The organism is Pseudomonas sp. PICF141 (assembly GCF_002286815.1).
Taxonomy (GTDB): Bacteria; Pseudomonadota; Gammaproteobacteria; order Pseudomonadales; family Pseudomonadaceae; genus Aquipseudomonas.
Genome location: NZ_MUNM01000065.1, coordinates 1 through 56,012, shown reverse-complemented (window position 1 = coordinate 56,012; position 56,012 = coordinate 1). Strand labels below are relative to the sequence as shown.

The window sequence follows — 56,012 nt, the reverse complement described above, 5'->3', positions numbered from 1 at the left end:
GGCCCGCAGCAAGACGATTTTCGTGTCCTCGATCCGGACTTCAAGGCCACGGTCTTGGGGCACATCGGCGAAACGGGCAACGCGATGCAGGGCCATGATCGATCTCCTGGCAAGTGTTTCACTTAGGAGTTTGGCGCTTATTCCCAGGTTCAGCCAATTCTGCTGCCAGCGCATGAACGGTCCGGCTATAGTTTGCCAGCCGACCACGGCCTCACCCGCACAGGTGCTCCGGAATGACCCGATTGACCTTTTTGAACCCTTGGCTGGCGGCCGTTGCAGTCGCCCTTTGTGTGCAGTTTCCGGCGCAGGCTCAGGAACGTTTCACCCTCAGCATTCCCGGTGTTTCGGACAATCGTCTATTCACGTCGGTGGCGGCCAGTGATGCCAACGGATGTGGCGGTAAAAACCAGTCACCGGCCTTGAGCTGGAATGCCGGCCCTGCGGGCACCCTCAGCTATGCCATCGTCATGCACGACCCGGATGGCCAGAAAGGCTTGGGCGTCGATCACTGGATTCACTACGGCATCAAGGCCACGACACGTCAGATCCCGGCCGGTGTGGGGGCCAAATCCGCCCTTGAAGGCGTAAGTGGCAGCAACAGCAATGGCACTACCGGTTACATCGGCCCTTGCCCGCCCGTTGGCGACGGCTCCCATCACTACCTCATTCAGCTCTACGCCCTGGACCTGGCGCCAGACGCCTTGCCTGCCGGCCTGACCCGCGCGCAGCTGATGGAACAAATCAAAGGCCATGTGCTGAAAAACAGCAGCGTGGTGCGGCGTTATCACCGCTGAAAATTTTTTCCGGCGATTAACCCGAACCTGACGGGCTGTCCGTCTCAGAGGATGAATGAGTCAATTTCCTCCTGAGGTCAGCCCCATGTCCCTCCCTCTGCATTACCTCCGCCCGGCCGCCCAGGGTTTCGCCGCCGGATTGTTGCTGGCCGTTGCCGGTTGCGGCGCTTCATCCACGCCAGACGCTGAGACGAACAGCCCGGCAACGGTTGCGCCTTCGGCTCAAGGTCCGCTGAAAACCGAAGCGTTGGTGCGTAGCGAGGTCATGGCGGACACCGCGCTGGCCAAGCGCAGCGCACGACCGGCATCGTCGGTCGCGTTCGCGCCTGTGCCGGCCGGTGAGACTTATCCACAGGGCTATCGGGACGAGCAGCGGGAGCAATATCAGGCGTTGGCCGATAACCCGATTCACAGCGTGACCGAAGCACCGGTGTCGACCTTCAGTGCCGATGTCGACACCGGCGCTTACGCCAATGTCCGGCGCTTGCTCAATCAGGGGCGCTTGCCTCCCGAAGGGGCGGTGCGGCTGGAAGAAATGGTCAATTATTTCCCCTACAACTACGCCTTGCCCACCGATGGCTCGCCGTTCGGCGTGACCACCGAGCTGGCGCCGTCGCCGTGGAACCCGCATACCCGCTTATTGCGCATCGGCATCAAGGCATCCGATCGCGCAGTGGCGGAACTCGCCCCGGCGAACCTGGTGTTTCTGGTGGATGTGTCCGGCTCCATGGACCGTCGCGAAGGCTTGCCGCTGGTCAAAAGCACCCTGAAATTGCTGATCGATCAACTGCGCGAGCAGGACCGGGTTTCGCTGGTGGTGTATGCCGGAGAATCTCGCGTGGTGCTGGAGCCGACATCCGGACGGGATAAAGCGAAAATTCGTACTGCCATCGATCAATTGACCGCAGGCGGCTCGACCGCCGGCGCGTCGGGCATCGAACTGGCGTATCAAATGGCGCAACAGGCCTTCATCCCCAAAGGCATCAACCGCATCCTGCTGGCCACCGACGGTGACTTCAACGTCGGCATCAGCGACTTCGACAGCCTCAAGCAAATGGCTGTGGATAAACGTAAGACTGGCGTGTCTCTGACCACCCTGGGTTTTGGTGTGGATAACTACAATGAGCACCTGATGGAACAACTGGCCGACGCAGGCGACGGCAACTACGCCTACATCGACAACCTGCGCGAGGCGCGCAAAGTGCTGGTCGATCAGCTCGGCTCGACCCTGGCGGTGGTGGCGAAAAACGTGAAGCTGCAGGTGGAGTTCAACCCGGCGCAGGTCAGCGAATATCGGCTGCTGGGTTATGAGAATCGCGCCTTGAAGCGTGAGGATTTCAGCAACGACAAAGTCGACGCCGGAGAAATTGGTGCAGGACATACGGTGACCGCGCTGTATGAAATTGTCCCCAAGGGCGAGAAGGGCTGGCTGGAGCCATTGCGCTATGGCAATCCTGGGGCCGATGTTTCCGCAAAAACCGGAGAATTGGCGATGCTGCGAGTGCGTTATCAGTTGCCGGAAGGGGGGAACAGTCGCTTGATCGAGCGGCCAATCCTGAAAGGTGAGGCCGGCAAACTCTCCGTCGCCAGCGACGATCTGCGCTTTGCCGCCGCCGTCGCGGCCTTTTCCCAGCAGCTCAAGGACGGGCGCTACACCGGCGATTTCAGCCTGAAGGACACCGAAGCCCTGGCCCGTGGTGCCCGGGGTGACGATCAATTCGGCCTGCGCGCGGAGTTCGTGCAATTGGTGGAATTGGCGCAGAGCCTGCGAGCCTCGATGGCCTCGAATCAACCATCCAACGACAACCGGATCGAGTGAGAGAGGCCAGCACTGACATGTCCGATCCTGCAATCAGCTCCGCCGCCGGCAGCGATGAATCGCTGCTGGCGCGCTACCGCTCGGGCGACGGGCCGGCGTTCGAAGTTTTGTACGCCCGCCATCGCCAGGGTCTTTATCGATTCCTCCTCGGCCTCAGCGGCAAGCCCGAACTGGCCGAAGAGGTGTATCAGGAAACCTGGCTGAGCCTGATCCGCAGCACCAGTCAGCCACAAGGCCGAGCGAATTTTCGTACCTGGCTCTACCAGATTGCCCGCAACCGACTGATCGATCACTGGCGCAAGCACGGCATTCACAACCCGTTGCACGACAGCTATGACGAACAAGCTCACGCCATGATTGATGACGCAGCCGACCCCGAACAACTGCTAAGCCTGAGCCGCGACGGTCAACGCCTCGAAGCCGCCCTGCAAACCCTGCCCGCCGACCAGCGCGAAGTGTTCCTGCTGCGCGCCCACGGCGATCTTGACCTGCCGCAGATCGCCACCCTCACCGAAACCCCGCTGGAAACCGTAAAAAGCCGCTTGCGCTACGCCCAGCAAAAACTGCGTCGGCTGCTGGCCGAGGAGGTACTGACATGACTGACGCCCGACAAACACCGCCATCGCCGGACGATGAAGTGCTCAAGCATTTTCGCGATCACAGCAGCGGCGAACCACCGGCGCATCTCGACGCCTTCATCCTCGCAACAGCCCAACGCGAAGCCCCCGCGCCGAAGCCGAACCTGTGGCAGCGCTGGCTCCGCGCTTGCCAACAACCCCGTTGGCAGGTTGCGTTCGCCAGCCTCGTCGGCGTTGCGCTGATGCTGGCGTTGGTGCAGCGCCCGTCGGAACAACTGCCGAGTTATGACTTCGCACCTGCGCCCAAAGCCTCCGCACCGCTCTCCAAACAGGAAGCGGCTGAAGTGCATGAACCTGCTGCACCGGCCGGAGCAATGTCCGCCCCGGCACCGGCTGCGCCCATGGCGGAGTTTTCTGCACCGCTGCAGCGCGAATCGATCAACAGCGAAATGGCTGACGAAACCAAACTCAGCAAACGCGCCGCCGCGCCGGCCAAGTCACTGGATGATCAATTACGTGAAGTGATACGCCTGCAAGAAGCCGGTCAAAGCGAAGCGGCCGAGGCGCTGCTGACGACATTGCACAAGCGCTTCCCCAAGGAAAACCTCACGGCCCGACTCAAGGATTTGCAGAAGAAATGAAGTGAACAGCGATCGGCAAATTTGGCATCGACACCCGAAAGCGCGCACTATCGGCCCATAGTCGATGCGTTGGAGGATGCCGTGGCACAAAAAATCGACCGCATCGCCCAAATGCTCAACTGCCCGGTGAAGGGTGAGGAACTGCGGCGAGCAGTGACTGAGAGTCGCAAGGAGTTTCTTCTGGCGAAGCAGGCAGAAGATGATCTTGAGGAAGACGTTCTTGATGATGAAGTGTTTGAGGATGAAGAGGATGATGATTACGACGAGTTTGACTGGACGACAGAATGAAAAAACCGCTTCGGCGGTTTTTTGTCATTGATAAATGCTGTTTGACCTTGAGTCCATCTAGGCGTGTTTTACGCAACAGGTGTAGGGGAAGGTAGCAGCAGCTCCGCTGACTACCCAAGAAACCGCCCAAGAAACTACCCCAAGAACTACCCAGAAAATGTTGTGGGGTAAGGCGATGAGCATCGGCAGCGACTGGTTCATCCGCCACCTTTCACCGACCACACCCGGACAAAGAAGCAAAGCCCTACCAGGTTCGTGATGCTCGGGCTTTCCTAGAACAAGCAGGAGTCACCCCATGAGCGTAATGAATTACAAAGGCTATGCCGCCCGAATTGAATACAGCGAGGAAGATGGTCTGTTTGTCGGCCATATCGCTGGTATTAGAGATGTCGTTGGGTTTCACGGCGAGTCGGTACAGGAGCTTCGAAATGCATTCGAAGAGGCCGTCACTGATTATCTGGATACTTGCGCCAAGCTCAGACGTGCGCCGCAGAAGCCCTATTCTGGCCATCTCAGTCTGCGTTTAGCGCCGGCACTCCACGCAACTGTCGCCGTAAAAGCGCAGCTAGCCCACAAGAGTATCAATCAGTGGGTAGCGGACGTTCTTGATCGTGAAGTGCATGCCTGACTGTAAGCGTCCGCCTAACACATCTTGTGCGTGACGGACGCTCACCTGTGCGGGGAAAGAGCGGCACCGTCAACAATGCACAAAAGGCAGCTGCCAGCCACACCACGCCCCAGGAGAAATGAGTCATGAGGGCGGACGCAGCGATGGGCGTCGCGAACAGCACGACAAAGACGCAGGTGTTGCCCATGGCCAAGGCTGTGCCAGCCCGATTGGCCCCTGCCAGTGTGGCAAGTTCTGTGTAGGCAACGCCGTGCCAGGCGGACACGCTGATCCCGGCAATGACCATCACACCAATGATCAGGGCGCTGACCAGCGGGGTTTCGCTCATGCCGTAGAAGCTGGTTGCCGAAACTGTAACGCCCAGCACTAGAAAGGTCACCGCACTCAACCAGGCACAGGCTTTAAGGTAACTGCGCCGGTTTTTGTTTTTATCGGTCCAGCGCCCGCTCCAGATTCTGCTGACGATCGCACCCATTTGTATGACCGCCAACGTAGCGGAAACCAGCGTGATATTGATGTTGCCAAAGTCATGAAAAAACACGGCTGCATAAGTGAGAATGGCAAATTGCGGTGCGCAGAGCAGGCCGATGGCCAATACGATTCGCCAGACCCTCGAGTCTTTCAAAGGGCTATTGCTAGCCTCCAGGTTCTGCTTTTTCGCAGCATTGCTGGAGAAATCAGGCTCATACAGCCAGAACCACGCAAACAGGCCTGCGATGAGGCAGAACAGGGCTGAGGCGGTGAAGACTTCGACAAATCCGTACGAGTGAGCGAGATAGGGCAGCATCACCGCCCCCAAGGCATAACCCCCTGGCACAGCCGTTTGCCGAATACTCATGGCCAACCCTCGCTCGCCCTCTTTGAACCAGGCCATGATCGCTCGACCACTGGCGCCGTTGACACTGCTTCCAAGCAAGCCCACCACGAACAGGCCTACCGCCAGCAAGACCACCGTGGGTGCGGAGAAGGCAAGCATCGCCAGTACCAGCAAGGCGATCCCGGAGGTGAGAAGCCCCGTCAGCAAAACAGGACGATCCCCCCAACGATCGGTCAGTAGCCCCCAAGGGATCTCGCTAACGGCGATGCCCAAACCTAGAACTCCCAAAACAAGCCCCAACTCGGAGTTATCAAGTTGATACGTTGCTCTCATATAGACAGCTGTCGCGGGTAGTCCCCCCACTACACTGGAAAAGCTTGCATTGGCCGCAACGCCGACGCCAAGCACTTTCCAGCGGTGACCGTTATCTACAGGCATAAGAATCCCACCAGTTCAATAGTTGTGGGTTAAAAGACTCGCATGAGAGTATCGTCTCGAATATCAAATTATTTTGCGTGTTCGTCCCGAAAAACAGGATTGTCATGAGACCGGTAAATTTCGATTTAGATGTCATGCGCAGTTTCGTCACCGGGGTCGAATTGGGCAGCTTTGCCAAGGCGGCGCAAAAGCTCGCTCGTTCGACGTCAGCCATCAGCGCCCAATTGAAGAAGCTGGAAGCCCAGGCGGGCTCGCCGTTGTTCAAAAAAGCAGGTCGCAAGCTGGCCCTGACGGACACCGGAGAGGTGCTGCTCAATTATTCCCGACGGCTTTTAAGTCTGAACGATGAGACGATCACGGCTGTTTCCGAGCTCAAGCTCAAGGGGTGGGTACGTCTTGGGCTTCAGGAGGACCTGAGCAGCTTCTTGCCAACCGTGCTCGGTCGGTTCGCCAGGGCCCATCCGGATGTTCGAGTCGAGGCCCGGATTGCGCGCAATGCTGATCTGCTGAGCCGGATCGAAAATGGCTCGCTCGACCTCGCGGTGGTGTGGGGGGACGTCAATAGAGCCGGGTATCAGGAGAGGGTGGCGGAACTGCCCATGCAGTGGATAGGCTCTTCTCACCAGTACCTTGACTGGCGTATCGAATCAGGAACGCCGTTGCCCATTATCGCGTTCGACGCGCCCTGTCCGTTCCATTCGATGGCCACTGAAGCGCTGACTCGCGAAGGGATTCCCTGGTTGCTGTCGTTCACCAGCTCCTGCCTCAACGGCTTGTCGGCGGCGACCGAGGCGGGCTTGGGTTACACGATCAGAACGGCCTTGGGTTTGCAGCCTGGCACCGAGCTCTTGATCGCCGACGAACGAGGGTTGCCACCGTTACCTTCTATAGCCCTGACCCTGCATAGGCGAGAGGCTAATCCTGATCCGTTGACTGAGCGATTGTCGAGTATTGTCATACAGGCTATTCGAAGTGAAATTTTCTATTGAGTGACAGTTCGAAAAGAAGGCTTTCCAGGTAAGGTCTCCTTTGATTTTGCCGGGCACAAAAAAGCCCCAGACCCTACGGCCTGAGGCTTTCTCACTTCTACATATGGTGCACCAGGCGGGATTCGAACCCACGACCCCTGCCTTCGGAGGGCAGTACTCTATCCAGCTGAGCTACTGGTGCGATGCGGGCGCCATGATACTCATATGCGCTGCGGGCGTCCATGCCGCTGAATAGCCTGCGTTTTTCTAAAGCGTAACCTGCGTTTGCTACGCTGATCAGAAAAAATAGGCAAATGCGGCGTTTTCGTTCTTTTTTTCGAACAGCCTATTGTCCTTTACCCCCTTTGATCCTAGGATTCGTTTGAGATTTCAAACGCTCTTGTCTGGGTGCTGAACCGCACGAGTTCGATTTGTGCGCTATTTATGTGCTTCAGCCCGGTGAATGATTTCCCTGACGGCAGCCTATAAGGCGCCTTTCTACAATCATAATTCGCTCCGCCTCGCGCGGTGCTGTTAAGGAAAGCCGACATGCAGCTTAAAGACACCCAGTTGTTCCGCCAGCAAGCCTTTATCGATGGCGCTTGGGTTGATGCGGACAACGGTCAGACGATCAAGGTCAATAACCCGGCAACGGGCGAAATTCTGGGCACTGTGCCGAAAATGGGCGCTGCCGAAACCCGCCGTGCGATCGAAGCCGCTGATAAAGCGCTGCCGGCCTGGCGTAGCCTGACCGCCAAGGAGCGGGCGAACAAGTTGCGTCGCTGGTTCGAGCTGATCATCGAGAATCAGGACGACCTGGCGCGTCTGATGACCCTGGAGCAGGGCAAGCCATTGGCTGAAGCCAAGGGCGAGATCGTTTACGCCGCTTCCTTTATCGAGTGGTTTGCCGAAGAGGCAAAGCGCGTTTACGGTGATGTGATTCCGGGCCACCAGCCAGACAAGCGCCTGATCGTGATCAAGCAGCCGATCGGCGTGACCGCTGCGATTACTCCGTGGAACTTCCCGGCCGCAATGATCACCCGTAAAGCCGGCCCGGCCCTGGCCGCTGGTTGCACCATGGTGCTCAAGCCGGCTTCGCAAACCCCGTTCTCGGCGTTCGCCCTGGCTGAGCTGGCTCAGCGTGCCGGTATTCCGAACGGCGTGTTCAGTGTGGTGACCGGCAGCGCTGGCGATATCGGCAGCGAGCTGACCGGCAACCCGATCGTGCGCAAACTGTCCTTCACCGGCTCGACCGAAATCGGTCGTCAGTTGATGACCGAATGCGCCAAGGACATCAAGAAAGTGTCGCTGGAGCTGGGCGGTAACGCGCCGTTCATCGTGTTCGACGACGCGGACCTGGATAAGGCCGTCGAAGGCGCGATCATTTCCAAGTACCGCAACAACGGCCAGACCTGCGTCTGCGCCAACCGCCTGTACATTCAGGATTCGGTCTACGACGCGTTCGCCGAAAAACTGAAAGTGGCCGTGGCCAAACTCAAGATCGGTAACGGTCTGGAAGACGGCACCACCACTGGCCCGCTTATCGACGAGAAAGCCGTGGCCAAGGTGCAAGAGCACATCGCTGACGCCGTCGGCAAAGGCGCCACCGTGCTGGCGGGCGGCAAGAGCATGCAAGGCAACTTCTTCGAGCCGACCATTCTGACCAACGTGCCGAACAACGCGGCCGTGGCCAAGGAAGAAACCTTTGGTCCATTGGCGCCTCTGTTCCGCTTCAAAGATGAAGCTGACGTGATCGCGATGTCCAACGACACCGAGTTCGGTCTGGCCTCGTACTTCTATGCGCGCGACCTGGGCCGTGTGTTCCGTGTGGCTGAAGCCCTGGAATACGGCATGGTTGGCGTCAACACCGGGTTGATCTCCAACGAAGTCGCACCGTTCGGCGGCATCAAGGCGTCGGGCCTGGGCCGTGAAGGCTCCAAGTACGGCATCGAAGATTACCTGGAAATCAAATACCTCTGCCTGGGCATCTAAGGCAATGCTTCAAGCGCAAAGGGCACGAGAGCGCTGTCCCTTTGCGACGCTTCAAACGGAATTTTCTCTGTGGCCGGGAACGCTGTGGCAGTCGATCATCGCATGCTGCCGTAGTTGCTTCCCCGCCACTTAATCCTTGAACCACGCCGACCGATGAGCGGCGAATGAGGAATGTATGAGCAAGACTAATGCTGAGTTGATGGCCCGCCGCACCGCCGCTGTACCGCGCGGTGTTGGCCAGATTCACCCGATCTTCGCCGACCACGCGAAGAACGCCACCGTGACCGACGTTGAAGGTCGCGAGTTCATCGACTTCGCCGGCGGTATCGCCGTGCTGAACACCGGTCACGTGCACCCGAAAATCATCGCCGCCGTGACCGAACAGCTGAACAAGCTGACCCATACCTGCTTCCAGGTACTGGCCTACGAGCCGTACGTGGAAGTGTGCGAAAAAATCAACGCCAAGGTGCCGGGTGATTTCGCCAAGAAAACCCTGCTGGTGACCACCGGCTCCGAAGCTGTGGAAAACTCGATCAAGATCGCCCGCGCCGCCACTGGCCGTGCCGGTGTGATCGCGTTCACCGGCGCTTACCACGGTCGCACCATGATGACCCTGGGCCTGACCGGTAAAGTCGTGCCTTACTCGGCCGGCATGGGCCTGATGCCAGGCGGCATCTTCCGCGCGCTGTACCCGAATGAACTGCACGGCGTGAGCATCGACGATTCGATCGCCAGCATCGAACGCATCTTCAAGAACGACGCCGAGCCGCGTGACATCGCTGCGATCATCATCGAGCCGGTTCAGGGCGAAGGTGGTTTCTATGTTGCGCCTAAAGAGTTCATGAAGCGTCTGCGCGCTTTGTGCGACCAGCACGGCATTCTGTTGATCGCTGACGAAGTTCAAACGGGCGCTGGCCGTACCGGCACCTTCTTCGCCATGGAGCAGATGGGCGTTGCCGCCGACCTGACCACCTTCGCCAAATCCATCGCCGGCGGCTTCCCGCTGGCCGGTGTGTGCGGCAAGGCCGAATACATGGACGCTATCGCCCCAGGCGGCTTGGGCGGTACTTATGCCGGTAGCCCGATCGCTTGCGCCGCGGCCCTGGCCGTGATGGAAGTGTTCGAAGAAGAGCACCTGCTGGATCGCTGCAAAGCGGTCGGCGAGCGTCTGGTGACGGGCCTCAAAGCTATCCAGGCCAAGTACCCGGTGATCGGCGAAGTACGTGCCTTGGGCGCGATGATCGCAGTCGAGCTGTTCGAAAACGGCGACACGCACAAGCCGAACCCGACTGCCGTAGCAGCCGTTGTGGCCAAGGCGCGTGACAAGGGCTTGATCCTGCTGTCGTGTGGCACCTACGGCAACGTTTTGCGGGTACTGGTACCGTTGACCTCGCCGGACGAGCAACTGGACAAAGGTCTGGCAATCATCGAAGAGTGCTTCGCCGAGCTCTGATTGATTTGTGACCTGATCGACAAAAAACCCGCTTCGGCGGGTTTTTTTGTACCCGCGTGAAAAGATCGAAGGCAATTGAGCTGTATCGAATGGCCATCATTGTCTAAGGTGCAAGCATTGCCGTTGGAGTGTGCGATGACTGCTGTGGTGTTACCCGCTGTGCCGCGTGTGCTGATTGCCGAGGCCGATCCCTGGTCCCGCGACTTGCTCAAGCAGGTGTTATTGAATGTGCGTTGCGACGCGCGGCTGGACCTGTGTGCTGATGGCCAGGAGACCCTGCAGCTGTTGGCGGAAAATCCTTACGACCTGGTGATCGTCGACTGGGAATTGCCTGGCGTCGATGGCCTGAACGTCTTGCGCAATGTCCGGCAGCGCAAGCGTAATCCGCCGCTGCCCTTCATTCTGATGAGCAGCCGCAACGACAGCGCCAGCGTGCGCGAAGTCTTGCCTCTGGCGCCAACGGCGTACCTGACCAAACCCTTGAACATCGAAACCCTGACCCAGCGCTTGCAGGATTTGCTGCTGAACGCCGGCGAAGAGGTGTCCTGCGAGGCGCCGTCATTGGCGCCAGGCATGACCTTGTCGGTGTACCTGGAGCGACGTCGCGAGCTGGCGGAGGGTGCGCCATTGATGACCGATGTGCAGGTGGCGATCAACCGCAGCCTCAATCCCGATGGCCTCGACCTGACACGGCTGGAAGACAAAATCCGCACGGACCCGCAAATTACCGCTGTCCTGATCGCCGCCGCCAACAGCGCAGCCCAGCATCATGGCGTCGCTGTGCAAACCCTGGCCCAGGCGCTGCAACGCTTGGGCACCGGGCAAAGCATGAACCTGATTCTGGGGCTCGCTCTCAAACGCAGTGCCCGGCTCAGCGATCCGCAGCTGGCGGACTATGCCGAGCGTTATTGGGAGTTGTCGCTGCACACCGCCGAATACGCCCGGACACTGGCGCGTTTGCTGGATCTGGATCAGGCGCGCTGTTATTGCGCAGGCATGCTGCATTGCCTCGGCGACCTGGCGTTGCTGCGTTGTTTGCAGGAGTGGAAGCAGGCCGGCGGTGAGCTGGATGAATGGCAGGAAGTCGGCGATGCTTTGGCCGAATTCGGCGCGGCCTATGGTTCGGCGCTACGGACCCGCTGGCGCCTGCCCTTGGAGCTGCGGGAGCTGATTGCGGCGGTTTACCAGTTCGGTGGCGGGGTTTACTCCCGCGAAGCGCTGGTGATGAACATGGCCGCACAACTGGCGCGCCTGACTGAGCATGAGGGCGTCGAGGCACTGGCCAGGAGCCGCACAGCGCGGTTGCTCAAGATCGGATTGCCGGAACTGATGCGTTTGCGCAAAAAATAACTTTTATGCAATACCTGTGGGAGCGGGCTTGCCCGCGATGAGGGTCTGGCATTCAGCATTGATGTGGCTGATAGTCCGCCATCGCGGGCAAGCCCGCTCCCACAAGTTTTGCGTTGAATTTCAATTCGAGCTCAGCCAGAAATGATGCGGTTCTTGCCCTGGCGCTTGGCCTGGTACATCGCCGCATCGGCGCGGGCGAACAGACTGTCGATGCTTTCATCCTCGTATGTCAGGCTGCTCAGGCCCTGGCTGACGGTGATGCCAAAGGTCTGATCATCATGGCTGAAGCTTAACCGCTGAATTTCCCGTTGCAGGCGTTCCGCTACTTGCATCGCCATGTCCGGTGCACAGCCGGGAAACACGGCTGCGAATTCTTCGCCGCCGATCCGTCCGAACAGATCACCACGCCGCAGGGCCGCGCGACCGCTCTCGGCGATGCGTTGCAGCACTTTATCGCCCTCCTGATGACCGTGGGTGTCATTGATTACTTTGAAGTCATCGATGTCCAGCAGCAGGAACGCCAACGGCGCGCCGTTCAGTCGCGCCTGCTCGAATTCGCGATGGGCGCATTCGAAAAAGTGTCGGCGATTGCTGCTTTGGGTCAACACATCGGTGCTGGCCAGGTGTTGCAGCTCGGCTTGCATCTGCTTTTTTTCGGTGATGTCTTCGGCAATGCCAACGATGATCAGCGGTTGACCCGGCTCGGCCTGACGGTTGATGAAACACTTGTCGCTGAGCCAGCGGACCTGGCCATCGGCAGCGACGATGCGGTACTCGCGATCTTCAACGGCGCCTTTGACCAGCACTTGTGCCAGGCTGCGTTCGGCATAGTCCAGATCGTCGGGATAGATGCTGTCGCGCCACTGGTTGCAGTCGGACAGCAACAGACCGGCGGGGCGGCCGAAAATCCGTTCATAGGCCGGGCTGACGTAGAGTACCTGGCGGGTTTCCCAGTTGTATGCCCAAAGCACGGCATTGACGCTGACCAGCAGCGAGCTGAACAGCTGTTCGCGTTCGCTCAGGCGCGCCACTTCGCCTTGGGCATGCATCAGCGCCATCAGGGTTTGCGCGGCTTCTGGCCACTGTGGAAGGGATGTGTCTTGTAGGTTTTTATGGACCATCGGCACAAATCTCAAAGGGCATGCCGCTATGTCGACAGCGGCCAAAAAACAGAGCCCGCCTGGACGGCGAAGTGTCTTTGAGATAGGGGATTTGGAGCGAAGTTCCCGCTTTTTGCGGGTAGGGGGGCTGGGGGCCGCTGGGCGGTACTGGTAACGCGTTTTCTTAATTAAAACGGGTTGTGAGGTTTTGCGACTGCTACGCAGTCGAACGGGGGCAAGCCCCCTCGCCACAGGCACGCCTTACCCACAGGCGAGCCCCTTATACAGGGGCAAGCCGTCATCAGAGGGTCAGGCGTTGGCAGGGCGCAGGGAGTAGGTTTTCAACTGGTCGGCGAAGTCACGCAGGGATTGAATCCCGCTGGCCTCGGCCTCGTGTACCCAATCCTTGATGGCGGCCAGCATGTCGTGACCATTTGAGCTGGTCTTGACCCAGATCTGCTGCAAGGCCAGGCGTTTCTCGTAAATTACCTTCAGTGCCTGGCTGTGCTCGAGCATGGTCTGGATGCGCATATGGTGCTTGTCGTCCAGCAGACTGGTTTCCCGCGAGAGCAAACGCTTGGCCCGGTGGAACTGGTGACGGACCGAGTGATCGACCTTTTCCAGCTCTTGCTTGACCAGCGGCGCGATCACCAGCTTGCGATACTGGGCCATGATCTGGAAGCGGTTGTTGAGGATCGCCATGGCGGTGTCCATGTCCAGGTTGCCTTTGCCTTCAACACGGTGGGCGATCGGCGCAACCCGCTGGACCTTGGCCAGACGCAGAAAGCTGAAGACCTGGATCCAGGCCCAGCCGAGATCGAATTCCCATTTTTTAACCGACAGTTTGGCGGAGTTGGGGTAAGTGTGATGGTTGTTATGCAGTTCTTCGCCGCCGATCAGGATGCCCCACGGCACCAGGTTGGTCGCGGCATCGCGGCATTCGAAGTTGCGGTAGCCGATGGCATGGCCCAGGCCATTGACCACGCCGGCGGCCCACACCGGGATCCACATCATCTGGATGGCCCAGATGGTGATGCCGATGGTGCCGAACAGCAGCAGGTCGATGACGCCCATGATCGCCACGCCCAGCAGCGGAAAACGGCTGTAGAGGTTGCGTTCAATCCAGTCTTCGGGGCAGTTCTTGCCGTAGATGCGCAGGGTCTCGGGGTTTTCCGCTTCGGCGCGGTACAGCTCGGCGCCTTTGCGCAGAACGGTGGACAGCCCCTTGATGACCGGGCTGTGCGGGTCATCGACGGTTTCGCATTTGGCATGGTGTTTACGGTGGATAGCTGTCCACTCGCGAGTGTTCTGCGCCGTGGTCAACCACAGCCAGAAGCGGAAGAAATGTTTCAGGCCGGCATTGAGCTCAAGCGAGCGATGGGCTGAATAGCGATGCAGATAAACCGTGACACCGACGATCGTCACGTGGGTCATCAGTAGGGTGACTGCCACCAGTGACCAGGGCGATAAGCCAAGAAAACCTTCGTACCACATAGCCTATAGGACCCTCGATAAAGAAAAAAACAGCCGTTGCATTATCACTTAGCCCACAGATAAAACCAGTCGCCCTTTCAGATAAGAGTGGCTGGATGTGTCTTTAATCTATAATTCCAGCCTTTTTACAGGGACATGGACGCTCTAATGTCAGCCACTTATCGCGATGCTTTGCGTGCAGCGCTGCTCTATCTGGTGCTTTCCGCCGCCTGGCTCCAGTTGAGTGGTCATTTATTGAACAGGTTCTTCGATGATCCCGCCGATCTGCTGCGCTGGCAGCTGATCAACGGCTATGCCTGGGTCGTGTTCAGTGCCGGTCTGATCTTTATTGCGCGGGCACGATTGTTTCGCTGCCTGGGCATCGGCGCCAAATTACGCGAGCGTAATGCCGACCGGGAACGTTTGCGTCAGGCGGCAGCGGTGTTCGATTGCACCCGTGAAGGGGTGCTGGTCACAGATAGCAAAGGATTGATCGTCCATGTGAACCGGGCATTCATGGAAATCACTGGCTATCAGCGTGAAGAAGTGCTGGGGCAGCGACCGAACATGTTCAAGTCGGGCCATCACCCGGAAGATTTTTACCAGACGATGTTCGCGACGCTCAACGGCGTCGGCGAATGGAGCGGGGAAATCTGGAATCGACGTAAAAGCGGCGAGATCTACCCACAATGGCAGACAATCCGCCTTATTCGCGACGAACAGGGGCAGCTCAGCCAGTACGTCGCAGTGTTTTCCGACATCAGCGCAATCAAAAACTCCGAACATGAGCTGATGCACCTGGCCCATCACGATCCGCTGACCGATCTGCCCAATCGCCTGCTGCTCACCGACCGTGCCGGGCAGGCCGTGGCTTCGGCGCAGGTCCATAAGCGTGGTTGTGCATTGCTGATGATCGACCTCGATCATTTCAAGTTGATCAATGACAGTCTCGGTCACAATGTGGGTGATCAGTTGCTCAAGGCCATATCCGAGCGCCTGAACAGCTTATTCGACCCGGGCATCACGCTGGCACGGCTCAGTGGTGACGAATTTGCCGTATTGGCTGAAGACTGCCCGCAACCGGGGCACGCTGCGGCATTGGCCCAGCGGGTCATCGATGGCCTTAAAGAGCCGTTCCAGATCGACGGGCATTCATTGTTCATCAACGCCAGCATTGGCATCAGTCTGTTCCCCAGTGATGCCTTGAGCGCCGAGCAGCTATTGCGCAACGCCGATTCGGCGCTGTTCAAAACCAAAAGCGCTGGCCGCGACGGCTATGCCCTCTACACCGAAGAGTTGACGGCGCATGCCCAGCAGCGCGTCGAGATCGCGTTCCAATTGCGCCGAGCGCTGGAACTGCAGCAATTGCGGGTGTATTACCAGCCTGTGCATGACCTCAAAACCCGTCGCCTGATCGGGGTCGAGGCGCTGGTGCGCTGGGAGCATCCGCAACGTGGCCTGGTGTCGCCGGCTGAATTCATCCCCATCGCCGAGCGCACCGGGCTGATTGCCGAGATCGATGCCTGGATCATGCGCCAGGCCTGTCAGCAGATGTGCCAGTGGCAAGCGGCGGGCATCGTGCTGTCGTTTGTCGCGGTGAATGTTTCTTCTCGCCTGTTCGCCCGCCGTGAGTTGTATCAGCAGGTGGCTCAGGTGCTTCACGACACGGGTCTGGATCCAGCGTATCTGGAGCTGGAAGTCACCGAAAGCGCAGTAATGGAAGACCCGGAAGTGGCGCTGGAACAAATGCATCGCTTGCGCGAACTGGGCGTGCGACTGGCCATTGATGATTTCGGTACGGGCTATTCCTCGTTGCTGCGGCTCAAGCGATTACCGGTGCAAAAGCTCAAGATCGATCAGGGATTTGTCGCCGGGTTGCCAGGTGATGAGGATGACGTGGCAATTGTGCGGGTGATTATTGCGCTGGCGCAGAGCATGGGGCTGCAAGTGCATGCCGAAGGGATCGAGCAGGTCGAGCAGGCGAGTTTTCTGCTCGAACACAACTGCGATCTGGGGCAAGGGTACTGGTTCGGGCGGCCAGTGCCGGCGGCATCATTGGATTGGGCCCGGGCGCCAGAGATGGGATGAGCGCCGGATCTGCTTTTTGTGGCGAGGGGGCTTGCCCCCGTTGGGTCGCGTAGCGGCCCCAAATTTTTGCGTCTGCTGCGCAGCCGAACGGGGGCAAGCCCCCTCGCCACAGGGTTTTGTGCGTCGTCCCCCGCAATCCTGCATCACCAATAATTAACTTTGGTTATATAAAAATTCTTAAATAGTCTTTTTAAGAATATCTGCGCCTATCTACTATTGCTCTCACGCCGTAAGCAGTGCCGCTACTGCCAGGCACATCTCATCAAGGAGCAACACCATGAGCGCATCCCTACGTAGTGTTGACGGGCAGGACGAAGCCACCATTTTGCGAGAGATCCAGAGCGCTTTGCGCGATCTGCGCTTTGGTGCGGTGGAGATCACCGTGCACAACGCCCAGGTGGTTCAGATTGAGCGCAAGGAGAAATTTCGTTTGCAGAATCCGGGCAACAAGCCGAGCTGAAGCGAAGATCAAAAGATCGCAGCCTGCGGCAGCTCCTGCGCGCCTGTGGGCGCCGCCGAAAGCTGCGATCTTTGAACAGGCAACCCGATTCCAGAAATCCATAAGAAAAGCCAACACACCAAGAATTCCAGGAGCTTTCACCATGTCGTCGATTCGTCATTTTGCTTTGGCCGCTCTGGCCAGTGCCCTTTTTGCCGGTTCCGCGGTTGCCAAGGATTACGAGTTGCTCAACGTGTCGTACGACCCGACCCGTGAGCTGTACCAGGAGTACAACGCCGAGTTCATCAACTTCTGGAAAAAAGACCACGCGGGCGACAACGTGAAAATTCAGCAGTCCCACGGTGGTTCGGGCAAGCAGGCCCGGGCGGTGATCGACGGTCTGCGGGCCGACGTAGTGACCCTGGCCCTGGCCGGTGACATCGACGAAATCGCCAAGCTCGGCAAAAGCCTGCCGGCCGACTGGCAGAAGCGCCATCCGGAGGCGAGCACGCCTTACACCTCGACCATCGTGTTCCTGGTGCGCAAAGGCAACCCGAAAGGCATCAAGGACTGGGGCGACCTGACCAAAAACGGTGTGGAAGTCATCACCCCGAACCCGAAAACCTCCGGCGGCGCACGCTGGAACTTCCTTGCAGCCTGGGCCTACGGTTTGAAAGCCAACGGCGGTAACGAAGCCAAGGCCAAAGAGTACGTGCAGACGCTGTTCAAACACGTGCCTGTGCTGGACACCGGCGCTCGCGGCTCGACCATCACCTTCGTCAACAACGGTCAGGGCGACGTGTTGCTGGCGTGGGAAAACGAAGCCTTCCTGGCCTTGAAAGAAGATGGCGGCGCTGACAAATTCGACATCGTCGTGCCTTCGCTGTCGATCCTGGCCGAACCACCGGTGGCCGTGGTCGACAAGAACGCCGAGAAAAAAGGCAACACCGAGATCGCCGAAGCGTACCTCAAACACCTGTACAGCCCGGCCGGCCAGGAAATCGCAGCGAAAAACTTCTATCGTCCACGTGACAAGGAGGTGGCCGCCAAGTACGCCAAACAGTTCCCGACACTGGAGCTGGTGACCATCGACAAGGATTTCGGCGGCTGGAAAACCGCACAACCGAAATTCTTCAATGACGGTGGCGTGTTCGACCAGATTTATCAGGCGCAGTAACTTGAGATGGAGTAGTCAATGGACCTGATTCCAGGCAGTTAAGGTGCTTGCTCACGATGACGGCGGTACATTCAGCATAAATGTTGGCTGACCCGCCGCTATCGCGAGCGGGCTCGCTCCCACAAGGGCTGCGGTGTCCAAATCCTTAACTGGCTGGCATTGGCTAACGGGCCCCGATTTCACCGTCGGGGCTTAGCGCGTTTTCAACCAAGGACTTTTATGTCACGTCGTATCTCCCCCGTCATACCCGGCTTCGGGCTGACGCTGGGCTACACCTTGGTGTACCTCAGCCTGATTGTGCTCATTCCACTGGCGGCGATGTTCGTGCATGCCGCTCAACTGACCTGGGACCAGTTCTGGGCGATCATCTCGGCGCCACGGGTGCTGGCGGCGCTGAAGCTGAGCTTCGGCACCGCGCTCTGTGCCGCGATCATCAACGGCATCATTGGCACGCTGCTGGCCTGGGTGCTGGTGCGCTACACCTTCCCCGGACGCAAAGTCATCGACGCGATGATCGACTTGCCCTTTGCTTTGCCCACGGCGGTGGCCGGTATCGCGCTGACCGCGCTGTACACCCCCACCGGCCTGGTGGGTCAGTTCGCGGCGGACTTGGGTTTCAAGATCGCCTATACCCCCCTCGGCATCACCTTGGCGCTGACGTTTGTGACGCTTCCATTCGTGGTACGTACGGTACAGCCCGTACTGGCCGATATTCCCCGTGAAGTGGAGGAAGCGGCGGCTTGCCTGGGGGCGAAACCGTTGCAGGTTTTCCGGCATATTCTGATGCCCGCGCTGCTGCCAGCCTGGCTGACCGGTTTTGCCTTGGCCTTTGCCCGCGGGGTCGGCGAGTATGGTTCAGTGATTTTCATCGCCGGCAACATGCCGATGAAAACCGAAATTCTGCCACTGCTGATCATGGTCAAGCTCGACCAGTACGATTACACCGGCGCCACCTCCATTGGTGTACTGATGCTGGTGGTTTCCTTTGTCCTGTTGCTGCTGATCAATTTGCTGCAGCGGCGCATCGAAACCCCATAAGGAGGCGCAAAAATGTCCCAATCGTCTATCGCAGCAGCCTCCTCGAACGCCGCCCGCCGTGGCAGTGCCACCTCGCGGCGAGTCTTGATCGGCCTCGGCTGGCTGATCTTCGCGCTGTTTCTGTTATTGCCGTTGTTCATCGTGGTGTCCCAAGGCCTGAAGCTGGGCCTGGGTGCGTTCTTCACCGCGATCTTCGAGCCGGACGCCTTGTCGGCGTTGAAACTTACCGTGATTGCGGTGCTGATCTCGGTGCCGCTGAACCTGGTGTTCGGTGTCAGCGCGGCATGGTGCGTGAGTAAATATTCGTTCCGCGGCAAGAGCATGCTGGTGACGCTGATCGATTTGCCGTTCTCGGTGTCGCCGGTGATTGCCGGTCTGGTCTATGTATTGATGTTCGGCGCCCAGGGCCTGTTCGGCCCGTGGTTGCAAGACCACGACATCCAGATCGTGTTCGCCTTGCCGGGCATCGTGCTGGCGACGATTTTCGTCACCGTGCCGTTCGTGGCCCGTGAGCTGATCCCGCTGATGCAGGAACAAGGCACCCAGGAAGAAGAGGCTGCGCGCCTGCTTGGCGCCAATGGCTGGCAGATGTTCTGGCACGTCACCGTGCCCAATATCAAATGGGGCCTGATCTATGGCGTGGTGCTGTGCACAGCCCGGGCCATGGGTGAGTTCGGTGCGGTGTCGGTGGTTTCCGGGCACATTCGCGGGGTGACCAACACCCTGCCGCTGCACGTCGAGATCCTCTACAACGAATACAACCACGTGGCGGCGTTCGCCGTGGCGAGCCTGTTGCTGATCCTGGCGCTCTTGATCCTGCTGCTCAAGCAGTGGAGCGAAAACCGTATCAACCGCCTGCGCGCCAGCGCCGCGGAGGAATAAGTCATGTCGATCGAAGTGCGTAACGTCAGCAAAAACTTCCACGCGTTCAAGGCGCTGGACAACATCAGCCTGGACATTCAAAGCGGCGAGCTGGTGGCGCTGCTCGGCCCGTCCGGCTGCGGCAAGACCACGTTGCTGCGAATCATTGCCGGCCTGGAAACCCCGGATCAGGGCAACATCGTGTTCCACGGTGAAGACGTCTCCGGTCACGATGTGCGCGATCGCAACGTCGGTTTTGTGTTCCAGCATTACGCCTTGTTCCGCCACATGACGGTGTTCGATAACGTTGCGTTCGGCCTGCGCATGAAGCCGAAAAACCAGCGTCCGAATGAGAGCCAGATCGCGGCTAAAGTCCACGAGCTGCTGAACATGGTGCAACTGGATTGGTTGGCCGATCGCTACCCGGAACAACTCTCCGGTGGCCAGCGCCAGCGCATTGCATTGGCCCGCGCCTTGGCGGTCGAGCCGAAAGTCTTGCTGCTCGACGAACCCTTCGGCGCCCTCGACGCCAAGGTCCGTAAAGAGCTGCGTCGCTGGCTTGCACGGCTGCACGAAGACATCAACCTGACCTCGGTGTTCGTGACCCACGACCAGGAAGAAGCGATGGAAGTCGCCGACCGGATCGTGGTGATGAACAAGGGCGTGATCGAGCAGATCGGCTCACCGGGCGATGTTTACGAAAACCCGGCCAGCGATTTCGTTTATCACTTCCTTGGCGACTCGAACCGTCTGCATTTGGGCGAAGACCGGCACGTGCTGTTCCGCCCTCATGAAGTGTCGCTGTCGCGGCATGAACTGGAAGATCACCACGCGGCGCAAGTGCGGGATATACGTCCGCTGGGCGCAACCACGCGGGTGACGTTGAAGGTCGAAGGCCAGAGCGAGCTGATCGAAGCTGAAGTGGTGAAAGACCACGACAGCCTGGTCGGATTGGCCAAGGGCGAGACGCTGTTCTTCAAGCCGAAGGTCTGGCAGAAAGTCGCCAACATTTAAGGGCAAAAGCATCGCGGGCAAGCCCGCTCCCACAGGGGATTTGTGAACGACACAGCTCACTGTGGGAGCGGGCTTGCCCGCGATGGCGTCCTACGCCGCCGCATCTTTCTGACGCAAACGCACACCACCCACTCGCGCCTCGATCTGCTCTTTCAGTTCACGCCGCATCCCGAGCAAAAACGCCAACTCAACCACCACAAACAACGGCCCGACAATCAGCCCCGTCACGTCATCGACAAACGCCGGTTTGCGTCCCTCGTAATAATGACCGACAAACTGAATGGCCCACCCCAACACAAACATCCCGATGCCGCTGGCGAGCCAGACCAGCGTACTTTGCTGCGCAAGAACCTGACCCGCCCAAATGCACAGACCGAGCAGCACGGTCATCAATACCCCAAGACGGACCTCCAGGCGCAGGTAAAACCACGCCGATGCCATCGCCACCAGCATTGCCGGCGATACCCAGCCTGCGCCCCATTGTGGCCGAGACAGCAAGACCGCAACCGCCACTACAATCAGCGGGATACCGATAAAGTGGCTGGCAATATTGCGCGGGTCACGATGGTAGGCGGCGTATTGACTGAGATGATCAACGAGGCTTTTCATTGTTATTCCTCCTGTAGGGTTGATGGATGATGCCCCGGGTTTCATCTCTCGCTCTGTCAGCCAGGCGACAATTTCCAGGAGTTTTCATGGGTATGCAGGTTTGGCGTTCGCGCCTGGAGACGGGGCAGTGGTTCAGTCCTGTTCTCTTAAAGGATAGTCTGCTGGCTGCGGCCCGGGTTCGGCATCTGGCGTCGGGGCAATTGCTCTTCAAACGCGGAGATCCGCCGTGCGGGTTGTATGCAGTCCTTGAAGGGGCGGTGCGCATTGGCGCGGTGAGCGAGCAGGGCAAGGAGGCGCTGCTGAGCCTGGTGGAGCCGCCGCACTGGTTTGGCGAAATCTGCCTGTTCGATGGCCAGCCGCGAACCCACGATGCTTATGCCGTTGGCCAGTGCAGCCTGTTGCACATCCCGCAAGCGACGCTGCTGAAGCTACTCGACCAACAACCGGTTTACTGGCGGCAACTGGCGTTGCTGATGAGCCACAAACTGCGCCTGACCTTCATCAACCTCGAACAGCTCAGCCTGATGCCAGCCCCGGCGCGCCTGGCGCATCGCTTGCTGATGATCGCCGAGGGTTACGGCGAACTGGATCCGCCGCGCCGTGTTCTGCAATTGCCTCAGGAGCAACTGGCGTCGATGTTGTCGTTGTCGCGCCAGACCACCAACCAGCTCCTCAAGGATTTGCAGGGGCAAGGAATCCTGAATCTCAAGTATGGCGAGATCGAGATTCTTGACGCCGAGCGGTTGCGAGCGTTGGTGGTGATCTAAAAAAGATCGCCATGTTATTGATGGGCTTTATCCGCGAACGCGCCTAGCCTGTGACGACGACAATCGAGGTGTGCCATGCGTGTGTTGCTAGTGGAAGACGAACCCGAGACCGCCAGCCTCCTGGCCAAAGGCATGAGCGAAGCGAGTTACGCGGTGGATGTGGCGCTCAATGGCATGGACGGCCGGCGCTTTATCGAGTCCGGTGAATACGAACTGATCATCCTCGACGTGATGCTGCCGGGGCTCAACGGCTGGCAATTGCTGCAGCAGATCCGCAAGCTCGGCGACACGCCGGTGCTGCTCCTCACCACCAAGGACGGCATCGAAGACCGGCTGCGCGGGTTGGAATTGCATGAAGATGATTACCTGCTCAAGCCGTTTGCCGTCAGTGAGCTGGTGAAGCGGGTGCGCAAGGTATTGCGGCGTAAACGTTGATGGCATGCGCTGAATTGAATGACGCTTTCGCGGGCAAGCCTCGCTCCTACAGGGGATCTGTGACCGTCAGAACGACATAAATCCCGTAGGAGCGAGGCTTGCCCGCCAAGAGAAACTCGAAGCACCTTTCGAATCTGTCACTGCAACCCATCCCGAAACTGCCCCGGCGTCATCCCGGTCCAGCGTTTGAATGCGCGGCTGAAGCTGCTGGTATCGGCGAACCCCAGCAGATAACTGATTTCGCCTAACGAACACAGTGGATCGCGCAGGTGCAGCAGCGCCAGGTTCTCCCGGCTTTCATTGAGCAGCGTATCGAACCGACAACCTTCATCCGCCAGGTGCCGTTGCAGGCTGCGCAGACTCAAGTGCAGCGCCTGGGCGATGCGATCGGCCGATGGTTCGCCTTCGGGTAATTGCTCTTCAATGGCGTCGCGAACCTTGCGTTCCCAGGTCAGGGGTTTGAGTTGCGCCAGGGTGCGTTTGAGCACGGTTTCGTTGTGCTCGGCCAGCTCCGCGTTGGCGTCGTCCAGGTGACTGTCGAAATCCACCAGGGCGAACTCCAGTCGGTCTTCATCAGCGTTGAAATACACCGGCGAGCGGAACACTTTGTGCCATTGATGCGGGTCGGCCGGTTCCGGACGGCGCAGGTAAACCGCCAGCGGGGCGTAGTCACGGCCCAGGCGATTGCGGCAGGTACGCACGTAAATCGCCGCGAAGGCGTCGATGGCCTCGAAGGCTGGCGCGGGGTTGCCTGGGGGGATTTTCAGGCGGAAGTAGTAACGATCTTCGGCGCGGATCAGTTCCAGATCCAGTGCGTTGCTGACCACTTGGTGATAACGCACGATGCGTTCGAAGACTTCCCGCAGGCTGCCACTGGCCACCAGCGCATAACCCAGCGCATGAAAGGTGGTGGGGCTGACAAAACGCGATACGCGCAAGCCAATCGCCGGATCGCCGCTGACCTGCACCGCGATTTGCCACAGGCGCGTGGTGGCGGACAACGGGTAACGGGCGTTCGGGTCGTCCATCAAGTGCGGGTCAAGCCCCGCCTGCTGGCACAGGGTTGTGCTGTCGAGCCCCAGCGCTTCGAGCTGCTTGCGCAGGGCACGGGTCCAGCTGGCGAGGGAAGTCGGTTCAGTCATGTTGAATGGCGCGTCCGGTCAACAGGTTGGCGTTCACGGCTACCGCTCTGTACAGCATCGCAAGGCAGGATGCGAACATCAATAACCAGAGGATGAAAGCATGGACGGTAGTTGTGCAAGTCACCAGCGACTGAATGCAGCACAGCGATCAGCGCATATTCGCCAGGTAGTATTGGCCAAAGGCGTCGAACTGCGTCAGCGCTACCCGATTCTTAACCATCAGGACGCCTTGGGCGCGGGCATTCTGGCCTTCGCGTTGGCCGGCATGATCGGTTGCGCAGCGCTTTACATCACCGGGTACATGGCCTGGTGGGTGTGCCTGTTGCTCAATGCATTTTTCGCCTCGCTGACCCACGAGCTGGAGCATGACCTGATCCACAGCATGTATTTCCGCAAACAGCGGGTGCCGCACAATCTGATGATGGGCCTGGTATGGCTGGCGCGACCGAGCACCATCAATCCCTGGATTCGCCGTCATTTGCACCTCAACCATCACAAAGTGTCCGGCACCGAAGCCGACATGGAAGAGCGGGCGATCACCAACGGTGAGCCGTGGGGAATCGCGCGGCTGTTGATGGTCGGCGACAACGTGATGTCGGCGTTCATCCGCCTGCTGCGGGCCAAGACCCGAGCGCACAAGTTCAGCATCCTCAAACGTTTTCTGAAGGTTTACGCACCGCTGGCGCTGGTGCATTGGGGGGCGTGGTACGTGTTTCTCGGTTTTCACGCCGCCAACGGCATTGCCCATCTGCTGGGGGCGCCCGTCGAATGGTCAGCGACTATTTTGGCGGTGATGCAGGTGATCGACATCGCGGTCGTGGTGATTATCGGTCCGAACGTATTGCGCACGTTCTGCCTGCATTTTGTCAGCTCGAACATGCATTACTACGGTGACGTGGAACCCGGCAATGTGATCCAGCAGACACAAGTATTGAACCCTTGGTGGATGTGGCCGTTACAAGCATTTTGCTTCAACTTCGGCAGCAGCCACGGGATCCATCATTTTGTGGTGAAGGAGCCGTTTTACATTCGGCAGATGACCGTGCCCGTGGCGCATAAGGTGATGCGCGAGATGGGCGTGCGGTTCAATGATTTCGGCACATTCGGGCGGGCGAACCGCTTTGTGCGCAAGGAAACCCCCGAGACGCAGAAGGTGCCTGTCGCTCAGGTTTGATGATGTAACCGGAAACTCAAATGCTGGTCATCAATTTGACCCAAAGGAACGATACGGTGTGACCCAAGCAGCGATTCGCATATGCATTTTCGGCCTATAAAGTGAATTAAATATTCCTTTATCGGATAGCCGATTCAGCCAATTATTGAGTCGCAGCCTGTTGATCAGCGCTAACCGCATTCGAGTTTCCGGGGCCGTCTCCTTGGCAGGGTGCGGTCCCTTTTTTATTCCAAGGCCAACCCTGTGGAAGCTCTGTGGCGAGGGGGCTTGCCCCCGTTGGGGTGCGAAGCGCCCCTTAGATCAGTTTACGACTGCTACGGAGTCTAACGGGGGCAAGCCCCCTCGCCACAGAGGCTCGCTCCTACATTCCTCAATATTCTATATTGGTCTTAATAAATAGCTTCTTATTCCTTAACGAATATAACTCTCCTCCCTATACTCGGTCACGAACAGACACGCGGCAGGAGAGTTTCCCCATGCGCAACGAATCAATTCGCTACCTGATTGTGCCGGGCTGGCAAGGATCGCCAGAAGATCATTGGCAAACCCATTGGCAGAACAGCCTGCCCAACAGTGCACGGGTGGAGCAGGCCGACTGGCTGACGCCTCGTCGCGAAGACTGGGTCGCGGCACTGGCCGAGACGATTGCCGCCGACAGCACGCCAGTGATTCTGATTGCCCACAGCCTGGGCTGCATCACCGTCGCCCATTGGGCGGCCACGGCGCCACTGAATTCTCTGCGCCAGGTGCGTGGTGCTTTGCTGGTTGCGCCAGCGGACGTCGAGCGCCCGGCCTGCGCGCCGGCCTTGCGTAATTTTGCGCCGATTCCGACAACGTTGTTGCCGTTCCCCAGTCAGGTTGTCAGCTCCGATAACGACAGCGCCGTGAGTGCGCCCCGGGCGATGGAGCTGGCCTGCAATTGGGGGGCCGAGGTGGGGATTTTATCGGGGGCTGGGCACATCAACGTGAAGTCCGGTCACCAGCGCTGGGAGCAAGGTTTTGCGTACCTCTATCGTCTGCAAAACCGCATGGAACAGCACGCCCTGCGTCGCGCTTGAACCCTTTATTCTTCTAAAAAACGCCCCCGCCTCCCAGCGGTTTTGGGGCGGGAGTCTGCCATGAGCCTGCATGAAACCTTCGGTCAGCCACTGCTGACCTTTCCTGACGCGGAAAAAAGCCCGCTGAGCATTCGCGCCAAAGCGTTGGTATTTGTCGATCCGCGTTCCCGACAGTTGCGCCAGGAGCTGGAACAATTGGCGCCACGCTCGATCTCGGTGTTGATTCGCGGTGAAAGCGGCAGCGGTAAAGAACTGCTGGCGCGGCACATCCATCGCGCCAGTGACCGGGGTGGATTGTTCGTTTCAGTCAATTGCGGGGCGATCAGCCCGACTTACGCCGACGCTGAACTGTTCGGCTATGCCGCCGGCAGTTACAGCGGTTCGGCCAGCAGTCGCGCTGGCTGGTTCGGTTCGGCCAATGGCGGCACGCTCTATCTGGACGAGATCGGCGACTTGCCGTTACCCATTCAGATCAAATTACTGGCAGCCCTGGAAAACCACGAAGTCACCCGCGTTGGTGCTCAGCAGCCAAGCCCGGTGGACGTACGTCTGGTGGCTGCCACCAGTATCGATCTGGCTCAAGCGGTGGCTGCCGGAAAGTTCCATGAGCGCCTTTATCACTACCTCAGTGAAGGCCTGCTCGAACTGCCGGCCTTGCGCGAACGGGTGGGTGATATTTTGTCGCTGGCCGAATACTTCCTCGGCATCTACAGCCAACGCCTCGCTCTGCCGGTGCCATTGATCAGCGACACTGCGCAGCGTCTGCTCGAACAGCACAGCTGGCCGGGCAATACCCGGGAGCTGGAGAACGTCATTCACTTTGCGTTGTTGGTGAGTACCGGTGAGGAGATTTTGCCGCAGCATTTGAATTTGCCCGAGGCACCCGTTTCGCTGCTACAGATCGAGCAGCAACTCAAACAGATACTCGGCAACGGCTCCGCCGCCGAGAAAGACGCCTTGAAACAACTACTCAAAACCACCGGGCTTCTGTAGGAGCGAAGCTTGCTCGCGAAGCAGGCGACTCGGTCTGTCTGGAGGGCGCCTTCGTGGGCAAGTCGGATCGCCGCACCGCCCGCTCCTACAGGGATTTGCGGGAGTTAGATCTGTATGAACAAAATGGAATATCAAAGTGAATAAAAGATATTGTTCGGGAATAAAAAATCCCGGTATTGTCCGCGTCACGCCAGCGATAGCACTTCACTGGCACTCGTACTAATCAGCCGTCGTCGATGATGGCCGCGAATTTCGATAAGGACACTGCATGAAAAAGGTTCTGTTGTTTACCGCATTGGCGGCTGCCCTGACTGCGGGCCTGGCCCAGGCTGGCGAGAAACTGGTGGTGGCGGCGACCCCGATTCCACATGCCGAAATTCTTGAACTGATCAAGCCGACCCTCGCCAAAGAAGGCGTGGACCTGGAGATCAAAGTCTTCACCGATTACGTTCAACCAAACGTGCAGGTCGACCAGAAGCGTCTGGACGCCAACTACTTCCAGACCCTGCCGTACCTGAAAAACTTCAACGAAGGCAAAGGCACTAATCTGGTGACCGTGATCGGTGTACACGTCGAACCGTTTGGCGGCTACTCGAAGAAAGTCAAAAGCCTGGCTGAGCTGAAAGACGGCGCAACCATCGCCATTCCCAACGAAGGCAGCAATAGCGGCCGTGCCCTGATCCTGTTGCAGAAGGCCGGCCTGATCGAGTTGAAAGATCCGAAAAACGCCGTGGCCACCCCGAAAGACATCGCCAAGAACCCGCACAAGTTCAAGTTCAAGGAGCTGGAATCGGCCATGCTGCCGCGTGTTCTGGATCAGGTCGACCTGGCCATGATCAACACCAACTATGCGCTGGACGCAGGCCTGAACCCGGCTAAAGATGCACTGGTGATCGAAGGTGCCGATTCGCCTTACGTGAATTACCTGGTGGCGCGCCCGGACAACAAGGACAACGTCGCCATCCAGAAACTGGCCAAAGCCCTGACCAGCCCGGAAGTGAAGGCATTCATCGACAAGAAATACAGCGGCGCGGTACTGCCGGCGTTCTGATCGACCGCCGTCAAACCTCTTCAAAGTTTCAACGCCGGCGGCTACTACAGCGTTGGCGTTTTTTGTTAGGCCAAGATCAAAAGATCGCAGCCTCGTTTCACTCGACAGCTCCTACAGGGATCTGCATTTCAATGTAGGAGCTGTCGAGTGAAACGAGGCTGCGATCTTTTGCTTTAAAGTTTCAGGCCGCCCGCGCCTTCAGCGCTTTGCGCAACGCCACCAGCCATTTCACAATATCTTGCGGATCCAGCTGCTGTGGCACGTGTATGTCAGCCATTTTTCTCTTCCTTGTGATGGTTCGGCCCTGAGTCTGGCCAAAAGCTGTGCATCCTTGGAGGGCTGTCTTGAAAAAAAGATCCTTCCTACAGCGCAAAGGAAAATAGCCGTCTTACATTGCCGCAACAAACAGCCAGAGAAGACGCTGCTCAATCCGGCCAACACCACGCCGGCTCATCCAGCATCCGCTGCCCGAGCATCCCGGTCTGGCCGAAATCCTTTTCCAGCACAATGCAATTGCATTCCGGGTCTTGCTGCAACGCCAAGATCAACCGTCGCGCATGAGACACCACCCACACCTGACACTGCCCGGACGCTCGAATGATCAAGCGCGCCAGCGTCGGCAACAGGTCCGGATGCAGACTGGTAGATTGGATTTGCCGCTGCCGTTGGGGCCGGTGATCAAGTTCAAACGGCCAAGTGGAATCACCAATTTATTGATCGAGCGGTAATTGGCCACCGCGAGGGTTTTGAGCATGAGCTGCTCATTGATCGTTCCCACGCTCCGCGTGGGAATGCATCCCGTGACGCTCCGCGTCACAGTGGACGCAGAGCGTCCATGGCGGCGTTCCCACGCAGAGCATGGGAACGATCAGTGGAGTATAAGGATCGCTCGTGCAGACGTGGAACACTGTTCTAAGCTCACAGTCGTATCGTCACTTGCACGTTCGTACAACGCAAAGGAGTTTGCATGGCGTGTCCCGGATTGAAATCAATGGTCGGCCTGAGCCTCATCGCCTTGCTGACCGCCTGTGGCGATAAACAGCCCGTCGAGAAAGACCGTCCACGCGTCTTCGTGCAAGAGGTCAAGCCAACCGATTACGCCGCCGCAGTGACACTCACCGGCGATGTCCAGGCGCGCGTGCAAACCGAGTTGTCGTTCCGTGTTGGCGGCAAGATCATCCAGCGTATGGTCGATGTCGGTGACCGGGTTTCGGCCAGACAAGTGCTGGCCAGACTTGACCCGAAAGATCTGCAGATCAGTGTCGACTCGGCCCAGGCCCAGGTCGTTGCCGAACAGGCCCGGGTCAAACAAACCGCCGCCGCCTTCGTCCGCCAACAGAAACTCCTGCCAAAGGGTTATACCAGCCAGAGCGAATATGACGCTGCTCAAGCCGCCTTGCGCAGCAGTCAAAGCGCGCTGAGCGCGGCTCAAGCGCAATTGGCCAACGCCCGTGATCAACTGAGCTATACCGCGTTGATTGCCGATGCGCCGGGGGTGATTACCGCGCGCCAGGCTGAAGTCGGCCAAGTGGTACAAGCCACGGTGCCGATTTTCAGCCTGGCTCGGGACGGCGAGCGTGACGCGGTTTTCAACGTTTATGAGTCACTGCTGAGTGAGCCGCCGTCGGATAGATCGATTGTGGTCAGCCTGCTCGACAACCCGAAAATCAAGACCACGGGCACCGTGCGGGAAGTCACGCCAACCGTGTCCGCGCAAACCGGCACGGTGCAAGTCAAAGTCAGCCTCGACAGTCTTCCCGAGGGCATGCAACTGGGCTCGGTGGTGAGCGCCACTGCCAAACCCGTCGGTAAAACCGCGGTAGAACTGCCTTGGTCGGCCCTGACCAAAAATGTCAGCGATCCGGCCGTGTGGCTGGTGGACGCCGAGGGCAAGGCGCAATTGCACACCGTCACCGTTGGCCGTTACCTGACCGGCAAAGTCATTGTCAGCGCTGGCCTTGATGGGGGCGAAAAAGTCATCACCGCGGGCGGCCAGTTACTGCATCCGGGCGTGCGCGTGGAGATTGTCGAAGATACCGACCAGCCCCTGGCGACAGGAGTCCAGCCATGAAGCGCCTGTTGCTGTTGTCCGCCGCTGCGCTACTGGTCGCCTGCTCCAAGGAGGAAGCGCCGCCAGAACCGGTCAGGCCGGTGTTGTCTGTGGAAGTGAAGGCCCTCAACCAAGAAAACCTCGGCCGGTTTGCCGGCAGCATTCAGGCCCGTTACGAAAGCAACGTCGGTTTCCGGGTGCCGGGGCGTATCGCCAGCCGTAACGTCGATGTGGGCGCCGAAGTGCAGAAGGGCGCGTTGCTCGCCACCCTCGATCCTACCGATCAGCAGAACCAGTTGCGCTCCGCCCAGGGTGATCTGGCGCGGATTCAGGCGCAGCTCATCAATGCTCAGGCCAACGCCCGGCGTCAGCAGGAACTGTTCAATCGCGGGGTTGGCGCGCAGGCGCAACTGGACATCGCCCAGACCGACCTGAAAACCACCCAGGCGTCCCTCGATCAAGCCAGGGCTGCTGTCGATCAGGCACAGGACCAACTCAACTACGTCGAGCTGCGCGCCGATCACAAAGCCATCGTCACTGCGTGGAATGCCGAAGCCGGGCAAGTGGTCACGGCCGGCCAGCAAGTGGTGACCCTGGCGCAGCCGGACATCAAGGAAGCGGTGATCGACCTGCCCGATACCCTGGTCGATCAGTTGCCAGCCGACGTGGTGTTCCAGGTGGCTTCACAACTGGACCCGAGCATCACCAGCACCGCCATCGTTCGCGAAATCGAACCCCAGGCGCAAAGCGCGACCCGCACCCGTCGCGCCCGTCTGAGCCTGGCCGATACGCCACCGGGCTTTCGCCTCGGCACGGCAATCAGCGTGACCCTCAGCTCCGCAATCAAGCCGCGCCTCGAACTGCCGGTGAGCGCGCTGCAGAAGGTCGATGGAAAACTGCGGATCTGGGTCGTTGATCCGCAGACGCAAACCGTCTCGCCCAGGGAAGTCAGCCTGATCAGCCAGACCGATGCGACGGTGATCCTGGCCAATGGCGTGAAAACCGGCGAGCGAGTGGTCAGCGCAGGTGTGAACAGCCTCAAACCGGGGCAGAAAGTGAAAATCGACGAGGACAGCCCGCAATGAAAGGGAGTTTCAACTTATCCGAGTGGGCCCTCAAGCATCAGTCGTTTGTCTGGTATTTGATGTTCGTTGCGCTGCTGATGGGCGTGTTCTCGTACCTGAACCTGGGGCGCGAAGAAGACCCCTCGTTCACCATCAAAACCATGGTGATCCAGACTCGCTGGCCCGGCGCGACCCAGGAACAGACACTCAAGCAGGTCACCGACCGGATCGAGAAAAAGCTCGAAGAACTCGACTCCCTCGACTACGTGAAAAGCTACACACGCCCAGGCGAATCAACGGTCTTCGTTAACCTGCTCGACACCACCAGTGCCAAGGACATTCCGCAGATCTGGTACCAGGTGCGCAAGAAGATCAACGACATTCGCGGTGACTTCCCCAAGGGCCTGCAAGGGCCGGGTTTCAACGATGAGTTCGGCGACGTGTTCGGTTCGGTGTATGCCTTTACCGCCGATGGCCTGTCGATGCGCCAGTTGCGCGATTACGTGGAACAGGTGCGTGCCGAAATCCGTGAAGTCCCGGGGCTGGGCAAGGTCGAGATGGTCGGCGAGCAGGATGAAGTCCTTTATCTGAATTTTTCCACCCGCAAACTCGCCGCCCTCGGCATCGATCAGCGCCAGGTGGTGCAGAGCCTGCAATCACAAAACGCCGTGACCCCGGCGGGGGTGATCGAGGCCGGTCCTGAGCGGATTTCGGTGCGGACTTCAGGCCAGTTTGCTTCTGAAAAAGACCTGGCCAACGTCAACCTCAAGCTCAACGATCGCTTCTATCGACTGGCCGACATCGCCAACATCAGCCGTGGCTACGTCGACCCGGCCACCCCGGAGTTTCGCTTCAATGGCCAGCCGGCCATTGGCCTGGCGATCGCCATGAAGAAGGGCGGCAACATTCAGGACTTCGGCAAGGCGCTGCACCAGCGCATGGATGAGCTGACGGCGGACCTGCCGGTGGGCGTCGGTGTGCACAATGTGTCCGACCAGGCCGACGTAGTGGAAGAAGCCGTCGGCGGTTTCACCAGTGCGCTGTTCGAAGCCGTGGTGATCGTGCTGATCGTCAGTTTCGTCAGCCTTGGCGTGCGCGCCGGGCTGGTGGTGGCGTGTTCGATTCCATTGGTGCTGGCGATGGTGTTCCTCTTCATGGAATACAGCGGCATCACCATGCAGCGGATTTCCCTGGGGGCACTGATCATCGCCCTCGGCTTGCTGGTGGACGATGCGATGATCACCGTGGAGATGATGGTCACGCGCCTGGAAATGGGTGAAACCAAAGAGCAGGCGGCGACCTTCGCCTACACCTCGACCGCATTCCCGATGCTCACCGGCACCTTGGTCACCGTCGCCGGTTTCGTGCCGATCGGCTTGAACGCAAGCTCGGCCGGTGAGTACACCTTCACGCTGTTCGCGGTGATCGCCGTGGCGATGCTGGTGTCGTGGATCGTCGCCGTGCTGTTCGCCCCGGTGCTGGGTGTGCATATTCTGAGCGCCAAGGTGAAACCTCACGACGAGGAGCCAGGGCGCATCGGTCGGGCATTCAATGGCGGCCTGCTCTGGGCCATGCGCAATCGCTGGTGGGCCATCGGCATCACCGTGGCGCTGTTTGTGCTCTCGGTGTTTTCCATGCAGTACGTGCAGAACCAGTTCTTCCCGTCCTCCGACCGCCCGGAAATTCTCGTCGACCTGAACCTGCCGCAAAACGCTTCGATCGCCGAAACCCGCAAGGTGGTGGACAAGCTTGAAGCGACGTTCAAGGACGACCCGGACATCGTGCGCTGGAGCACTTACATCGGCGAAGGGGCAATCCGCTTCTACCTGCCCCTCGACCAGCAGTTGCAAAACCCGTACTACGCACAACTGGTGATCGTCAGCAAAGGCCTGGAATCGCGCACGGCCCTGACCGAGCGTTTGCAAAAGCGCCTGCGCGAAGAATTCGTCGGTATCGGCAGTTACGTCCAGGCGCTGGAAATGGGCCCGCCGGTGGGGCGCCCGATTCAGTACCGGGTCAGCGGTAAAGACATCGATCAGGTGCGCAAACATGCGATTGCCCTGGCCACCGAGCTGGACAAGAACTCGCACATCGGCGAAATCATTTACGACTGGAACGAGCCGGGCAAAGTCTTGCGCATCGACATCGCCCAAGACCGGGCGCGGCAACTGGGGCTGTCGTCGGAGGATGTGGCGAACCTGATGAACAGCATCGTCGTCGGCTTGCCGGTTACGCAGGTCGATGATGATATCTACCTGATCAACGTGGTGGGCCGTGCCGAGGATGCCGAACGCGGCAGTCCGAAAACCCTGGAGAACTTGCAGATCGTCACCCCGAGCGGCACGTCGATTCCGCTGCTGGCCTTTGCCACGGTGCGGTATGAACTCGAGCAGCCGCTGGTGTGGCGTCGTGATCGCAAACCGACCATTACTATCAAGGCTGCAGTGCGCGACGAGATTCAGCCGACCGACCTGGTGCAACAGCTAAAGCCGGAGATCGACAAGTTCGCCGCCAGTTTGCCGGTGGGCTACAAAGTCGCCACCGGCGGTACCGTGGAGGAAAGCGGCAAGGCCCAGGGACCGATTGCCAAGGTGGTGCCGTTGATGCTGTTTTTGATGGCGACCTTCCTGATGATCCAGCTGCACAGTGTGCAGAAGCTGTTCCTGGTGGCCAGCGTCGCACCGCTCGGGTTGATTGGCGTGGTGCTGGCGCTGATCCCGACCGGTACGCCGATGGGCTTCGTGGCGATTCTGGGGATTCTGGCGCTGATCGGCATCATCATCCGCAACTCGGTGATTCTGGTGACCCAGATCGACTCTTTCGAGAAGAGCGGCTACACGCCGTGGGACGCAGTAGTGCAAGCCACGGAACACCGTCGCCGGCCGATTCTGTTAACGGCGGCGGCGGCGAGTTTGGGGATGATCCCGATTGCCCGGGAAGTGTTCTGGGGCCCGATGGCCTACGCGATGATTGGCGGGATCATCATCGCCACGTTGCTGACGCTGCTGTTTTTGCCGGCGCTGTACGTGGCCTGGTACAAGGTTCGCGAGCCGAAGAAAGAGGCGTAGAGGCGAGCGCTAATGATCGTTCCCACGCTCCGCGTGGGAATGCAGCCAGTGACGCTCTGCGTCACAGCCGCAGGGACGCAGAGCGTCCCAAGAGGCATTCCAACGCAGAGCGTGGGAACGATCAGTTGACTCGACGCCAGACACTCGCCAACCAGGGCTGCTGTTCCCGCGGCAGCCCCGCCGGCCGGTAGTAATGCTCAAGCTCCACAAACCCCGCCTCGGTCAGCATTCGTTGCCACACCTGAAGGTCGTAATACGCCCCATAACGCGGCCCGTTCCAGCCTTCCTGATTCTCGCCACGGGGATTGGAGCTGAACAACACGCCACCTGGTTTCAACGCCCCACGCAGTTCCTTCAGCACCCGAGGCAACTCCTGACTCGGAATGTGAAACAGCACCGCATTGGCAAAAATCCCGTCAAACCGCTCGGCCGGCAGGTCAAGCTTCAGGAAGTCCTGCTGCCAGACTTCACAACCACTGTCCTCCCGGGCCATCTGCGCAAACTTTTCCGAACCGTCGAGGCCGACAGCGGTGTGGCCCAGGCGCGTGAAGGTTTTCAGATCTCGGCCAGGGCCACAGCCGAAGTCGAGAATGCTGAACGGCGCCTCACCCCGAATATGCCGCAACAGGGCATCGATGTTCTGGCTGACATCGTGGTCACGAGTACCTTCACGGAAGTCCTCGGCCACTGCGTTGTAATGGTCCAGGGTGGTGGAGGTGATCTGCTCCAGGTCGTCGGGAGTCTGTTTCATGGTTGGCTGCGCAGGTAATTGGGATTAGCCGAATATACGCCGGAGGCTGCTGCGCAGCCATCGCGAGCAGGCTCGCTCCCACAAAAGGCTCTCGCCACAATGAGTGTTCGCAACATGCCTAGCGTTTGTTCAACCCCCGCGCCAACCGATCCCCACCCAACTGAATCATCGCCACCAACACCACTAGCAATACAATCACCGTCAGCATGATCTGGCTGTCAAACCGCTGATACCCATACCGATAAGCGATGTCCCCCAACCCGCCGGCCCCAATCGCCCCGGCCATGGCCGAGGAGTTGATCATCGTCACCAACGTAATGGTAAAACCCCCGACAATTCCCGGTAGCGCTTCGGGCAGCAGCACATGCCAGACGACATGCCAGCGTCGGCAGCCCATCGCCTGCGCCGCTTCGATCAATCCATGGTCGACTTCCCGCAAGCTGACTTCGGCAATACGCGCAAAGAATGGCGTGGCAGCGATTGTCAGTGGCACTACAGCAGCCCATACGCCGTAGGTGGTACCGACGATCAACCGGGTGAACGGAATCAGCGCCACCATCAGAATCAAAAAGGGAATCGAGCGAAATAGATTCACGAACGCGCCCAATGCACGGTTCAGCGCCGGTGCTTCGTAGATCCCGCCTTTGGTGCTGGTGACCAGAATCACCGCCAGCGGAATGCCCGCCAACAACGCGATCAGCGACGACACACCCACCATCAAAAACGTGTCGATAAAACCTTGAAGCAAGCGATCAAACCCCATAACCCAGCACCTCCACTTGTTGCGCCCAGCGGCCAGCGCGCTGACGCAAATCCTCGGTGCCGAGGGATGAACCGGTCACCGCCAGCAGCAATTGCCCGAGCGCATGCCCCTGAATTCGTTCCACACCCCCTTGCAGCAAGCGCACGCGACCACCGAGGGCGCTGAACAGCGCCGCCAGGTCTGGCTCTTCGCTGGCGCTACCGGTGAATTGCAAACGCAGCACCACGCTGGCATCCGAAGACGGCGGCTGCGCCCGCAAACGGTTTTGCAGTTCTTCTGGCAGGGCGTGTTGCAATGGCGCGAGCAAGGTCTTGCTGACTTCATGCTGCGGGTTGCCAAAAACTTCCCAGACCGGCCCTTGCTCGACGACTCGCCCGTGCTCCAGCACCACGACCCGATCACAGATATCGCGGATCACCGCCATCTCGTGGGTGATCAGCACGATGGTCAAACCCAGGCGCTGATTGATCTCGCGCAGCAGGCCGAGGATCGATTGCGTAGTTTCCGGATCCAGTGCCGACGTCGCCTCGTCACACAGCAGAATCTGCGGGTCATGCACCAGCGCGCGGGCGATGCCGACGCGTTGTTTCTGCCCGCCGGAAAGCTGCGCCGGATAGGCTGTGTGTTTGCCTTGCAGGCCCACCAATTCCAGCAGCTCGCGAACTTTCTGCTCGCGCGTCTCCCTGGGCACGCCGGCGACTTTCAGCGGCAATTCGACGTTCTGCCAAACCGTCTTGGCCGACATCAGGTTGAAGTGCTGGAAGATCATGCCGATGCGCCGCCGCAGCGCCACCAGACGATCTTCGTCGAACTCGGCGATGTCCACTTGATCGATCAGTACCCGCCCCGTGCTCGGCTGTTCGAGGCGGTTGATGGTGCGGATCAGCGACGACTTGCCGGCGCCGCTGCGACCGATAATGCCGAACACTTCGCCGCGCAGGATCGCCAGGTCGATGCCGTGCAAGGCCGCCACCGGACCGTGCTGGCCGTTGTAGGTTTTGCCCAGGCCGATGAAGCGCACGTGGGCGCGATTGAGGTCGGGGTGCAGTTCGGTTTGTGTGGCGTTATGTGGCTCCAGAAGTTCCAGTCGCCGTTGGATCGCGGCCGTCATGCTCAACTTTCCCAACCGGCTTGATAGAGCTTGCCATGGGCTTTATCCAGCGCCGCACGAACAGCGGGCGAATGCTGGTAGATGTCGACGAATTTGATCAGCCGCGGGTCGGTTTTGCTTTTCGGCTGGATCACGAACTGGATCACGTATTCCTTGTGATCGAGGCCATCGAACAGCAGGGCGGAACTGGCATCGAAGGTCTTCGAGAGGCGAATGTAGGCCGGGTAACCCTGAACCAGATCGGCGTCGTCGTAGGCGCGCACCAGTTGCACGGCCTCGACTTGAAGGATTTTGATTTGCTTCGGGTTGGCAATGATGTCTTCTTCGGTGGCCTTGTAGCCGACGCCCGGTTTGAGGGTGATCAGCCCGGCCTTTGCCAGCAGTTGCAGGCCGCGACCGCTGTTGATCGGGTCGTTGGCGATGGCCACGCTGGCACCTTCGGGCAACGCGTCGAAGCTTTTGTATTTTTTCGAGTAAAGGCCAACGTTGTTGATGATCCCCGGGGCGAACGGCACCAGGTCAAAACCGGCGGCGGCCTTGGCGTTTTCCAGGAACGGGATGTGCTGGAAATAATTCACGTCGATGTCGCCCGAGGCGAGGCTGACGTTGGGGGCGATCCAGTCGCTGAACTCCACCAGTTCGACTGTCAGGCCTTGTTTGTTGGCTTCTTCTACGGCGGCTTCCAGGGGAATGGCGAAGGCGGCGGTGGTACCGACCTTCAGCGGCGGGTCGGCGGCGAAGGTGATGGAGCTGAAGAGGCCGAGGGCCAGGGCCAGTGCTTTGACTGGGTGGGAGAGGAGCTTCTTGGTCATGATGAGTTTTCCAGTCAAGTTAAGGCGATCGTTCCCACGCTCCGCGTGGGAACGATCAGGGTCGGGGGTTAGTGTCGGTAATGGGAACCGATGTGTTGCCCAGGCAAATGCGCCCCTTCGTGAAACAGCTTTTCCCGCAGGCTGCCGTTGTCATAAGCGGTCTTGTATGACCCTCGGCGCTGCAACTCCGGAATCACCAGTTCAATGAAATCCACATAGCTTTCCGGGGTGACGATCCGTGTCAGGTTGAAGCCGTCCAGACCGGTTTCGGCGATCCATGATTCCAGTTCATCGGCTACCTGCTCAGGCGAGCCGACCACAGTGATGTAGCGACCACCGAGGGCGTGTTGTTCCAGCAATTTGCGGCGGGTCCAATCGTTGTTTTGCAGGTTCCTGGTGGCGGACTGGATGGCGTTGCTCTTCACGTACTGGATCGGTTCGTCGAGTTCGTACCCGGAAAAATCGATCCCGGTGGACGCCGAAAAATGCGCCACACCGGCCTCGGCGCTGGCGTAGCTCAGGTACTCGGCGTGTTTGGCCCAGGCCAGCTCCTCTGTCTCACCGACGATCACGTTCAAGCCCATGAACACCTTGATGTCCCAGGGATTGCGCCCGGCTTCGACGGCGCTGGCGCGCACTTTGTCCACCTGGACCCGGGTCGCCGGTTTGTTCTGGCCGCTGATGAACACGCACTCGGCATGCCGACCGGCGAACAGCAAACCGCGATCGGAACTGCCGGCCTGGAACAGCACCGGCGTGCGTTGCGGCGACGGTTCGCAGAGGTGATAACCCTCGACCTGATAGAACTCGCCCTTGTGTTCGACCTTGTGCACTTTGTCTGGCTGGGCGTAGATCCGCTGTTCGCGGTCGTTGAGCACCGCGTCGTTTTCCCAACTGCCCTCCCAGAGTTTGTAGAGCACTTGCAGGTATTCGTCGGCCTGGTCGTAGCGGCGGTCGTGTTCCACCTGTTCGCTCAGGCCCATGGCCTTGGCGGCGCTGTCGAGGTAGCCGGTGACGATGTTCCAGCCGACCCGCCCCCGGCTCAAATGATCAAGCGTGGACAGACGCCGGGCGAACAGGTACGGCGGTTCGTAGGTCAGGTTGGCGGTCAGGCCGAAGCCGAGGTTTCTGGTGACGGCGGCCATGGCCGAGACCAGCAGCAGCGGGTCGTTGACCGGCAACTGAATCGACTCTTTGAGCGGCACGTCCACCGCGTTTTGATAGACGTCGTACACGCCGACAATGTCGGCAATGAACAACCCGTCGAACAGTCCGCGTTCCAGCAACTGAGCCAGTTCAGTCCAGTACTCGATGGTTTTGTACTGGGTCGACGTGTCCCGTGGATGCGTCCACAGGCCATGGTTGATGTGCCCGATGCAGTTCATGTTGAACGCATTGAGCAGGATTTTCTTTTTCGCATCAGCCATCAGATGGTCCCTCGCAATGGAGGGTTTTCATCGTTGAGGTAGTAATTGCCGATGGCGTGATATTTCCAGCGCACCGGGTCGTGCAGGGTATGTACCCGAGCGTTGCGCCAGTGGCGATCCAGACCGTGTTCGGCCAGGGTCGCCTGGCTGCCGGCCAGTTCGAACAGTGTGCTGCCGGCGGCGAGGGAGATTTCGGTGCTGATGGCCCGGGCTTCAGCGACGGCAATCGACGCGGCGGCGACGGTCTGGGCATTGGTGTCGGCCTGGGCCTGATCGAGGAATTCGCCGGAACGTGCCAACAAGGCTTCGGCCGCGTGCAGGCGAATGCTCAAGTGGCCGAAACTCTTGATGGTCAATGGGTCTTGGGTAGCGGTGTCGTTACCGGAATCAATCCACGGTCGGGTTTTGGTGCGCACAAAATGCAGGGCATCTTCATAGGCGGCGCGGGCAATACCGGTGTCGATGGCGGCGTGGAGAATCTGCGCCAACGGGCCGACAGTGGTCGGGCGCTCGAACGCGCTTTGAAACGGGAGCACATCTTCGGCGGCGACGTAGACATCCTCGAACACCACTGAACCGCTGCCGGTGGTGCGCTGGCCGAAACCACTCCAGTCGTCGATCACCGTCAGGCCTTTGCTGTTGCGCGGGACGAAGGCCAGTTGCTGCACGCCATTTTCGTCCACCACTGACGTCGGGATGCGCTGGGCGTAAATCGCGCCGGTGGCGTAGAACTTGCGGCCGTTGATGCGGTAGCCATTGCCATCGCGAGTCAGGCGGGTGACGCGATCATGGGCGGTTTTGGTGCCCAGTTCCGCGAGTGCATTGCCGAAGCGCTGGCCGGCCAACACGTCTGCGTACAGGCGTTTTTTCTGCTCATCAGTACCGTTCACACGCAGCACTTCAAGGGCATAGAAATGGTTCTGCGGGATTTGTCCGAGGGAGCCGTCGGCCTGGGCGATCAACGCGATGACCTTGGCCAGGGTGACGTTGGAAACCCCGGCACCGCCGTATTCCTTTGGCACGCTGATGCCCCAAAGACCCGAACGGGAAAACACTTCCAGTTCCGGGTACGGCAAACGACGCTCGCGGTCGCGCAAGGCGCTGTCGCGTTGGAAGTCGTCGGCCAGGTCACTGGCAATAATCAGGGCTTGCTCGTCGCTGGTGATGACCGCGACGGGGTGAGAAAGAGTCATGTGTTTCTCCAGGGATCTGGTCAAAAAGGTTCTGGTCGTCAGATCCACGAATGCCGCGCAGGCAAGGTTCCATTGAGGTGGTAAGCGCCAACCGCGTGATACTTCCAGCGCACCGGGTCGTGCAGCGTGTGCACCCGGGCATTGCGCCAGTGACGGTCGAGATTGAATTCAGCGAGAGTGGCGCGGCTGCCGGCCAGCTCGAAGAGCTTTTCGCTGGCCAGCAGCGAGATCTCGGTGGTCAGCACTTTGGCTTCAGCCACGGCAATCGAGGCGCGCGCAGCGGACTCGACGGTGAGCGGCGCGGCGTTGACCTGGTCGAGTACTTGCCCGGCCTTGCGCAACAACGCTTCGGCGGCATGCAGTTCGATTTTCAGCTTGCCGATGTCGGCGATCACATAGAGGTCGTCGCTGGCCCGGTCGACCTTGGCATCGATCCAGGGGCGTGCGCGCTTTTGCACGAATTCGATGGCGTCATCGATGGCGCCCCGGGCAATGCCAGCGTCGATGGCTGCTTGAATCAACTGCGACACGGCGCCTTGAGTATTTGGGCTGTCGTTGATCTTCCAGTTATCCACCACCAGTTCGGCGTCGACCCGCACGTTGTTGAGCAAAAGGGTGCCGCTGGCCGTGGTGCGCTGGCCGAAGCCCGACCAGTCATCAACGATGCGCAGCCCAGGTGTACCGCGACGGACGAAGGCCAGCACCTGCTTGCCGTCGTCATTCAGCGCCTTGACGGCCACCCAATGGGCGAACAACGCGCCGGTGGAATAGAACTTCTGACCGTTGATGACAAAGCCATCGCCGTCGGCGCTGATCCGCGCCTTGAGTTCCAGAGTATTTTTGGTCCCGCGCTCCGGTCCCGCGTTACCGATTCGCCAGCCTTCGAGCACGCTTTTGAACAGCTGCTTTTTCTGCGATTCGGTGGCGCTGCCGAGGATCAGGTTGAGGATTCCAAACTGGTTCTGCGGGATCTGCCCTAACGCCGGGTCGGCCGCGGAAATGATCGCGAACACCGAGGCCAGGGTGACGAATGAAACTTGCGGGCCGCCGTACTCACGCGGGATGGAAATACTGCCCAGACCGCTGCGGGTAAACTGCTCGATCTCCGACCACGGCAGCTTGCGCTGCTGGTCACGTTTGGCTGCTTGCAGGCGGGCGACTTGCGCCAGCTCATGGGCCGCCTTGATGGCTTGTGCGTCGTTGCGCAAGACCTGCGCGGGCAACAACAGGGGGGCGATGTCCAGATCACTCTGGACGATTGCATCTGCCAGACTGGACATCAGTGCCGCTCCTTGGCTGCACGCAATGCCCTGGCGATTTGCACTGGGGTGATTGTGTTCCGGACCATACCTACCTCACATCTCATGAAAGCGCCGCAAGGGTTGCGGCGAACGAAAACACGAATGTCCGGTGGTCCGGTGTATATACCCTAAACGTGTATAAATATTTTTTGAACTAACTTTTAGGAATATGCATAGAAGGTACGTTACTCACCCGATAGATGAGTTGGCACGCCCCCTTGGTAGCAGCTGGCGAAGCCAGCTGCTACATGAGATCTCAGTGTTTGCGGGGTTCGGCGGCCATGAGTAATTCCTTTGGCCGCAAATAGGGGTTGGCACAGCCGATTTTCAATGTACGGGCCGGCGCCCAGCGCGAGTTGTTACCTACGCGATCGAGGATGCAATAGGTCACTTCCAGTCGAAGGTCTTCGCCAGCTTCGATAATGATCGCCGGGGGCACCCACACCTGAATCGGCTGACCCACATCGCAAGCCTTGAGCTTGGGCAGGTCCATGCGCACGTCGCCCCAGCGCAGGGTGATTTCGTCGTCGACGGCCATGTTCAGGTACGGTTCGATAGTCAACGGAACACCGCGCTTGACCTGATTCGGGTTGACCCCCTGACGGCGAATGGTCTCGGGGATGGAGACGGGCGCCAGGCTCTGGTTTTCCTCATCGCAAAGAAGCAGGCCGCCCGGGCAATCAAGTTTGATCTGGACGCGCGTCGCCGGTGATACCGCCGGCCCTTGCCCCACCTGCATGACTTTGTAATGGACGCGGGCCGATCCATTGGCAATGAAGCTTTCCGGCACTCGCAGACTCACGGCTGTGCCGCCATGATCGGGTCCCAGGACAGTGGAGGCCACGTAGCAGTTGTTCCAGAACAGCTCGATCAGATCGCCTTCATCCATACCGGGGTAGGGAGCCACTTCGATCATAAGGTGCGCGGCCGAGGTGATATTGATACCGGCCTTGTGGCTTTGCGCCAGGGTCGGGGCTGCAAGTTCAGGTTTGTTGGAAGTGCTGGTCATGGGTTTCTCTCCTTGAGGCTTTGCCGCGAAGTCCATTTCTGAAAGATCGAAAGGCGTGAATTACCAAGCAACAAAACGATTCGCTGTTGGCGCGATTAAATAATAATGAAGGTGAGGGATTTTGCCTGTTGGGAACTAGATAAGAGTGCGTTTGAATAGGTGTCAATAGCGTGGGTTGGTTAAAGGTTAGTTCTTGAGTGATTCAGAAAGCTCCTACGCAATGTGGTTAATAAACCGCATGGCTCTGTCGAATAAGGTGCGCTATTTGGTGGGTTTTATGCCTCTGAGGCAGCAACCCTTCGAACGTGGGGCAGCAGGGTATTTTATAAGTTTCAGGCGGTATGAATCTGTTGCAGGACATATATATATATGTACCGCATGGGGGCGGGAAGTTATTTAGGACGGGAGTGAATCGTTGAGGTATCTATTGTTTTTACGGAGTGAGTGTCACTTCCATCCATGGAAGTTTAAGTTTTCAAACAGGTAGCACTAAGCGTTATTAAGAAACTTGCTGAGAAACTGCTTGGTCCGTTCCTCTTTCGGGTTGGCAAACAGTGCCTTGGCTTCGCCTTGTTCGACGATCACACCCTTGTCGAAAAACACCACACGGTTGGCCACGTCCCGGGCAAAGCCCATTTCGTGGGTAACGATCACCATGGTGCGTTTTTCCTCGGCCAGGCCGCGGATGGTCGCCAGCACTTCACCCACCAGTTCCGGGTCCAGTGCCGAGGTCGGTTCATCGAACAGGATCACTTCCGGTTCCATCGCCAACGCCCGGGCAATCGCTACGCGCTGTTGCTGACCGCCGGAGAGGCGTCGCGGGTAAGCGTCTTCCTTGCCCGCCAGGCCGACCTTGGCCAACAGTTTTTTCCCCAGGGTAACGGCTTCGGCACGCGGGGTCTTTTTCACCACCAACGGCCCTTCGATCACGTTTTCCAGGGCGGTGCGATGGGGGAACAGGTTGAAGTTCTGGAACACAAAACCCACGTGCTGGCGCAAGCGCCGTACCAGGCTTTGCTGCTGGTTCAGGGGACGGCTGCCATCGATCTCGATGTCGCCGACCTTGATCCGGCCGCTGCTAGGCTCCTCGAGAAAATTCAGGCAACGCAGGAAGGTGGTCTTGCCCGAGCCGCTGGGGCCGATGATCGCCACCACCTCGCCTTCCTTGACCTGCAGATCGATGCCGTTGAGCACCACCTGACCCTTGAACTGCTTTGTCAGTTTTTCCACGACAATCATTGGGTCATGACTCCTGGTCGTGCCGATTGACCCGCGCTTCCAACTGATTCTGCAGGTGCGACAGTACAGTCGCCAGAACCCAGTAGATCAGCGCAGCGGCAAGATACATGGTGAAAATTTCGAAGGTGCGAGCGGTAATCAGCTGTGCCTGGCGGAACAGCTCCGGCACCTGAATGGTGGCCGCCAGCGCCGTGTCCTTGACCAGCGAGATGAAGCTGTTGCCCAGCGGAGGCAAGGCTGTGCGCGCCGCTTGCGGCAGGATGGCCCGGCGCAGGGTTTGCGCGCGTGTCATGCCGATACTGGCGGCAGCTTCCCATTGGCCGCGCTCGATGGAGCTGATGGCGGCCCGCAGGATTTCGCAGGCGTAGGCGGCCATGTTCAGCGAGAAGCCGATCAGGGCCGCTGGCAGCGGATCAAGTTCGATACCCAGTTGCGGCAAGCCGTAATAGATCACGAACAGTTGCACCAGCAACGGCGTGCCGCGAAAGAACGACACATAGATGCGGGCGATCCAGCTCACCAGTTTGAAGCGCGACAGGCGCATCAACGCCAGGCCGAAGCCCATCAGCAGGCCGAAGAACATTCCGCCCAGGCTCAGGATGACCGTGTAGTACGCGCCCTTGAGCAGAAAGGGCGCGGAGTCCAGCGCAAGTTGGAAAGCGTCTCCCATTATTGAGTGACGTCAGCGCTGAAGTATTTTTCCGACAGCTTTTTCAACGTACCGTCGGCACGCAGCTTGTCGATGGCTTTGTTCACCGCGGCCAGCAGCTCAGGCTCGCCTTTGCGCAGGGCAATACCGGCTTCCTGACGGGAGAACGCTTCGCCGGCGGCAGCTGTGTCCTTGGCCTTCCTTGCGTATTCCAGCGCGGCGAGGCGGTCGATCAGAATGGCGTCGATGCGGCCGACACGCAGGTCCTGGAACTTGGTCGGGTCATCTTCGTAGGTGCGGACGTCAGCCTTGGGCACATTTTCTTTTACCCATTGCTCGTAGTTGGTGCCCAAGCCGACACCGACTTTCTTGCCGGCCAGATCGGCGGCGGTCTTGATGGTGTCTTTGTTTTTGGTCAGGGTCAGCGCCTGAATCCCGGAAACGGTGTAAGGCGTGGAGAAGTCGTACTTCTTCTTGCGCTCTTCGGTGATGGTCACCTGGTTGATCACCGCGTCCAGACGCTTGGATTCCAGGGCTGCGAGGATGCCTTCCCATTTGGTCGGCTGCAGTTTGACCTTCACGCCCAGCTCTTTGGCCAAGGCTTCGGAGAACTCGACTTCGAAGCCGCTCAGTTTGCCGGCCTCATCGATGTAGCTGAACGGTGGATAAGTGCCTTCCAGACCGACGTTGATCACGCCTGCGTCCTTGATTTTTTGCAGCTGCTCACCGGCCACTGCCTGCCCGAGCAGGCCGGCGCTCAGCGCCAGGCCCAGCGAACCCACCAGCAGATTTCGACGTAATGCGGAAAAATTCATGACAAGCCCCTGTGTTTTCTTATGGAAGACGCTTAAGGAAAAGTTGGCAAATTCGGGATTTGAACGACTGCGATATCCTGCCCTAAAGCAGCTTATGCGTCTTGCTGCAAATTCGCCTGCGGCGCGACTATATGATGTCGCCTTTAGATAGGAAAATACTAAATATTGAGTTTGTTATTCTTTTCTTGGCTAAGTGATCGTTCCCACGCTCCTGCGTGGGAATGCCTCTAGGGACGCGGAGCGTCACGGGCTGCATTCCCACGCAGAGCATGGGAACGATCAAAACACTGAGGTATAGGCAAACAACGCCGGCGCCCCACCGGTGTGCAGGAAGATGATCGGGCCGTCATTGAAGCGCTGGCGTCCGATGCCGTCGAGCAAACCGGCCATGGCTTTGCCGGTGTACACCGGGTCCAGCAATAACCCTTCCTGGCTCGCCAGCAGCTTCAGCGCCGACAATGTCCCGGCATTCGGCTCGCCATAACGCGGGCCGAAATACTCGTCCCACAAATCGATTCTGAAATTCGCCGGCAGGCTTACACCCAACAGCTCGGCCGTGCGCTCGGCGAGGCCCTGGACTTTCGGTCGTTGATCTTCATCGCTACGGGAAACGGTCACACCGATCACTGGCAAATCCGGCAGTGCTTCGCTCAAGGCCAGCGCCAGGCCGCTGTGGGTACCGGCACTGCCGGACGCCAGCACCACGGCGGCGAAATTCAGCCCGGTGTCCTTGATCTGTTCAGCCAGTTCCAGGCCCGCACGCACATAACCCAAAGCGCCCAATGCATTCGAGCCACCAATCGGCACCAGATACGGTTTTTTACCGTTGCTGCGCAGACGCGCGGCCAGCGCTTCCAATTGCTCGTCGGCATTGTCGAGGTTTTCCACCCGCTCGACCTTGGCATCGAACAGATCCAGCAACAGCCGATTGCCGTTGCCGACATAATTGCTGTCGTCGGTGCCCAGTGGATTTTCCAGCAGCGCCACACAGCCAAGGCCAAGCCTGGCCGCAATGGCCGCCGTCTGACGCACGTGGTTGGACTGGATCGCGCCAGCGGTGATCAGGGTATCAGCGCCTTGGGCCAAGGCATCGGCGGCCAGGTATTCAAGTTTGCGCAGCTTGTTGCCGCCCAGGGCCAATGGCGTCAGGTCATCGCGTTTGACGTACACATCGCGGCCCAGCCAGGTCGACAGGCGTTCGAGTTTTTCCAGGGGAGTAGGATGACCGAGCAGGTCGAGGCGGTTAAAGCGGGCAAGCTCTTGTTTGATCATGGGTCCGTACTGGCGGAGGAAGATGTCAGGACTATAGGCACGGGTATTTGGTGGGGCAACTGCCAATCGCTTATAGCCAAAAGTATTGAGCACAGCACTATTGGTTCTTAATTCGGCTGCAAGCCGTTGCCGTAAAGTAATCGCGGTTAACGCGGCCAGACAGTCCGGCCGCCCATGAGGAGTTTTTACCGTGAGCGAGCGTTCCAGCCATTGGCAATTGCAGACCATCGTCGGCCAACTGCGTACGGCGCGCGAGCAGTGGCGCGCACAAAACGGCCGTGCCAGCGGCGAGCAGGGCGGTCGCGAGTTGCCGTCCCGAGCGGCCATGGCGGACATCCTCGAAGCCTTGTGCGGTGCGTTGTTCCCGATGCGTCTGGGCCCGGTGGATTTGCGCGAGGAGAGTGAAGACTTTTATGTCGGCCACACACTTGACGTCGCTCTGAACGCGTTGCTGGCTCAGGCGCGGCTCGAACTGCGTTACGCCGCGCGCCACAGTGCCCAGGCCGACACTGAAGTGGAGGCCAAAACCCTCCAGATCATTCAGGATTTCGCCCTCGCTTTGCCGGGGCTGCGCACTCTGCTGGACACCGACGTGTTGGCGGCCTATCACGGCGACCCGGCGGCGCGCAGTGTCGATGAAGTGTTGCTTTGCTATCCGGGGATTCTGGCGGTGATTCACCATCGCCTGGCCCATCATTTGTATTGCGCCGGCTTGCCGCTGCTGGCGCGGATCAGCGCGGAAATCGCTCACTCGGCCACTGGCATCGACATCCATCCGGGGGCGCAGATCGGTCGCAGTTTCTTTATCGATCACGGGACCGGCGTGGTGATCGGCGAGACCGCGATCATTGGCGAGCGCGTGCGGATTTATCAGGCCGTGACGTTGGGCGCAAAGCGCTTCCCGGCGGACGAAGACGGCCAGTTGCAAAAGGGCCATCCGCGGCATCCGATCGTCGAGGACGATGTGGTGATCTATGCCGGCGCGACGATTCTGGGGCGGATCACCATCGGCAAGGGTTCGACCATCGGCGGCAACGTCTGGCTGACCCGTAGCGTGCCGCCGGGGTGCAACCTCAGCCAGGCGAATTTGCAGCATGATGATGGGACGCAGAAGTAAGCCAGTTTTGTAGAACCTGTGGCGAGGGGGCTTGTCGGAACGCCGCATCGCCCCGTTCGGCTGCGACGCAGGCGCAAAGCATGCCAGTGCGGTTTTACTGAAAGAATTCGGTTGCAGGTTTCAGGGGAGCTTCGCGCCCCAACGGGGGCGAGCCCCCTCGCCACAAAGCTACCGCCGAGCCCTGCGATTAGTCCTTAGCCCCCTATCCATGTTTAACTTGACCGTTCATTCAAGTTAAACCGTCGGTTTGCTGCCCGCTCACAACAGGAGGCTTGCCTTTGCCGAGTCCGTTTTTGATTGCCCTGTTTCATCCCCTTGAGGTGCACTTTTCATGAGTGCATCGTCCACCCCCGCAAGCGGCCAGGTCCGCATGAATCCGCCGGTGTTTTATTTCGCGGCGATCTTTATTTTGCTATTCGCCGTTGTGGTCATGGCGATCCCCGAGCAGGCCGGTGCCTGGCTTCTGCAAGCGCAAAACTGGGCGGCCAACACGGTCGGCTGGTATTACATGCTCGCGATGACGCTGTATCTGGTCTTCGTGGTGGTCACCGCCTTGTCTGGCTACGGCAAGATCAAGCTCGGTGCCGACCACGACGAGCCCGAATTCAGCTACCTGTCCTGGGCCGGCATGCTGTTTGCCGCCGGGATCAGCATCACGCTGTTTTTCTTTTGCGTGTCCGAACCGCTGACGCACCTGGCGCAACCGCCGCAAGGTGAAGCCGGCACGGCGGATGCGGCGCGTCAGGCAATGCAGATTCTGTTTCTGCACTGGGGCCTGCACGGTTGGGGCGTGTTCGCCTTCGTGGGCATGGCGCTGGCTTATTTCGCCTATCGACATAACCTGCCGCTGGCCCTGCGTTCGGCGCTGTATCCGTTGATCGGCAAGCGCATCAACGGCCCCATCGGCTACGCGGTGGACGGTTTCGGCATCATCGCCACGGTGTTCGGCCTCGGCGCGGACATGGGCTTTGGCGTCTTGCACCTCAACTCAGGGCTCGACTACCTGTTCGGCATCGCCCACACCCAATGGATTCAGGTCGGGTTGATCACGCTGATGATGGGCGCGGCGATCATCGTCGCGGTGTCCGGCGTCGACAAGGGCGTGCGGGTGATGTCCGACATCAACATGCTGCTGGCCTGTGCGCTGCTGCTGTTCGTGTTGTTCGCTGGCCCCACCCAGCACTTGCTCAATACGCTGATCCAGAATCTGGGTGATTACCTCGGCGCTTTGCCGATGAAGAGTTTCGACCTCTACGCCTACGAAAAACCCAACGACTGGCTGGGTGGCTGGACAGTGTTCTACTGGGCCTGGTGGATTGCGTGGGCGCCTTTCGTGGGCCTGTTCATCGCACGGATTTCCCGGGGCCGTACCCTCCGTGAATTCGTCTTCGGCGTGCTCCTGATTCCGCTGGGCTTCACCTTGGCGTGGATGTCGATCTTCGGCAACAGCGCCATCGATCAGGTCCTCAACCACGGCATGAGTGCGCTCGGCATGTCGGCCATCGATGACCCCTCGATGACCTTGTACCTGCTGCTGGAAACTTACCCGTGGAGCAAAACCGTGATCGCGGTCACGGTGTTCATCAGCTTCGTATTCTTCGTGACCTCCGCCGACTCCGGCACCGTGGTGTTGTCGACCTTGTCCGCCAAGGGCGGTAACCCGGATGAAGACGGGCCGAAATGGCTGCGAGTGTTCTGGGGCGCGATGACGGCGCTGGTGACCAGCGCGCTGTTGTTCTCCGGCAGCATCGATGCGCTGAAGTCAGCGGTGGTGCTGACCTCGTTGCCGTTCTCGTTGATTTTGCTGCTGATGATGTGGGGGCTGCACAAGGCGTTTTATCTGGAGTCGCAGAAGCAGATCGCGCAACTGCATTCCCTCGCGCCGGTGTCCGGCTCGCGACGCGGCGGCTGGCGCCAGCGCTTGAGTCAGGCCGTGCATTTCCCGTCGCGCGATGAGGTCTATCGTTTCCTCGATACGACGGTGCGCCCGGCGATTGAAGAGGTGACAGCGGTGTTCGTAGAGAAGGGCCTGCACGTGGTCACTCAGCCCGATCCGGCCAATGACAACGTCAGCCTGGAGATCGGTCACGGCGAACTGCATCCCTTCATCTATCAGGTGCAGATGCGCGGCTACTTCACGCCGTCGTTCGCTCGTGGCGGCATGGGGTCCAAGCAACTCAACAACCGCCGTTACCACCGGGCCGAAGTGCATTTGAGAGAGGGCAGCCAGGATTACGATCTGGTGGGCTACACCAAGGAGCAGGTCATCAACGACATCCTCGACCAGTACGAGCGGCATATGCAGTTTTTGCATCTGGTGCGTTGATTGAGAAGGGGGGCGCTGACGTCTTGTCAGGCGTCAGTGCTCATCGTCATGAACAACACCAGCGCCGCTACCGGTACGCCGAATACCGCGCTGCCCACCACCAGTTCCGTGCTCAACGGCTGGCCGGCATTGACCATGCCGACCGCGCCGTTGATCAAGGTCAACGCCAGCCACAGCACGACAAAGCTGTAGGCCAGGGTTTGGCGGGGGAAACCGATTTTCTCGCCGATGAACAGCATCAGCGCAAGGAGAGCCAGGCCGAAGGTAATGATGATTGCTGTGTGCATGGTGAGTTTCTCCCTTCAGATGTGCAGCCCTTGAGGCCGCCTTCGCGGGCAAGCCCGCTCCCACAATGGTCGCGGGTGTTCACAGGTGTTGTGTTCACTGCCGATCCTTGTGGGAGCGGGCTTGCCCGCGAAGGCGGCCTTGCTGATTCACCCCAATACATCGAGCATAGTTAAACCAACCCGCCGTTGACGCGCAGGATTTGCCCGTTGGCCGTTTGAAGGCAAACCAAGATAAAAAGATCGCGGGCTGCGATTCTGGCGAATGGGTCCGGCTGAAGATGAAATGTGTGAAACGTTTCAGCATTTTCTCGGCTCCGAGGTTTATCGGCGTTTGCCCAGGCGTATGCTGGGCAACTTGCAAAGCAGTCGATACCCCATTTAAGACCGACAAGAGAGGACTCGATGACCTACACCGCTGCCGAAAACCGCTACGATTGCATCCCATACCGCCGCGTGGGGCGCAGCGGATTGGTGCTGCCGGCGTTGTCCCTGGGCTTGTGGCACAACTTCGGCGACAGCACGCCAATCGATACCCAGCGCTCGTTGCTGCGCACGGCATTCGATCTGGGCATTAATCACTTCGACCTGGCCAACAACTACGGCCCACCGTACGGCAGCGCCGAGATCAACTTCGGTCGTTTGCTGCGTGAAGACTTCAAGCAGTACCGCGACGAGCTGATCATTTCCAGCAAGGCTGGCTGGGACATGTGGGCCGGCCCTTACGGTCAGGGCGGTGGCTCGCGCAAGTACATCCTGGCCAGCCTCGACCAGAGCCTGCAACGCCTGGGTTTGGACTACGTGGATATTTTCTATTCCCACCGCTTCGACCCGGATACGCCGCTGGAAGAAACTGCCAGCGCACTGGCCACTGCCGTGCAGCAGGGCAAGGCGCTGTACATCGGCATCTCGTCCTATTCCGGGATGAAAACCCGTGAAATCGCCGGGTTGCTGAAGGAGTGGAAAGTACCGTTGCTGATCCATCAACCGGCCTACAACCTGCTCAACCGCTGGGTGGAAAAGGACCTGCTGGACACCACCAATGAACTCGGCACCGGCGTGATCGCCTTCACGCCATTGGCTCAGGGGCTGTTGACCGACAAATACCTCAATGGTGTGCCAGCGGATGCGCGGGTCAATCGTCCGGGCGGTGGTTCGTTGCAGGCGTCTCACCTGTCCGAAGCCAACATCGCCCACGTGCGGGCGCTCAACGAAATCGCCAAGCGTCGCGGTCAGAGCCTGGCGCAGTTAGCGCTGGCCTGGACGCTGCGCGATCCACGGGTGACCTCGGCGCTGATTGGCGCGAGCCGGCCGGAGCAGATTATCGAAAACGTCGGGGCGTTGAAGAACCTGAGTTTCAGCGTGGAAGAACTGGCGGAGATTGATCGGTTTGCCCAGGAGGGGGGGATCAATTTGTGGGAGAAGCCTTCGACGGCGGAATAAAATCGTTCGAGGTCAAGAATGATCATTCCCACGCTCTGCGTGGGAATGCAGCCCGGGACGCTCCGCGTCCCATCCAGAGCCGAACGCAGAGCGTCCGTTGATGCATTCCCACGCGGAGCGGGGGAACGATCGGCTCACCGGAAAAACGGCACATCTCCCAACACCGTCGCCCGCTGCATCACCCGCCGTGCCGGGCGGTAATCATCCACCGCGTGATGCTGGGTCACACGATTGTCCCAGAACGCGATGTCGTCTTTCTGCCAGCGCCAGCGGATGGTGAATTCCGGCCGTGTGGTGTGGGCGAACAAGAATTTCAGAATCACCTCGCTTTCCGTTTCCGACAGCTCATTGATCTTCGACGTGAACCCTTCATTGACGAATAGCGACCGGCGCCCGCTTACCGGGTGCGTACGAATCACCGGGTGCGATAGCGGCGGGTTCTTGCGCCGGGCTTCTTCCCACTGGGCCAGGGCTTCGGGTGTGTTGCCATAACGCTCCAGCGGGAACGAACGGGTGAAATCGTGAGTAGCGGTCAGCCCTTCGAGCAAGGCTTTCATCGGCGCGGACAGTGCTTCATACGCCGCAATACCGCTGGCCCACAGCGTGTCACCGCCAAATTCCGGCAGCAGTTTTGCGCTCAGCACCGCGCCCATGGCCGGGGTCGGCAGGAAGGTCACGTCGGTGTGCCAGATCGCGTTGTCCCGCACATCCGTGACGGCAGTGTCGAGGATCAGCACTTCTGGCTGCTCCGGCACATTCGGGTAGATCGGATGAATATGCAGGTCGCCGAAACAGGCGGCGAATCGCGCTTGCTGCTGCGGCTCGATCGGCTGGTTGCGGAAGAACAGCACCTGATGCTTGAGCAGCGCCTGCTCGATGGCATCGCGTTGCTCCAGGTTCAACGGCTGGCTGATGTCGATGCCGCTGATTTGCGCGCCGAGGGCGCAGCTTAACGGGGTGATGTTCAGGCTGCTCATGGTGTTCTCTTCAATTCGGGGCCATACATGAATTTTGTGGACGACACCGCACCTCTAGGAGCTGCCGAAGGCTGCGATCTTTTGATGTTGTTTTTAGAGAGCAAGATCAAAAGATCGCCGCCTCGTTTCACTCGACAGCTCCTACGGGGTTGATCCAAAAAAACGGGGGTATTGAGGCAAGGTGCTCCCACATTCAAATGCTTCAGTGAGCCTGGCCATGCCATGGCACGAGTTTGCGTTGCAGGGCACGCAAGCCCATTTCCATGGCGAAAGCGATCAATGCGATCACCAGAATCCCCAACACCACCACATCGGTGACCAGGAATTGCGCGGCCGATTGCACCATGAAGCCCAAACCACTGGTGGCGGCGATCAACTCGGCGGCCACCAATGTCGACCAACCCACACCCAGGCCAATCCGCACGCCGGTCAAAATGTCCGGCAAGGCACTGGGCAGAATCACATGCCGAATCAACTGCGTCCGAGTCGCGCCCAACGACTGTGCGGCGCGCAACTTGGCCGGGTCGACGGTGCGTACGCCAGTGGCGGTGGCAATCGCGATCGGTGCGAATATCGCCAGATAGATCAGCAAGACTTTCGACAACTCGCCGATGCCACACCAGATCACGATCAGCGGTAGATAAGCCAGCGGCGGAATCGGGCGATAGAACTCGATCAGTGGATCGAGAATGCCGCGAGCGATGCGGTTGTGGCCGATGGCAATGCCGACCGGCACGGCGGTCAGCACCGCAAAGCCCAGGCCCAGGCCAATACGGCTGAGGCTCGCGCCCAAGTGCTGCCACAAGGTCGAATCCATGTAGCCGGTGGTCACCAGCAGCCAGCCTTTTTGCAGCACGGCGGACGGCGGCGGCAAGAACAGCGGTTCGATCAATCCCGTGGCGGTGACGGCCCACCAGCTCGCCAACAACGCGATCAGGGTCAACACGCTGATCCAGCGCGTGTTCAAGCTGCGACGCAGCGGGATTACCGCCGAGCTCGATTTCACCGTCGCGGCGGGAATTTCATAAGTGCTCATGCGCGCTCCTGTCGCTGTACGGCATTGCGTTGGGAGAACACTTTGGCGAGCACGTGTTCGCGGGTTTCGATAAAGCGCGGGTCGGATTTGATCGCACGCGCCGATTCGCCGGCGGCGTAACGCTGACCGAACTCCAGGCTCAGGCGCTCGACGATTTGCCCGGGGTTGGGCGCCAGCAGAATCAGATCCGTGGCCAGGAACACCGCTTCTTCGATGTCATGGGTAATCAGGAACACCGGTTTGGCGGTGCGCTGCCAGACTTGCAGCAACAGCTCCTGCATCTGTTCGCGGGTGAAAGCGTCGAGGGCTCCGAAGGGCTCATCCATGAGCAAAATCCGAGGGTCTGCTGCAAGAGCGCGAGCGAGGCCGACACGTTGCTTCTGCCCGCCCGAGAGCTGCCAGATTCGGCGGTGTTCAAAATCGCAAAGGTCTACCAGGGCGAGCATTTCCCGGGCACGAATTTCGCGTGTGTCCCGGGCAACGCCGGCCAGCTCCAGACCGAAACCGACGTTGGCCAGCACGTCCTGCCAAGGCAGCAGGGCGTCGTCCTGGAACACCACACCGCGCTCGGCGCTCGGGCCTTTGACTGGCACCCCATCAAGGGTGATGCGCCCGGCGCTGGGCTCGACGAAACCGGCAATCAGGTTCAACAGCGAGGTCTTGCCACTGCCGGACGGGCCAAGGGCAACCAGCAACTGTCGAGGCCCAAGGCTAAGGGAAATATCCGCCAGCACCGGCTCCGCTGCGCCCGGGTACTGTGCGCAGACGCGCTCCAGCTGTAGCAAAGCCATCGCGGTCAACTCCGATCAGTGGGTGATGTATTTGGCGCTGACGTACGGCGCGTAGTCCGGCAGCACGGCCTCGACCTTGCCTTGTTCCTTGAGAAACACGGCGGTGTCGGTGATGGCCTTGGTGGTTGGCGCGCCGAGGGTGATTACCTGATCAGCCGCGAGGGGGAAGACGTTGCCTTGCAGCAGCAGCGGAATGTCGCTGGCCTTGGCACCGGAGAGCTTCACCAGCTTGTCGACGTTGCTTTGGTTGGCGAGCCAGGCTTTTGGGTCTTTGCGGTAGTCGGCGTAGGCATCGAGGGTCACTTTGGCAAACGCAGTGACGATTTCCGGGTGCTTCTCGGCGAAATCCTTGCGCACGATCCAGGCATCGAAAGTTGGCGCACCGAACTTGGCCAACTCGCCTGAGGTGATCAGCACGTTGCCGTTTTCCTTGGCCACGCCGAGCGCCGGGTCCCAGACGTAGGTAGCGTCGATATCTCCGCGTTTCCACGCAGCGATGATCGCTGGCGGCGCGAGGTTGAGCACGGTGACTTTCGATGGGTCGATGTTCCAGTGTTTCAGCGCAGCCAGCAGGCTGTAGTGGCCGGTGGAAACGAAGGGCACGGCGATTTTCTTGCCGACCAGGTCTTGCGGGGTCTTGATCCCGGAACCGTCACGCGCAACCAGCGCTTCGGCGGCGCCGATCTGAGTGGCGATGAGGAAGGTTTCCACCGGGACTTTACGGGTGATTGCCGCCGTCAGGGGGCTGGAGCCGAGGTAACCGATTTGCACATCACCAGAAGCGATGGCGGCGATGATGTCGGCGCCGCTGTCGAATTTGCGCCAGTCGATGGTGGCTTTGGTGGCTTTTTCGTAGGCGCCGTCGGCTTGGGCGACTTTGGCGGGGTCAACGGTGGTCTGGTAGGCGACGGTTACATCTGCCGCCTGAGCCAGGAAACTTGCCGAAGCCAGAAACGCGGCGGCCAGAAGGCGAAGAGGGGAAGTCAGTTTCATCGGGAAGCTCCTTGTCAGGCGACTGAGAGTCGGCGTGAAAAGGAGACTAAATGATATAAGAATCCGAAAATAAATAACTTTTTAGAATTATCTTATGAGCGGAAAATTCTAAGAGAGCCTAGTTGTTTATCGATCGTTCCCACGCTCTGCGTGGGAATGCAGCCGGTGACGCTCCGCGTCACCTGGACGCGGAGCGTCCCTTGAGGCATTACCCCGCAGAGCGTGGGAACGATCATAAAACCTAATGAAATGGCTACCCCCGCCTCCCCCCCTGTGATCGCCCACTAAGCTTTCACCGGGGGCTCATCGGAGATCATTGCCATGAACAACGTAGCT

General features: G+C 59.3%; 52 protein-coding genes, 1 tRNA gene and 2 pseudogenes (1 of these 55 running past the window's edge). 29 read left to right on the top strand and 26 right to left on the bottom strand.

Annotation, left to right across the window (positions count from 1 at the left end):
* On the bottom strand, nt 1-96 hold the start of the coding sequence (locus BZL43_RS18145) for an apoptosis inducing factor family protein (protein ID WP_095633577.1). Its footprint begins 1,434 nt before the window's first position; the window shows 96 of its 1,530 coding nt (coding positions 1-96); the start codon lies at nt 94-96; its stop codon lies beyond the left edge, outside the window.
* A 137-nt stretch (nt 97-233) separates the two neighbouring features.
* On the opposite strand from BZL43_RS18145, the gene BZL43_RS18140 reads away from it, so the two are divergent.
* From BZL43_RS18140 to BZL43_RS18110, 7 genes and pseudogenes are all read left to right on the top strand, one after another.
* Nucleotides 234-794: a YbhB/YbcL family Raf kinase inhibitor-like protein gene (locus BZL43_RS18140; RefSeq protein WP_095633576.1), complete on the top strand. Its 561-nt coding sequence runs from the start codon at nt 234-236 to the stop codon at nt 792-794.
* A gap of 85 nt (nt 795-879) precedes the next feature.
* Nucleotides 880-2,613: a VWA domain-containing protein gene (locus tag BZL43_RS18135; RefSeq protein ID WP_095633575.1), complete on the top strand. Its 1,734-nt coding sequence runs from the start codon at nt 880-882 to the stop codon at nt 2,611-2,613.
* A 17-nt stretch (nt 2,614-2,630) separates the two neighbouring features.
* Entirely contained in the window at nt 2,631-3,212 is a 582-nt protein-coding gene (locus BZL43_RS18130) for an RNA polymerase sigma factor (protein ID WP_095633574.1), read from the top strand.
* Nucleotides 3,209-3,832: a hypothetical protein gene (locus tag BZL43_RS18125; RefSeq protein WP_095633573.1), complete on the top strand. Its 624-nt coding sequence runs from the start codon at nt 3,209-3,211 to the stop codon at nt 3,830-3,832. The genes BZL43_RS18130 and BZL43_RS18125 overlap by 4 nt, the downstream gene beginning before the upstream one ends.
* Nucleotides 3,833-3,853: 21 nt before the next feature.
* Nucleotides 3,854-4,120 (top strand): hypothetical protein, encoded by a 267-nt coding sequence (locus BZL43_RS18120; RefSeq protein ID WP_221217253.1) that lies wholly within the window; start codon nt 3,854-3,856, stop codon nt 4,118-4,120.
* Between the two features lie 194 nt (nt 4,121-4,314).
* Nucleotides 4,315-4,419: pseudogene (locus BZL43_RS28595) on the top strand (type II toxin-antitoxin system HicA family toxin); the annotation flags it as partial.
* Nucleotides 4,416-4,748, top strand: coding sequence for a type II toxin-antitoxin system HicB family antitoxin (locus BZL43_RS18110; RefSeq protein ID WP_095633571.1), 333 nt, complete (start codon nt 4,416-4,418; stop codon nt 4,746-4,748). The pseudogene BZL43_RS28595 and the gene BZL43_RS18110, both read left to right, overlap by 4 nt.
* Here the strand turns inward: BZL43_RS18110 and BZL43_RS18105 are convergent.
* Nucleotides 4,702-6,003, bottom strand: coding sequence for an MFS transporter (locus BZL43_RS18105; protein ID WP_256582874.1), 1,302 nt, complete (start codon nt 6,001-6,003; stop codon nt 4,702-4,704). The genes BZL43_RS18110 and BZL43_RS18105 overlap by 47 nt on opposite strands.
* Nucleotides 6,004-6,107: 104 nt before the next feature.
* Between BZL43_RS18105 and BZL43_RS18100 the strand changes: the two genes are divergently transcribed.
* Nucleotides 6,108-6,992, top strand: a complete 885-nt coding sequence (locus BZL43_RS18100) for a LysR substrate-binding domain-containing protein (protein ID WP_095633570.1) — start codon at nt 6,108-6,110, stop codon at nt 6,990-6,992.
* 104 nt (nt 6,993-7,096) lie between these two features.
* Here BZL43_RS18100 and BZL43_RS18095 read toward each other — a convergent pair.
* A tRNA-Arg gene (locus tag BZL43_RS18095) sits at nt 7,097-7,173 on the bottom strand.
* 347 nt (nt 7,174-7,520) lie between these two features.
* Between BZL43_RS18095 and gabD the strand changes: the two genes are divergently transcribed.
* From gabD to BZL43_RS18080, 3 genes are all read left to right on the top strand, one after another.
* Nucleotides 7,521-8,963 (top strand): NADP-dependent succinate-semialdehyde dehydrogenase, encoded by a 1,443-nt coding sequence (gene gabD, locus BZL43_RS18090; RefSeq protein WP_018929370.1) that lies wholly within the window; start codon nt 7,521-7,523, stop codon nt 8,961-8,963.
* 175 nt (nt 8,964-9,138) lie between these two features.
* Entirely contained in the window at nt 9,139-10,416 is a 1,278-nt protein-coding gene (gene gabT / locus BZL43_RS18085) for a 4-aminobutyrate--2-oxoglutarate transaminase (RefSeq protein ID WP_095633569.1), read from the top strand.
* A 135-nt stretch (nt 10,417-10,551) separates the two neighbouring features.
* Nucleotides 10,552-11,766, top strand: a complete 1,215-nt coding sequence (locus BZL43_RS18080) for a response regulator (RefSeq protein WP_095633568.1) — start codon at nt 10,552-10,554, stop codon at nt 11,764-11,766.
* A 131-nt stretch (nt 11,767-11,897) separates the two neighbouring features.
* On the opposite strand, the gene BZL43_RS18075 is transcribed toward BZL43_RS18080, so the two are convergent.
* Both BZL43_RS18075 and desA read right to left on the bottom strand, forming a co-directional pair.
* Nucleotides 11,898-12,887 (bottom strand): sensor domain-containing diguanylate cyclase, encoded by a 990-nt coding sequence (locus BZL43_RS18075; RefSeq protein WP_095633567.1) that lies wholly within the window; start codon nt 12,885-12,887, stop codon nt 11,898-11,900.
* Between the two features lie 288 nt (nt 12,888-13,175).
* Nucleotides 13,176-14,360 (bottom strand): delta-9 fatty acid desaturase DesA, encoded by a 1,185-nt coding sequence (desA, locus tag BZL43_RS18070; protein WP_095633566.1) that lies wholly within the window; start codon nt 14,358-14,360, stop codon nt 13,176-13,178.
* A gap of 147 nt (nt 14,361-14,507) precedes the next feature.
* On the opposite strand from desA, the gene dibA reads away from it, so the two are divergent.
* The 6 genes from dibA (at nt 14,508) to BZL43_RS18035 (ending at nt 20,956) form a co-directional block, all read left to right on the top strand.
* Nucleotides 14,508-16,427, top strand: coding sequence for a phosphodiesterase DibA (gene dibA, locus BZL43_RS18065; RefSeq protein WP_095633565.1), 1,920 nt, complete (start codon nt 14,508-14,510; stop codon nt 16,425-16,427).
* Nucleotides 16,428-16,704: 277 nt separating this feature from the next.
* Nucleotides 16,705-16,887: a sulfur starvation response protein OscA gene (gene oscA, locus BZL43_RS18055; protein WP_007941032.1), complete on the top strand. Its 183-nt coding sequence runs from the start codon at nt 16,705-16,707 to the stop codon at nt 16,885-16,887.
* A gap of 142 nt (nt 16,888-17,029) precedes the next feature.
* A complete protein-coding gene (locus tag BZL43_RS18050) occupies nt 17,030-18,043 on the top strand; it encodes a sulfate ABC transporter substrate-binding protein (protein ID WP_095633564.1) in 1,014 nt (337 codons plus the stop codon).
* Between the two features lie 219 nt (nt 18,044-18,262).
* Nucleotides 18,263-19,081 (top strand): sulfate ABC transporter permease subunit CysT, encoded by an 819-nt coding sequence (gene cysT, locus BZL43_RS18045; RefSeq protein WP_095633563.1) that lies wholly within the window; start codon nt 18,263-18,265, stop codon nt 19,079-19,081.
* Nucleotides 19,082-19,093: 12 nt separating this feature from the next.
* A complete protein-coding gene (cysW, locus tag BZL43_RS18040; RefSeq protein ID WP_095633562.1) occupies nt 19,094-19,963 on the top strand; it encodes a sulfate ABC transporter permease subunit CysW in 870 nt (289 codons plus the stop codon).
* Nucleotides 19,964-19,966: 3 nt separating this feature from the next.
* Complete coding sequence (locus tag BZL43_RS18035; protein ID WP_095633561.1) at nt 19,967-20,956, top strand: sulfate/molybdate ABC transporter ATP-binding protein; 990 nt, start codon at nt 19,967-19,969, stop codon at nt 20,954-20,956.
* 90 nt (nt 20,957-21,046) lie between these two features.
* On the opposite strand, the gene BZL43_RS18030 is transcribed toward BZL43_RS18035, so the two are convergent.
* Nucleotides 21,047-21,565 (bottom strand): DUF962 domain-containing protein, encoded by a 519-nt coding sequence (locus BZL43_RS18030; protein WP_095633560.1) that lies wholly within the window; start codon nt 21,563-21,565, stop codon nt 21,047-21,049.
* A gap of 86 nt (nt 21,566-21,651) precedes the next feature.
* Here BZL43_RS18030 and BZL43_RS18025 point away from each other — a divergent pair, with 86 nt between their 5' ends.
* Both BZL43_RS18025 and BZL43_RS18020 read left to right on the top strand, forming a co-directional pair.
* Nucleotides 21,652-22,332 (top strand): Crp/Fnr family transcriptional regulator, encoded by a 681-nt coding sequence (locus BZL43_RS18025; RefSeq protein ID WP_095633559.1) that lies wholly within the window; start codon nt 21,652-21,654, stop codon nt 22,330-22,332.
* Nucleotides 22,333-22,407: 75 nt separating this feature from the next.
* On the top strand, nt 22,408-22,767 hold the full coding sequence (locus tag BZL43_RS18020; RefSeq protein WP_095633558.1) for a response regulator: 360 nt from the start codon (nt 22,408-22,410) through the stop codon (nt 22,765-22,767).
* Between the two features lie 137 nt (nt 22,768-22,904).
* On the opposite strand, the gene BZL43_RS18015 is transcribed toward BZL43_RS18020, so the two are convergent.
* On the bottom strand, nt 22,905-23,909 hold the full coding sequence (locus BZL43_RS18015; RefSeq protein WP_095633557.1) for an AraC family transcriptional regulator: 1,005 nt from the start codon (nt 23,907-23,909) through the stop codon (nt 22,905-22,907).
* Nucleotides 23,910-24,009: 100 nt separating this feature from the next.
* Here BZL43_RS18015 and BZL43_RS18010 point away from each other — a divergent pair, with 100 nt between their 5' ends.
* The 4 genes from BZL43_RS18010 to BZL43_RS17995 all read left to right on the top strand — a co-directional run bounded on the left by BZL43_RS18010 (nt 24,010) and on the right by BZL43_RS17995 (nt 28,185).
* Complete coding sequence (locus BZL43_RS18010; RefSeq protein WP_095633556.1) at nt 24,010-25,083, top strand: fatty acid desaturase; 1,074 nt, start codon at nt 24,010-24,012, stop codon at nt 25,081-25,083.
* A 476-nt stretch (nt 25,084-25,559) separates the two neighbouring features.
* Complete coding sequence (locus tag BZL43_RS18005; protein ID WP_095633555.1) at nt 25,560-26,141, top strand: alpha/beta hydrolase; 582 nt, start codon at nt 25,560-25,562, stop codon at nt 26,139-26,141.
* A gap of 60 nt (nt 26,142-26,201) precedes the next feature.
* Nucleotides 26,202-27,134 (top strand): sigma 54-interacting transcriptional regulator, encoded by a 933-nt coding sequence (locus tag BZL43_RS18000; RefSeq protein WP_095633554.1) that lies wholly within the window; start codon nt 26,202-26,204, stop codon nt 27,132-27,134.
* A gap of 268 nt (nt 27,135-27,402) precedes the next feature.
* A complete protein-coding gene (locus BZL43_RS17995) occupies nt 27,403-28,185 on the top strand; it encodes a MetQ/NlpA family ABC transporter substrate-binding protein (RefSeq protein WP_095633553.1) in 783 nt (260 codons plus the stop codon).
* A gap of 425 nt (nt 28,186-28,610) precedes the next feature.
* On the opposite strand, the pseudogene BZL43_RS17990 reads toward BZL43_RS17995, so the two are convergent.
* A pseudogene (locus BZL43_RS17990) lies at nt 28,611-28,829 on the bottom strand (AAA family ATPase); the annotation flags it as partial.
* Nucleotides 28,787-28,939 carry an AAA family ATPase gene (locus BZL43_RS28005; protein WP_143517874.1) on the bottom strand — a complete coding sequence of 51 codons (153 nt, stop codon included), beginning with the start codon at nt 28,937-28,939 and terminating at the stop codon, nt 28,787-28,789. The gene BZL43_RS28005 and the pseudogene BZL43_RS17990, both read right to left, overlap by 43 nt.
* A gap of 213 nt (nt 28,940-29,152) precedes the next feature.
* Here BZL43_RS28005 and BZL43_RS17985 point away from each other — a divergent pair, with 213 nt between their 5' ends.
* Genes BZL43_RS17985 through BZL43_RS17975 form a run of 3 tightly spaced genes read left to right on the top strand, consistent with a single transcriptional unit; the run spans nt 29,153 to nt 34,367 of the window.
* Complete coding sequence (locus tag BZL43_RS17985) at nt 29,153-30,256, top strand: efflux RND transporter periplasmic adaptor subunit (protein ID WP_095633552.1); 1,104 nt, start codon at nt 29,153-29,155, stop codon at nt 30,254-30,256.
* Complete coding sequence (locus tag BZL43_RS17980; RefSeq protein ID WP_095633551.1) at nt 30,253-31,320, top strand: efflux RND transporter periplasmic adaptor subunit; 1,068 nt, start codon at nt 30,253-30,255, stop codon at nt 31,318-31,320. The genes BZL43_RS17985 and BZL43_RS17980 overlap by 4 nt, the downstream gene beginning before the upstream one ends.
* Entirely contained in the window at nt 31,317-34,367 is a 3,051-nt protein-coding gene (locus tag BZL43_RS17975) for an efflux RND transporter permease subunit (protein ID WP_095633550.1), read from the top strand. The genes BZL43_RS17980 and BZL43_RS17975 overlap by 4 nt, the downstream gene beginning before the upstream one ends.
* Before the next feature lie 121 nt (nt 34,368-34,488).
* Here BZL43_RS17975 and BZL43_RS17970 read toward each other — a convergent pair whose 3' ends face one another.
* The 12 genes from BZL43_RS17970 to BZL43_RS17915 all read right to left on the bottom strand — a co-directional run bounded on the left by BZL43_RS17970 (nt 34,489) and on the right by BZL43_RS17915 (nt 46,709).
* Nucleotides 34,489-35,118, bottom strand: a complete 630-nt coding sequence (locus BZL43_RS17970; RefSeq protein WP_095633549.1) for a bifunctional 2-polyprenyl-6-hydroxyphenol methylase/3-demethylubiquinol 3-O-methyltransferase UbiG — start codon at nt 35,116-35,118, stop codon at nt 34,489-34,491.
* A gap of 118 nt (nt 35,119-35,236) precedes the next feature.
* Nucleotides 35,237-35,881, bottom strand: coding sequence for a methionine ABC transporter permease (locus tag BZL43_RS17965; RefSeq protein ID WP_095633548.1), 645 nt, complete (start codon nt 35,879-35,881; stop codon nt 35,237-35,239).
* Nucleotides 35,871-36,992: a methionine ABC transporter ATP-binding protein gene (locus BZL43_RS17960; RefSeq protein ID WP_095633547.1), complete on the bottom strand. Its 1,122-nt coding sequence runs from the start codon at nt 36,990-36,992 to the stop codon at nt 35,871-35,873. Before BZL43_RS17960 ends, BZL43_RS17965 begins: the two co-directional genes overlap by 11 nt.
* 2 nt (nt 36,993-36,994) lie before the next feature.
* A complete protein-coding gene (locus BZL43_RS17955) occupies nt 36,995-37,804 on the bottom strand; it encodes a MetQ/NlpA family ABC transporter substrate-binding protein (protein ID WP_095633546.1) in 810 nt (269 codons plus the stop codon).
* A 68-nt stretch (nt 37,805-37,872) separates the two neighbouring features.
* Nucleotides 37,873-39,231, bottom strand: coding sequence for an LLM class flavin-dependent oxidoreductase (locus BZL43_RS17950; RefSeq protein WP_095633545.1), 1,359 nt, complete (start codon nt 39,229-39,231; stop codon nt 37,873-37,875).
* On the bottom strand, nt 39,231-40,424 hold the full coding sequence (locus tag BZL43_RS17945) for an SfnB family sulfur acquisition oxidoreductase (RefSeq protein WP_095633544.1): 1,194 nt from the start codon (nt 40,422-40,424) through the stop codon (nt 39,231-39,233). The genes BZL43_RS17950 and BZL43_RS17945 overlap by 1 nt, the downstream gene beginning before the upstream one ends.
* A gap of 38 nt (nt 40,425-40,462) precedes the next feature.
* The gene (locus tag BZL43_RS17940; RefSeq protein WP_095633543.1) at nt 40,463-41,704 is read right to left on the bottom strand and encodes an SfnB family sulfur acquisition oxidoreductase; all 1,242 of its coding nucleotides are present in this window, start codon (nt 41,702-41,704) and stop codon (nt 40,463-40,465) included.
* A 277-nt stretch (nt 41,705-41,981) separates the two neighbouring features.
* Nucleotides 41,982-42,734: a hypothetical protein gene (locus BZL43_RS17935; protein ID WP_095633542.1), complete on the bottom strand. Its 753-nt coding sequence runs from the start codon at nt 42,732-42,734 to the stop codon at nt 41,982-41,984.
* 489 nt (nt 42,735-43,223) lie between these two features.
* Nucleotides 43,224-43,973, bottom strand: a complete 750-nt coding sequence (gene tcyN, locus BZL43_RS17930) for an L-cystine ABC transporter ATP-binding protein TcyN (protein WP_095633541.1) — start codon at nt 43,971-43,973, stop codon at nt 43,224-43,226.
* 4 nt (nt 43,974-43,977) lie between these two features.
* Nucleotides 43,978-44,643, bottom strand: coding sequence for a cystine ABC transporter permease (gene tcyL, locus BZL43_RS17925; RefSeq protein WP_168185107.1), 666 nt, complete (start codon nt 44,641-44,643; stop codon nt 43,978-43,980).
* Nucleotides 44,643-45,437: a cystine ABC transporter substrate-binding protein gene (tcyJ, locus tag BZL43_RS17920; protein ID WP_095633539.1), complete on the bottom strand. Its 795-nt coding sequence runs from the start codon at nt 45,435-45,437 to the stop codon at nt 44,643-44,645. Before tcyJ ends, tcyL begins: the two co-directional genes overlap by 1 nt.
* Before the next feature lie 279 nt (nt 45,438-45,716).
* Nucleotides 45,717-46,709 (bottom strand): D-cysteine desulfhydrase, encoded by a 993-nt coding sequence (locus BZL43_RS17915; RefSeq protein WP_095633538.1) that lies wholly within the window; start codon nt 46,707-46,709, stop codon nt 45,717-45,719.
* Between the two features lie 190 nt (nt 46,710-46,899).
* On the opposite strand from BZL43_RS17915, the gene epsC reads away from it, so the two are divergent.
* The gene (gene epsC, locus BZL43_RS17910; RefSeq protein WP_095633537.1) at nt 46,900-47,826 is read left to right on the top strand and encodes a serine O-acetyltransferase EpsC; all 927 of its coding nucleotides are present in this window, start codon (nt 46,900-46,902) and stop codon (nt 47,824-47,826) included.
* Nucleotides 47,827-48,196: 370 nt separating this feature from the next.
* Nucleotides 48,197-50,152: a choline transporter BetT gene (gene betT / locus BZL43_RS17905; RefSeq protein WP_168185108.1), complete on the top strand. Its 1,956-nt coding sequence runs from the start codon at nt 48,197-48,199 to the stop codon at nt 50,150-50,152.
* Between the two features lie 26 nt (nt 50,153-50,178).
* On the opposite strand, the gene BZL43_RS17900 is transcribed toward betT, so the two are convergent.
* The gene (locus tag BZL43_RS17900) at nt 50,179-50,439 is read right to left on the bottom strand and encodes a hypothetical protein (RefSeq protein ID WP_095633535.1); all 261 of its coding nucleotides are present in this window, start codon (nt 50,437-50,439) and stop codon (nt 50,179-50,181) included.
* A gap of 402 nt (nt 50,440-50,841) precedes the next feature.
* On the opposite strand from BZL43_RS17900, the gene mgrA reads away from it, so the two are divergent.
* On the top strand, nt 50,842-51,879 hold the full coding sequence (gene mgrA / locus BZL43_RS17895) for an L-glyceraldehyde 3-phosphate reductase (protein WP_095633534.1): 1,038 nt from the start codon (nt 50,842-50,844) through the stop codon (nt 51,877-51,879).
* A gap of 134 nt (nt 51,880-52,013) precedes the next feature.
* On the opposite strand, the gene tauD is transcribed toward mgrA, so the two are convergent.
* The 4 genes from tauD to tauA all read right to left on the bottom strand — a co-directional run bounded on the left by tauD (nt 52,014) and on the right by tauA (nt 55,676).
* The gene (gene tauD / locus BZL43_RS17890; protein ID WP_095633533.1) at nt 52,014-52,856 is read right to left on the bottom strand and encodes a taurine dioxygenase; all 843 of its coding nucleotides are present in this window, start codon (nt 52,854-52,856) and stop codon (nt 52,014-52,016) included.
* A 202-nt stretch (nt 52,857-53,058) separates the two neighbouring features.
* Nucleotides 53,059-53,892 carry a taurine ABC transporter permease TauC gene (gene tauC / locus BZL43_RS17885; RefSeq protein ID WP_095633532.1) on the bottom strand — a complete coding sequence of 278 codons (834 nt, stop codon included), beginning with the start codon at nt 53,890-53,892 and terminating at the stop codon, nt 53,059-53,061.
* Nucleotides 53,889-54,683, bottom strand: coding sequence for a taurine ABC transporter ATP-binding subunit (gene tauB, locus BZL43_RS17880; RefSeq protein WP_095633531.1), 795 nt, complete (start codon nt 54,681-54,683; stop codon nt 53,889-53,891). Before tauB ends, tauC begins: the two co-directional genes overlap by 4 nt.
* Nucleotides 54,684-54,698: 15 nt before the next feature.
* Entirely contained in the window at nt 54,699-55,676 is a 978-nt protein-coding gene (gene tauA / locus BZL43_RS17875) for a taurine ABC transporter substrate-binding protein (RefSeq protein WP_095633530.1), read from the bottom strand.
* Between the last annotated feature and the right edge of the window lie 336 nt (nt 55,677-56,012).

Bases quoted from the DNA above. Each gene is read 5' to 3' on its own strand.
- BZL43_RS18140 (WP_095633576.1), top strand. From the start codon at position 234: ATGACCCGATTGACCTTTTTGAACCCTTGGCTGGCGGCCGTTGCAGTC.
- BZL43_RS18135 (WP_095633575.1), top strand. From the start codon at position 880: ATGTCCCTCCCTCTGCATTACCTCCGCCCGGCCGCCCAGGGTTTCGCC.
- BZL43_RS18130 (WP_095633574.1), top strand. From the start codon at position 2,631: ATGTCCGATCCTGCAATCAGCTCCGCCGCCGGCAGCGATGAATCGCTG.
- BZL43_RS18125 (WP_095633573.1), top strand. From the start codon at position 3,209: ATGACTGACGCCCGACAAACACCGCCATCGCCGGACGATGAAGTGCTC.
- BZL43_RS18110 (WP_095633571.1), top strand. From the start codon at position 4,416: ATGAGCGTAATGAATTACAAAGGCTATGCCGCCCGAATTGAATACAGC.
- BZL43_RS18105 (WP_256582874.1), bottom strand. From the start codon at position 6,003: ATGCCTGTAGATAACGGTCACCGCTGGAAAGTGCTTGGCGTCGGCGTT.
- BZL43_RS18100 (WP_095633570.1), top strand. From the start codon at position 6,108: ATGAGACCGGTAAATTTCGATTTAGATGTCATGCGCAGTTTCGTCACC.
- gabD (WP_018929370.1), top strand. From the start codon at position 7,521: ATGCAGCTTAAAGACACCCAGTTGTTCCGCCAGCAAGCCTTTATCGAT.
- gabT (WP_095633569.1), top strand. From the start codon at position 9,139: ATGAGCAAGACTAATGCTGAGTTGATGGCCCGCCGCACCGCCGCTGTA.
- BZL43_RS18080 (WP_095633568.1), top strand. From the start codon at position 10,552: ATGACTGCTGTGGTGTTACCCGCTGTGCCGCGTGTGCTGATTGCCGAG.
- BZL43_RS18075 (WP_095633567.1), bottom strand. From the start codon at position 12,887: ATGGTCCATAAAAACCTACAAGACACATCCCTTCCACAGTGGCCAGAA.
- desA (WP_095633566.1), bottom strand. From the start codon at position 14,360: ATGTGGTACGAAGGTTTTCTTGGCTTATCGCCCTGGTCACTGGTGGCA.
- dibA (WP_095633565.1), top strand. From the start codon at position 14,508: ATGTCAGCCACTTATCGCGATGCTTTGCGTGCAGCGCTGCTCTATCTG.
- oscA (WP_007941032.1), top strand. From the start codon at position 16,705: ATGAGCGCATCCCTACGTAGTGTTGACGGGCAGGACGAAGCCACCATT.
- BZL43_RS18050 (WP_095633564.1), top strand. From the start codon at position 17,030: ATGTCGTCGATTCGTCATTTTGCTTTGGCCGCTCTGGCCAGTGCCCTT.
- cysT (WP_095633563.1), top strand. From the start codon at position 18,263: ATGTCACGTCGTATCTCCCCCGTCATACCCGGCTTCGGGCTGACGCTG.
- cysW (WP_095633562.1), top strand. From the start codon at position 19,094: ATGTCCCAATCGTCTATCGCAGCAGCCTCCTCGAACGCCGCCCGCCGT.
- BZL43_RS18035 (WP_095633561.1), top strand. From the start codon at position 19,967: ATGTCGATCGAAGTGCGTAACGTCAGCAAAAACTTCCACGCGTTCAAG.
- BZL43_RS18030 (WP_095633560.1), bottom strand. From the start codon at position 21,565: ATGAAAAGCCTCGTTGATCATCTCAGTCAATACGCCGCCTACCATCGT.
- BZL43_RS18025 (WP_095633559.1), top strand. From the start codon at position 21,652: ATGGGTATGCAGGTTTGGCGTTCGCGCCTGGAGACGGGGCAGTGGTTC.
- BZL43_RS18020 (WP_095633558.1), top strand. From the start codon at position 22,408: ATGCGTGTGTTGCTAGTGGAAGACGAACCCGAGACCGCCAGCCTCCTG.
- BZL43_RS18015 (WP_095633557.1), bottom strand. From the start codon at position 23,909: ATGACTGAACCGACTTCCCTCGCCAGCTGGACCCGTGCCCTGCGCAAG.
- BZL43_RS18010 (WP_095633556.1), top strand. From the start codon at position 24,010: ATGGACGGTAGTTGTGCAAGTCACCAGCGACTGAATGCAGCACAGCGA.
- BZL43_RS18005 (WP_095633555.1), top strand. From the start codon at position 25,560: ATGCGCAACGAATCAATTCGCTACCTGATTGTGCCGGGCTGGCAAGGA.
- BZL43_RS18000 (WP_095633554.1), top strand. From the start codon at position 26,202: ATGAGCCTGCATGAAACCTTCGGTCAGCCACTGCTGACCTTTCCTGAC.
- BZL43_RS17995 (WP_095633553.1), top strand. From the start codon at position 27,403: ATGAAAAAGGTTCTGTTGTTTACCGCATTGGCGGCTGCCCTGACTGCG.
- BZL43_RS28005 (WP_143517874.1), bottom strand. From the start codon at position 28,939: ATGCTCAAAACCCTCGCGGTGGCCAATTACCGCTCGATCAATAAATTG.
- BZL43_RS17985 (WP_095633552.1), top strand. From the start codon at position 29,153: ATGGCGTGTCCCGGATTGAAATCAATGGTCGGCCTGAGCCTCATCGCC.
- BZL43_RS17980 (WP_095633551.1), top strand. From the start codon at position 30,253: ATGAAGCGCCTGTTGCTGTTGTCCGCCGCTGCGCTACTGGTCGCCTGC.
- BZL43_RS17975 (WP_095633550.1), top strand. From the start codon at position 31,317: ATGAAAGGGAGTTTCAACTTATCCGAGTGGGCCCTCAAGCATCAGTCG.
- BZL43_RS17970 (WP_095633549.1), bottom strand. From the start codon at position 35,118: ATGAAACAGACTCCCGACGACCTGGAGCAGATCACCTCCACCACCCTG.
- BZL43_RS17965 (WP_095633548.1), bottom strand. From the start codon at position 35,881: ATGGGGTTTGATCGCTTGCTTCAAGGTTTTATCGACACGTTTTTGATG.
- BZL43_RS17960 (WP_095633547.1), bottom strand. From the start codon at position 36,992: ATGACGGCCGCGATCCAACGGCGACTGGAACTTCTGGAGCCACATAAC.
- BZL43_RS17955 (WP_095633546.1), bottom strand. From the start codon at position 37,804: ATGACCAAGAAGCTCCTCTCCCACCCAGTCAAAGCACTGGCCCTGGCC.
- BZL43_RS17950 (WP_095633545.1), bottom strand. From the start codon at position 39,231: ATGGCTGATGCGAAAAAGAAAATCCTGCTCAATGCGTTCAACATGAAC.
- BZL43_RS17945 (WP_095633544.1), bottom strand. From the start codon at position 40,424: ATGACTCTTTCTCACCCCGTCGCGGTCATCACCAGCGACGAGCAAGCC.
- BZL43_RS17940 (WP_095633543.1), bottom strand. From the start codon at position 41,704: ATGTCCAGTCTGGCAGATGCAATCGTCCAGAGTGATCTGGACATCGCC.
- BZL43_RS17935 (WP_095633542.1), bottom strand. From the start codon at position 42,734: ATGACCAGCACTTCCAACAAACCTGAACTTGCAGCCCCGACCCTGGCG.
- tcyN (WP_095633541.1), bottom strand. From the start codon at position 43,973: ATGATTGTCGTGGAAAAACTGACAAAGCAGTTCAAGGGTCAGGTGGTG.
- tcyL (WP_168185107.1), bottom strand. From the start codon at position 44,643: ATGGGAGACGCTTTCCAACTTGCGCTGGACTCCGCGCCCTTTCTGCTC.
- tcyJ (WP_095633539.1), bottom strand. From the start codon at position 45,437: ATGAATTTTTCCGCATTACGTCGAAATCTGCTGGTGGGTTCGCTGGGC.
- BZL43_RS17915 (WP_095633538.1), bottom strand. From the start codon at position 46,709: ATGATCAAACAAGAGCTTGCCCGCTTTAACCGCCTCGACCTGCTCGGT.
- betT (WP_168185108.1), top strand. From the start codon at position 48,197: ATGAATCCGCCGGTGTTTTATTTCGCGGCGATCTTTATTTTGCTATTC.
- BZL43_RS17900 (WP_095633535.1), bottom strand. From the start codon at position 50,439: ATGCACACAGCAATCATCATTACCTTCGGCCTGGCTCTCCTTGCGCTG.
- mgrA (WP_095633534.1), top strand. From the start codon at position 50,842: ATGACCTACACCGCTGCCGAAAACCGCTACGATTGCATCCCATACCGC.
- tauD (WP_095633533.1), bottom strand. From the start codon at position 52,856: ATGAGCAGCCTGAACATCACCCCGTTAAGCTGCGCCCTCGGCGCGCAA.
- tauC (WP_095633532.1), bottom strand. From the start codon at position 53,892: ATGAGCACTTATGAAATTCCCGCCGCGACGGTGAAATCGAGCTCGGCG.
- tauB (WP_095633531.1), bottom strand. From the start codon at position 54,683: ATGGCTTTGCTACAGCTGGAGCGCGTCTGCGCACAGTACCCGGGCGCA.
- tauA (WP_095633530.1), bottom strand. From the start codon at position 55,676: ATGAAACTGACTTCCCCTCTTCGCCTTCTGGCCGCCGCGTTTCTGGCT.